The organism is Arenimonas oryziterrae DSM 21050 = YC6267 (assembly GCF_000420545.1).
GTDB lineage: Bacteria > Pseudomonadota > Gammaproteobacteria > Xanthomonadales > Xanthomonadaceae > Arenimonas > Arenimonas oryziterrae.
The window spans coordinates 1-57,019 of record NZ_ATVD01000002.1; the positions used below are offsets into that span (position 1 = coordinate 1).

Sequence of the window (57,019 nt, forward strand, 5' to 3'; positions counted from 1 at the left end):
TGTATATTATGTAATACTCCACATATCCCAAGGCACCACCCCCATCCTAAGCCGCCATCCGGTGCTCGTAATAAGGCCGCTCGCGGTCGTCCAGGATGGCGTACTGCGTCTTCAGGTCCCCGGGATCGGGATTCAGCCAAGCGTCGACGTGTTCGGGTTTGATCGGGATGATCACCCGGTCGTGACCGGCGGCCGCAATCTCGGGAGGCGGATCGTCAGTGATGGCCGCGAACGAAAGAAGATCCGGCTGTCCCGCGCCTTGCCAACGCGACCACAGGCACGCCACCAGCATGGGCTGCCCCGACCGCGGCCGGAATTCGAGAATGACGTTTTCCTCGGTCTCGCCCGGCGCCAGCTCCCGACCTTCCATGGCATGCCGGCTGACATTCTCATAGAACGCATCGATCATCAGGATGCCGTGGGTGTAGCCGAACTGGCGTTTCCAGAACCCCTCGAGGCTGTCGCGGCGTGCGTTGTAGGCATTGGGTCGATCAATATCGAACTGGGCGGAAACATGCGCAGGGCGGCATTGGTAACGCATCGGCCTCACCATGCGCCGCCCTTGTTCCGAAATCATCACGGGCGCATACCAGGACGGGAAAATGCGCGAGTCACGGGGCTCCAGCCGCGTGCGGCGCAGGTCGTTCAACTTTCCGAGCGCGTACTCGATCTTGTTCTTCGACACGCGCTGGTCTTCCAGCGCCTTCTTGGTCGTCTTGGTCTGCAGAACACGTTCGGCATCGGCCAACCGCTTCTTCTGCTTGAACACGTCCTGTTCGAATCGGGTCGTCTGCTCTCCATCGAATCGCGCGATCATCGCGGCGATTCGCCTGGCCTGCTCCGTTTCTGGCGCCGAGAACGACGCATCCATTGCTTTGGGAATACGCAGCTTCGGTTGGCCTTCGCGATCCCAGTACAGGCGGACGAACTCGTCGATGTCGATGTCCGCGCCGAACTCACGCACGTACTTCGCGTAGTCCGCCTGGATCTGAGCCGAATAACACATGTCGCCCCCGGGCCCGCCGTGATCGCCGAGACAATTATGGCGCGACCCGGCCCATAATGCGCCGACCCACCCGGCACCACCCATGACCCCCAACCTCCGCAAACTCGAACAACTGCGGGAGCGCATCCCGAGCTTTCGCTGCATCGTGGGCTGCCACGATTGCTGCGGACCGGTGACGGCGTCGTCGGAGGAAGTTTCGCGATTGCCGGTGCGCTCCGAAGCCCAGCATGCAGCCGCACTCGCAGAGCTCAGCTGCCCTTATCTGGGCGAACACGGCTGCGAGGTGTATGCCGAGCGGCCGCTGATCTGTCGTCTGTTCGGCACGACGCCGCGACTGCTGTGCCCGAACGGCCAGCGGCCGGTCTATCTCATCGATCGGCGTACCGAGCAGGAAATCGATCAGTTCCTGCAGCAGACGCGCCAGGTGCTGCTGTAGCGACCGGCGTGTCCGGCGTAAAGTGCGCCGACTCCCCTTCCCTCCCAGGATGTTCATGAGCACGCACGCCAAAGGCCAGTTCGACGTCAAGCTCACGCCGCAGGCGGCCGAAGACGGCGTGGGTCATCCGAGCATCGGCCGTCTCGGCTTGTTCAAGCAATTCCATGGCGACATCGAAGGTGTCGCCCACGGACAGATGCTCGGCGTGCGCACGGCCGTCGAAGGTTCGGCGGGCTATGTGGCGATCGATCATGTCGAAGCCAGCGTGCACGGCCGCCGCGGCACGTTCGTGCTGCAGCACAGCGGCACGATGCGCCAGGGCCAGATGAGTCTGGTCGTGACGGTCGTGCCCGATTCGGGCACCGACGAACTGACCGGACTCCGCGGCCGACTCGACATCCAGATCGTCGATGGCAAGCACTACTACGATTTCGCGTACGAGCTGCCGTCCGCCTGACGTTCCGCCGCACCCGCGGCAAACGCGTCAGGCGAACTTCTTCACCCACGCAACGTATTTGTCCATCCAGGACTGCAGGAACTCGCGACTCGCCGGCCCGATGCTGCCGTCGGCGTCAAACAGGCCTTCTTTCGCGTGGATGAAGGCCTCGGGCTGGCCGAGAGTTGGCACGTCGAGATAGGCCAGCACATTGCGCAGATGCTGCTGCGCGAGGGCCGTGCCGATCGCGCCCACGGACGCGCCGATCACGCCGGCCGGTTTGCCGGCCCAGGCATTCTTCCCGTAAGGACGCGAGGCATGATCGATCGCGTTCTTAAGCACACCGGGAATGGAGCGGTTGTATTCGGGCGTGACGAACAGCAGGCCCTGGGCTGCGCCGATGTCGCTTTTCAGTCGCTGGACGGTGTCCGCCTGATGGGCGTCGTCGTCCTGGTTGTACAGCGGCAGATCGTCGATGCGCAGCGATTTGAACACGACCTCTGACGGCGCCAGCTTCGCTAACGCGGATGCGAGCTTCTTGTTGAACGAGTCCTTGCGCAGACTGCCGACGACTACCGCGATATTCAATTGGCTCATGACATCTTCTCCAAGTAGTCGTCGCGCACGTTGCGCGTCTGCCACGCAAGGCTAGCCCCGAAAACGTTAACTCGTGATGATGGCGTCATGCGCACGGCGCCCGATCGAGAATGCACGCTGCATGCTCTCGCTGCCGTTTCTGGATAGGCACCAGAGCAAGGCCAATCGTCCGAAAACCTTGCAGCCACTGTCTCTGCGCCTGCCGCTCGCACGGGTCGCCATCGCTTGGCACGGCTCCTGCACCGCAACAGGCAACCGCAGGAAACTTTCCCCGCGGCCTGCCCATCATGGAGACGAGCAATGAACGACCACACCCAGGCTAAGCATGGCTATGAATTCGACCACACCATCGAGCCGATGTCCGGCGAATTCAGCGAACGAATCCATCCCTCGGTCGAAGACGAGTATTGGTCCATCGTGCATGCGGACCAGGCGTTCGCTCGTCCGGACCTTCGCTTCGAGGACTATCTGCCCGCCTATCGCACTGGCTACATGGGTGCGGCACGCTACACGCCGGAAGGACGCGCTTTCGAGGACGTCGAATCGCTGTTGGAAGCCGAGTACGCGCGCACGAAGGGCGACTCCGCCCTGGTCTGGGACCAGGCGAAACTGCCGGCTCGCGCCGCCTGGGACCGCATGGCGGCGAAGACGAAAGTCGTACTGCGCTAAGCGCCCTGCCCCGACCGACGTCCCGGAAGACTAGCGCTTCCGGGGCGTTTTCAGTGTTCCTGTGATATTTGCATCCCGCCGGGCGACTGACGTCCTGACACTGGACAGGACAAGGAACCGGCGATGAACTTCACCAACGACAGGCACGCCGGCGAGCGGCTGCACGGACTCGATGCCCTGCGCGGCTTCGCATTGCTGCTGGGCGTGATCTTCCACGCGACGATGTCGTTCCTGCCGGGCCCGCAGATCTGGTTCGTGCGTGATGCCGATCCGAGCGTGACCCTGGGCTTGCTGTTCTTCGTCACGCATCTTTTCCGCATGACGACGTTCTTCCTGATCGCCGGCTTCTTCGCGCATATGAGTTTTCACCGGCTCGGCACCAACGCCTTCGTGCGTGATCGTCTGAAGCGTATCGGATTGCCGCTCGTGGTCGGCTGGCCCCTGGTGTTCGGCAGCATTCTGGTGGTGATCATCGGCTCGGCGATCGCCGCGAACGCCGGCGCGCCGCCTCCCCATGCCCCTCCCCCGCCCGCCTTCACGCCGTCCTCGTTTCCGTTGACGCACTTGTGGTTTCTCTACGTGCTGCTGATCTTCTATGCGATCAGCCTGCTCGGCCGCCGCGTGATCCGCGCGCTGGATCGCCAGGGTCGTTTCGTCGCGTGGACCGACCGGATGTTGCGTTCGATGCTCGGTCCGTGGGCGGCCGTTGTGTTGGCGATTCCGCTGGTCGTCACGCTGATGCTGCGCGCCCACTGGCTGCCGTGGTTCGGCATTCCGACACCGGATCAATCGCTGTATCCCAATGCCGTCGCTCTGTTCGGTTATGGCACTGCCTTCGTCTTCGGCTGGCTCCTGCATCGGCAGGGCTCGCTGCTCGCCATCATCGAAAAGTATTGGCGTCCGAATCTTTGTTTGGCACTGCTCGCCACGGGCAGTTGCCTGGCCTTGACCGGGCTTCGCCCGTCGCTGGCACTGGCCCCCGACCTGCTGACGAAGCTGGCCTGCGCCGTGAGCTATGCCTTGGCATCCTGGAGCTGGACGCTCGCTGTGGTCGGCGCGGCCTTGCGACACCTTTCCGCCTACAGCGCGATGCGCCGCTACGTCGCCGATGCCTCGTACTGGATCTACCTCGTGCACCTGCCCCTGCTCATGGCCCTGCAATCGCTGGCGGCAGGCCTGCCCTGGGCCTGGTGGCTCAAGTTTCCGATGATCCTGATCGTGGCCTTCGCCCTGATGTTCGCCAGCTACCACGGGTGCGTGCGGCACACGTTTGTTGGCGCGGTGCTCAATGGGCGCAGAAAACCGCGCGGACCGGCGGTTGAAACCACGAAGGATTGTGCCGTCACCCCGAACTTGTAAGAGCCAAGTCGAGGCCAAAAAATTCTCATCACCCGGTTGAAATGTTCAACGGGCATCTTGCCCGCCCCTTCACATCGGGGGAAGAAACATTGTGCGGCCGCAGCAACACACCTGCCGAAAGAAACGCTAGGATTGATCCAGAAGCCCGGCACCGGGCCACACGTTTCGCGGGTCTTGCTGTCTATTCGAGTTTCACGGGGGATGCTTGTCGATGTCATTGGGAACACCACAGATCCACATCACCGTCGAGTATCGGGGCCGTCGTTACGAGGGCTTCTACACGGTGAAGGGAACGCTCCTGACCGTACGCACGGACTACGGCTTTTCCTCGACGCAAATCGGAGAACTCTCCGCCGATCTGCTCGCGCGCGAATTGATGCGCAACGTGCTGGAAGCAGCCGAACAGCGCGGCGAGTTTGGGATTCCGTCGGCGTCCTGATTCGAATCGCTTCAGGATTGCCAGAGGATCGTCATGACAAAGCCGGGTTCTCCCGGCTTTTTCTTTGACGCGCCCGGCTAGGCGCCCTCGCCCGTCGCGCAGGCCACCGCGATATCAGCCAGCGGCAGCGTGCCGCGACCCGGTGCGCAGCGCGGACAGGCGGGATCGGGTTTCAGGCGCGTTTCGCGGAAATGCATGCCCAGGGTTTCGACATGCAACAGGCGTCCGGTGAGCGGCTCGCCGACGCCGAGCAGCAGCTTCAAGGTTTCGGTGGCCTGCAGCAGACCGATCAGACCCGGCAACACACCGAGCACGCCGGCCTCACTGCAATTGGGCGCTTCTTCTGCGCTGGGCGGGTCCGGAAACAAACAGCGGTAGCACGGCGCATCGCCCGGCCGGCGGCCGGCATCAAAGACGCTGACCTGACCCTCGAAACGATGCACGGCGCCATAGACCATCGGCTTGCCCAACTGCACGCAGGCGTCGGACAACAGATAGCGCGTGGGAAAATTGTCGGCGCCGTCGATGACCACGTCGACATCGCCGATCAACCGGCCGACGTTGGCGGCATCGAGTCGTTCGGCGACGGCATCGATGCGGACGCGGGGATTGAGCGCTGACAAGGTGCGTCGCGCCGATTCGACCTTGAGCTCGCCGACGCGGTCGTCGGCGTGCAGGATCTGTCGCTGCAGATTGCTCAGGTCGACGCGGTCGTCGTCGACCAGGCGAAGGAAACCGACACCCGCTGCCGCAAGATAATAAGCCGCCGGCGAGCCCAGGCCGCCGGCGCCGATCAGGGTCACGCGCGCCTGTTCGAGTTTCTTCTGTCCAGCCAACCCGACTTGCGGCAGACGCAGATGCCGCGAATACCGCTGCAGGAAGTCGGGATCTTCGCCGGAGGTGATCGGCAGGTGTTCGGCTTGCCAGCGACCGAATCCGCCGACGACCGAATACAGGTTCGTGTAGCCCTGCGCCGCCAGACTTTCCGCCGCGAGCAGTGATCGGCGGCCGCCCGCGCAGATCAGCAACAAAGGCGCGTCATGCGCAGCCTGATGTGCGCCGGGCTCGGCTTCGAGTTGAGCGCGCGGCACCGGCACCGCTCCTTCCGGCAAACCGAGCGCGTGTTCGTCCGGTTCGCGGACATCGATCAGACGGGCGCCTTGCTGCTGCAGGGCCAGCGCCTGGGCGGGAGTGATTTCGCGGATCGCGGCATTCATGACCGAAGTTTATCGCGTTCAGAAATTCGACAGCGGCAACACGTCCATCACCTGCCCCGCCGGCCAGTCGCCGGGACTCTCTGGCAGCACGATCAAGGCATTGGAATCGGCGGCGGCGCGCATGCGATGCGAACCATCCGCCGGATTGGGCACGACGTGCAGCCTACCGTCGTCGCCGCTGCGCAGCAGGCCGCGCAGGAATTCCAGGCGTGGATGCGTTTTGCGCACCGGCTGATCGAGCACGGCACGCAAGTGCGGACGCGCTTCGCTCCGGCCCTGGATGCCGTCGAGCAGGCGCCGTGCCAGCGTCAGGTAGGTCGCGAACACCGACACCGGGTTGCCCGGCAAGCCGAGAAAATGCGCGTCGCCGAGCTGACCGAACAGCACCGGCATGCCCGGTCGCATGCGCACTTTCCAGAAATGCACGGCGCCGTGTTCACCGAGCAGCTCGGGCAAATAATCTTTCTCGCCCGCCGAGACGCCACCGCAGGTCAGCACGAGATCGAACGAGAACGCCGCATCGCGCAAGGCCGACAGCATACGCACCGGCTCGTCGGGCAGCACCGGCCAGGCCACGGGCTCGAAACCGTCGGCTACGAGCAAGGTCTGCAGCAAGGCGCGATTGCTGTCGTAGATCTGCCCCGGAGCGAGCGGCTGGCCCGGTGGCACGAGTTCGTCGCCGGTGGTGAAAATCGCCACGGTCGGACGCCGCGCGACCTGAAGATCGTGCTGACCGAGCGACGCCGCCAATCCCAGGCGTGCCGGCGTCAGCACCTCACCCGCACGCAGCACGGTATCGCCCACGCGCACGTCTTCGCCGGCGCGGCGCACGTGGCTGCCGGCGCGAATCCGGCCCGGGATGCGCACCTGCGCGTCGTCCGCCTGCGCTTCTTCCTTGATGACGATGGTGTCCGCGCCTTTGGGCAAGGGCGCACCCGTGGTGATGCGCAGACATTGCCGGGGACCGAGCACGAAGTCGCGATCGCGTCCGGCGAATTGTTCGCCGATCAGCGCCAGTACGGTCTCTTCGCCGACATTGGCGTCGAGCGAACGCATGGCGAATCCGTCCATCGCAGAATTGTCGAAGGACGGCAGGTCGAGCGTTGCCACGAGGTCTTCGGCGAGCACGCGGCCCAGGGCACGCGCGAGCGGAACACGATCGTTGCCGACGCGCGATCGCGCGGCGACCGCGTCGATGATCGCCTGCGCTTGATCGAAAGCGATGCGCTGCGGAAAGGAATCGGTCACGCGTCGGAATCCAGGAAGTCGTCGGGGGTGTTGAGGTTGCCCAGGCGCAGGGGCGAGATATCGTGGACCGGCAGGATCAGGTCGTCCAGCAATCCCTGGGCGGCCAGCGCGCCGCGATCGAGCCGCGCGGATATCACCGGCAGCGCCTGCGTCACCCGCCACAAGCCACACAGCGGTTGCAGTCCGTCGGCATCGCGCACGACGGTGCCCTGATCGTTCGCCTGCCGGCAAAGCGTATCGACGAAGCCGTCGGGAATGGCGCGCAGATCGACCGGTAGACTCAGCAGCCAATCGCTACGACAGGCGCGCAGAAGCGATTCCAGCCCGGACAAAGGGCCCAGGCGGCCGGATCGGAAGTCCGGTATCGCGCGGATCTGCGGTGAACCGAAGCGCACGTCGCCTGGATGGCTCACCAGACGTTCGGCAAATCCATCGCCGCAGGCTTGCAGGCAGCGCTCAATCAGGGGACGACCGCGATAGATCACGAAGGCCTTGTCGACGCCGCCGAGGCGGCGCCCCTGCCCGCCGGCGAGAATGCCCAGCGTGATGCGGTCCCGCGGAATCACTAGTTCTTGACGTGGCGCAGCAGTCGCCGGCGCTTGGCGACCTGTTTTTCGGTCAGCACGTTCTTCTTGCCTTCGTACGGATTCTCGCCTTCGCGGAAAATAAACTGCAGCGGCGTGCCGACGAGCTTGAAGCGCTTGCGGAAGAAGTTCTCGAGATAGCGCTTGTAGGTTTCGCCCAGCGACTTCACGCGCGTGCCATGCACGATGAAGGTTGGCGGATTGGAGCCGCCCGGATGGGCGTACTTCATCTTCGGCAAGTGACCGCGGACCACCGGCGGCGGGAAGCTCGCGTACGCGATTTCCAGGGCCTTGGTGACTTCCGAGGTGGTGAACTGACGCGTGGCCGAGGTATGTGCCCGGTGGATTGCGCGGAACAGCTCACGCATACCGGTGCCGTGCTTGGCCGAGATGGTGATGTGCTCGGCCCAGGTGCAGAACGATAGCTTGCGATCGAGCAGGGAAATCGTTTGCTCGCGCGTGTAGTTGGTCTGGCCGTCCCATTTGTTGACGGCGACGACCAGGCCACGGCCGGCTTCGAGCACATGGCCGAGCACGGTCGCGTCCTGATCGGTGACGCCTTCGCCGGCGTCGAGCAGGACCACGGCGACCTGGCAGCTCTGGATCGCCTGCATGGTCTTGAAGACGCTGAATTTCTCGACCGCTTCTTCGACCTTGCCGCGACGGCGCAGGCCGGCGGTGTCGATCAGGCGGTATTGCCGACCGTCGCGCTCCATGTCCACCGCGATGGAATCGCGCGTGGTGCCGGGCACGTCGGACGCGATCATGCGTTCTTCGCCGAGCAGCCGGTTGACCAGGGTCGACTTGCCGACATTGGGTCGACCGATGAAGGCGATGCGGACGCGGCCCGGATCTTCGGCCAGCACGTCGGCGTCGGCATCGACGGGCAGACGCGGCAGGATCTGCTGCAGCAACTCGGGAACGCCGCGCTGGTGCGCCGCCGCGATCGGCAGGACGACCTCGGCGCCGAAACGCGCGAACTCGTTGACGCAGGCCTGCTCATCGAGGCCGTCGGTCTTGTTGACGACGAGGAAGAACGGCTTGCCGGTCTTGCGCAGCCATTTCAGGATGGTCTGGTCGAGCGCCGACGGACCTTCGCGGCCGTCCACGACGAACAGCACGAGATCAGCTTCTTCGGCAGCGGAGCGCGACTGCTTGGCGGTGGCGCCGGCGAGGCCTTCCTCATCATCGGAAAGACCGCCGGTGTCGCAGATGACGAACGGATGTTCTTCGTCGAGACGGCAATAGCCGTAGTTGCGATCGCGGGTGACGCCCGGTTCGTCGTGAACCAGGGCATCGCGCGTGCGCGTGAACGCATTGAACAGGGTGGACTTGCCGACGTTGGGCCGTCCAACCAGGGCGACCAGCGGCAGCATGAATCAGTTCCCCAATTGGTAGGCGGACAGCTTGCCTTCGTTGCTGACTGCGAACAGGACGCCTTCCGGCGAGACCTGCGGCGTGCCACGCAAAGCAGCGTGTTCGATGCGCGTGCGGCCGACGACAACGCCGGTGTCCAGGCGCAGCCAGTGCAGGTAGCCGTCGAGATCGCCGACAACCGCGTACTCGCCCTGCACGACCGGCGTGGTCAGCTGGCGATTGCGCAACGCGTCCTGCTTCCACAGCGGATTGCCGGTGGCGCGATCGAGCGCCCAGACATTGCCGACCTTGTCGGAAAGCAACAGCTTGTCCGAGAGCATCGCCAGACCGGCATAGCTGCCGACGTCGTGCGACCACAGCGGACGGCCGTTCGCGGCCGAGAGCGCCACGGTCTTGTCGTGGTAGCTGCTGGCGAACACTTCCTGGTCGCCCAGCTGCAGTTCGCCGTCGACATCGGACATGCGATCGAGTTCGGTGCGGCCATCGGGCTCGGCAACCGCCTGCGCCCAGACCTGCAAACCGTCTTCTTCGCGCAGCGCGATGACCGAACCGTCGTCATAGCCCAGATAGACCAAGCCATTGCCGGCGACCGGCGTGCCATTGCCGCGCACGGTCAAGGTGGGAACGCCACGGTCGAAGACCCACTTGCGGCTGCCGTCGGCGACATCGAAGCCGAACACGCGACCGTCGTTGCTGCGCACGATCACGCGGCCGGCGAGCACGAGCGGCGCGCTGACGACTTCCGAAGTGACTTTCGCGGTCCAGCGCTTTTCGCCGGTGTCGCTGCTCAGCGCCACGACTTCGCCGTTGCGACCGCCGACGACGACCAGACCACTGCCGACGCCCGGGCTGCCGGTCAGGCCGGCTTCGATCGTCTCGCGGCTCCAGAACTTGAGCTTGCTGCGCTTGCCCTTCATCTCGACAGCACTAGCGACCCACAGACGCTTGCCGGTCGCCGCGTCGATCGCGACCACCTCGCCTTCGTCGTTCACGCCGTACAGGCGACCGCTGTCGAGCACCGGGTGCAGACGCAGCCAGCTGCGATCTTCGCCGTCGCCGAGGCTGATCGACCAGAGCTTCTTGACCGCGATCGGACTGGCGAGCTTCTGCAGCTCGGCCGGCTGGTTCGGTTTCACTTTTCCGCCGCCGAACCAACCTTTCACGGTGGTGCAGCCGGGGGCCATGGCGAGGACGATCGCTAGCAGGGCAATGCGACGCAGCATGTATCAGGTCTCCGGTTGGGCAGGCGGATTGCCGCCAACATCAATGAGCTTGAGTTCCAGGACGCGACGGGTCGGCGATGCCTGGTCCAGGGTAGTGAGGGCTTGTTCGTAGGCCTTGCGGGCGTTGTCGGTGTGGCCCAGAGCCACTTCGACGTCGCCGCGCAGTTCCTGCGCCACCGCCGGGAAGATCGGCGTCTTGATCGAATCGACGCGCTTGAGCGCGAGATCGGCCTTGCCATCGAGCAACAGCATGCGGCCCAGGCGCAGGTTGAAGAGTTCGACCATCTCAGGCTCGGTCACCTTGGGCAGGCCGGCTTCGAGCAGCTTGATCGCGTCGGCGGTCTTGCCCTGCTGCTGCAGGTAGCCCGAATGACGCAGGGTCGCGAGCGAGACATACGCCGTGTCGGCGTACTTTTCGGCAATGACCGCCGCGAAGGTCTTGATCTTCGTTTCGTCCTTGGCGTCGATAGCCTGGCTGAAGGCGACGAACTGCGTCGCCGCTTCCGCGCGGTGACGTTCGCCCTTGCCGTGCCACCACTGCCAGCCGAAGACACAGACCAGACCGAGCGCGATGCCGGTGATGAGGGACGCGCCGTTCTGGCGCAGCCATTTGCGGACGTTTTCGCCCTGTTCGTATTCGTCGAGTTGGTCCATCGGGATTGACTTCATTGGCCTGCATTGACTGCAGGCGGTGGGAAAAAGTTCAGGGAGACGGTGTCGCGTTCGCTCAACCGCCGGAAGGCGTGACCTTGCCCTGGGAGGATACCGTAAACCGGGCCACGTTCGCTTCGCGATACGGCGCCAGGTCGATCTTCTGACCCGCTTGGGACACTTGCACAGCGTCGGCATTGCCCAGCGTGATCCTGCTCACCTGCCCCGCCGCATAGCGCCGTTGCGTGCCGGCAGGCACCAATCCGCGCTCGACGTGTTCGCCGTTCATCGCGACCACATCGACCCAGCTTTCTGCCTGGAAATCGAGGACGAGTTCGTTGCTTCCGACTGGCGCCGACAACGCCGGTGCCAGCGAGGCCATCACCGTCGGCGGAGTGTTTGCGGCCGGCGCGGCCACCGTCGGCGCGGCGGGAGCCGTGGCCGAAGGGGCGACCGTCGCCTGCGCGGGCAAGCTCAACACTTGCGTGCCGGCCGTCGCACCCGAGGTGGTCGCAGTCGGCGGATCCAGCGGCAGTACTTCCGCGACCGCCGCCGGTTTCTGGAAATACATCACGACCATGACGATCGAGCCGACGATCACGCCGGTCATCACCAGCGAACCGAGCTTGAGCAGGCCGTGATCGAAGGTTCGACTCGTGCGCAGGCTGCTGCTCGAATGTACCAGCGGCGGCGCCGACATCGGCTGCACGCGAAGCACTTCGTCTGCGGTTTCCGCCGGCAAGCCGAGAATCTTGGCGTAGCTGCCGACATAGCTGCGGACGTAGATCGCTGCGCCCAGACGCTGCCAGTCCTCGCGCTCGATGGCGTCGATGATGGAGATCGGCAGCTTCAGCTGCTGCGCGACCGATTCCTTGCTCCAACGCAACTTCTCCCGCGCATGGCGGAAGCGGCTGCCGATCGGATCTTCAAACAGGGTTTCCTGGAAAGAATCGATGCTCATGGCTGGCTTGCGCCCTCTCCCGTGGGCAATGCTGTGTCGGACGACAGATCCTGGATGCGTTGGCGATAACGCGCCGCCGCAGAGCGATCGCCGGCGGCATCTTCGATGCGGGCAGCGAGTTCGAGCACTTCGCGACTGGGCTTGCCGAGCGCGTCGCGACGCTGGATGAAGGCACGCGCCTCCATGGTCTTGCCCTGCGCGAGTTCGACTTCAGCCAGCTTGAACAGGACTTCGCCCTGCTCGGGCGACATGTCCAGCGCCCGGCGCAGGTACGCCTCGGCCTTGGTCATCTGGCCGGCGTCCTTCGCGCACTTGCCGGCGTTGTACAGCGCCTGGGCCGGCTGCATGTAGAACGGATCGAGCAGGGCCTTGCTGAACTGCGCATCCGCGACATCGAACTGACCGCGGCTGCAGGCGTACGTGCCGTAGGCGTTGAGGATGGAACCATTGTTGGGCGTCAGGTCGATCGCACGGCGCATCTCCTGCTCCGCCTTGCCCTGGTCGCCGATGCGGTTGTAGATCAACCCGAGAATGGCATGCACTTCGCTGGAACCGGGATCGGTGCGCAGAGCGCGCTGCGCCCGCTCGAGCGCGGTCTGCAGATCGTTTTCCTTGAGATAGCTCTGCGCGAGACCGAGATTGACGCGGCCGGCGTTGGATACCGAACTCACCGGCCCGGCGTCCTTGTTGCGTTCGCGGGCGAACGCGGACGAAGGCACACATGCCAGCGCGACCGGCAACAACACGCCCGCGATGACGAGGTTATGCAGCCGCATCGGACACCCCCTGAGCTTCGAGCTTGCGCTTGAATTCGGACTGACGGCGGGTGCGATCGAGGACCTGGCCCTTGAGCTGGCCGCAGGCCGCATCGATGTCGTCGCCGCGCGTGCGGCGCACCATCGTCAGCACTTTCTGGTCGAGCAGGATCTTCTGGAACGTGCGGATATCGGCTTCCTCGGAACGCTCGAAACGCGTGCCGGTGAAGGGATTGAACGGGATGAGGTTGACCTTGGCCGAATCCTGGCGCTGCACCTGCTGATCCATCTTGTGCATCAGCTTGGCGAGCGCGCGGGCATGTTCGGGCTTGTCGTTGACGCCCTTCATCATCGTGTATTCGAAAGTGATCGACGTGCGCGGCTTGCGCAGCGCATAGCGCACGCAGGCATCCATCAGCTCGGCGATCGGATACTTCTTGTTGAGCGGCACCAGCTCGGTGCGCAACTCGTCGTTCGGCGCATGCAAGGACACGGCCAGCGACACGTCGCTGACTTCGGAAAGTTTGTCGATCATCGGCACGAGTCCGGCCGTCGACAGGGTGACGCGCTTGTTCGCGAGGCCGAAGCCGTTGTCGTCGCGCATCAGGCTCATCGCGCGCACAACATTGTCGAAATTCAGCAGCGGCTCGCCCATGCCCATCATCACCACGTTGGTGAGCTTGCGCTGGTGATGGGTCTTGTTGCCGAGATGCTTCGACGCCGTCCAGACCTGGCCGATGATCTCGGCGGTGGACAGGTTGCGGTTGAAGCCTTGCGTCGCGGTGGAACAGAACTGGCAGTTCAAGCCACAACCGACCTGGCTGGACACGCACAGCGTGCCGCGGCCCTTGTCGGGAATGAACACGGCTTCGATGGCATTGCTCGGATCCATGCCCAGCAGCCACTTGTGCGTGCCGTCGGTGGAGCCCTTGTCGAACAGCACCTGCGGCGGACGGATCTCGCAATGTTGTTCTAGCTTGGCGCGCAGCGCCTTGCCGACGTCGGTCATCTGCGAAAAATCGGTGACGTGCTGGTGATACATCCACTTCATCAACTGATGGGCACGGAAGCGCTTCTCGCCGAGAGTCTCGGCAAAGAAGCGCTCCAGGCCCTCGCGATCGAGGTCCAGAAGATTGATCAGCTCGGGTTGGCGGCTGGCGACGGCCTCGGTCACGGGTTACTCGCTTATCGCGGGCAAAGTTCGGTAGCGGCGAAGAAATACGCGGTTTCGATCGCGGCATTCTCCAGGCTGTCCGAACCGTGCACGGCGTTGGCATCGATGCTCTGGGCGAAGTCGGCGCGGATGGTGCCGGCGGCGGCTTCCTTCGGATTCGTAGCGCCCATCAGTTCGCGGTTCTTGGCGACGGCGTTCTCGCCTTCCAGAACCTGGATCATCACGGGACCGGAAATCATGAATTCCACCAGCGCATTGAAGAACGGACGCTCGCGGTGCACGGCGTAGAAACCTTCCGCTTCGCGACGCGACAGGTGCTTCATCTTCGCGGCGACGACCTTCAGGCCGGCGTTCTCGAAGCGGGCGTAGATCTGACCGACGACGTTCTTGGCGACTGCGTCGGGCTTGATGATGGAAATGGTGCGCTCCAGCGCCATGACAAATACTCCAGCTAACAGGTTGTGGGAAGGGGGAGAATTTAACATGAAAACCCACTTGAAACACGGGTTTAGCTCGGACTTTGAAACCTGTGCGACGGTTTTGCCGGCGCGTGCGCCCGCCTTCGGAACGGGGTCGGCCAACGGGGGTTTGACCTCGGTCCGGGTTCCGGCCTAGCATTGAAACACCCGTTTAAATCGAACGCTCGGTAGCCATGACCACGACCCACTTCAACACCAAGGACCGGATCCTCGGCGCGGCGGAGGAATTGTTCGCCCAACACGGCTTTTCCGGCACGTCCCTGCGCCAGGTCACCAGCCGCGCGGACGTCAATATCGCTGCGGTGAACTACCACTTCGGCTCGAAGGAAAACCTGGTCAATGAGGTCTTCCGTCGGCGCATGGACGAGATGAGCGAACGCCGCCTCAGCAGCCTGCGCGAAGCCCAGGAAGAGCATCCGGGCGAGCTCGAGCCGATCCTGGCGGCCTTCATCCGCCCTGCCCTCGCATTGACCCTGGACCGGCACGGATCGGCCTTCGTCCGCGTGCTGGCACGGGCCTATGCCGAGAAAAACGACCGCCTGCGCAAGTTCCTGTCCGACAACTACGGCCAGGTGCTGCGCGAATTCGCCAAGGCGATTTCGCCCTGCCTGCCCGACCTGGGCAAGGAAGACCTGTACTGGCGCATGGACTTCGTTGCGGGCGCGCTCACTTATGCGATGGCCGATTTCGGCCTGATCAAGCGGCCGGCCGGCGTGTCCGACAAGGCCCACAGCGACAAAGCCGCCCAGGCGCTGATCCGCTTTGCGGCGGCCGGCTTGCGCGCCGACTGATCCTTCCATTCGTTGTGCCCGCGGCCCCTGGGCACTGGGGCGACGGGCTTCCGATCTTCCCTTTCGCCACCCCACCACCCTCCCCCACGGAGCTTTCCCATGTCGCAACTTCGCATCCGCAAGGTGGCCGTCCTCGGCGCCGGCGTGATGGGCGCACAAATCGCCGCCCACCTCGTAAACGCCAATGTCGACACGATCCTCTTCGATCTCGCAGCTAAAGAAGGCGATAAGAACGGCATCGTGACCAAGGCGATCGCCAATCTCGGCAAGCTTTCACCGGCTCCGCTGGCCGCCAAGGATCGCGCCGCCGCGATCACCCCGGCCAATTACGATCAGCATCTCGAACTGCTGCAAGGCTGCGATCTGATCATCGAAGCGATCGCCGAACGGCTGGACTGGAAGAAGGATCTGTACGCCAAGATCCTGCCCTTCGTGGCGCCGAATGCGGTCCTTGCCTCGAACACTTCTGGCTTGTCTATCAATAGCTTGGCGGAAGTTCTTGATGAATCACTTCATCATCGGTTCTGCGGCGTGCACTTCTTCAATCCGCCACGCTACATGCACCTGGCCGAGCTCATCCCCTGCGCCAAGACCGACGCGGCCGTGCTGGAAGGCCTCGAGTCGTTCCTGGTTACCACCCTGGGCAAGGGCGTGGTCTACGCCAAGGACACGCCGAATTTCATCGGCAATCGCATCGGCGTGTTCTCTATCCTCTCGACCCTGCACCACACCGCCGCTTTCAAGCTGGGCTTCGATGAAGTCGACGCGCTGACCGGCCCCCTGGTCGGTCGCCCGAAGTCGGCAACCTATCGCACCTCGGACGTGGTCGGCCTGGACACGATGTCGCACGTCATCAAGACGATGGCCGACACCCTGCCCGACGATCCCTGGAAGCAGTATTTCAAGGCACCGGACTGGCTGCAGGCACTCATCGGCAAAGGTGCGCTCGGCCAGAAGACCGGCGCCGGCATCTTCCGCAAGGTCGGCAAGGACATACAGGTCATCGATCTGGCCAAGCAGGACTATCGTCCGGCGACCGGCGAAGCGGCACCGGAGCTCGTGGAAATCCTGAAGATCAAGAACCCGGCCGAGAAGTTCGCCAAGCTGCGCGCATCCAGCCATCCGCAGGCGCAGTTCCTGTGGGCCTGCTTCCGCGACCTGTTCCACTACAGCGCGTTCCACCTCGAATCGATTGCCGACACCGCGCGCGACGTGGATTTCGCCATTCGCTGGGGCTACGGCTGGAATCTGGGCCCGTTCGAAACCTGGCAGGCTGCGGGCTGGCAGCAGGTCGCCGGCTGGATCGCCGAGGACATCGCTGCGGGCAAGTCCATGAGCGATGCGCCGCTGCCCGCGTGGGTCACCGACGGCCGCAACGGCGTGCATGAAGCCGCCGGCAGCTACAGCCCGGGTCGCAAGGCCGTGGTGCCGCGCTCTTCCAATCCCGTCTACCAGCGTCAGCGGTTCCCGGATGCGGTCCTGGGCGAAGTGTTCTCGCCCGGTGAGACCGTTTTCGAAACCGACGCAGTGCGGATGTGGCACGACGGCGACGGCATCGCGGTCCTGAGTTTCAAGACCAAGATGAACACCGTCGGCGACGGCGTGCTCGCTGGCATCCAGCAGGCCATCGACGTGGCCGAGAAGGATTTCCAGGGCCTGGTGATCTGGCAGACGAAGGAACCCTTCTCCGCCGGCGCCGATCTGTCGGGCGCGATGGCCTCGCTCGCGGCCGGCAAGATCGCCGAATTCGAAGCGATGGTCGCCACGTTCCAGGCAACCAGTCAGCGCATCAAGTATTCGCTGGTTCCCGTTGTCGCGGCCGTTCGCGGTCTGGCGCTGGGTGGCGGCTGTGAATTCCAGATGCATTCGGCGCGCACCGTGTTCGCGCTGGAAAGCTACATCGGCCTGGTCGAAGCGGGCGTGGGTCTACTGCCCGCCGGCGGCGGCCTGAAAGAAATCGCGACGCGCGTCGGCCTCGCGGCCGGCCCGGGCGGCGATGTCTTCGCCGGCCTCAAGCCGTATTTCGAAGCAGTCGCGATGGGCAAGGTGTCGGCCTCGGCGCTGGAAGCGAAAGAACTCAAGCTCGCCCGCGAGAACGACCTCGTGGTCTTCAATCAGTATGAATTGCTGTATGTCGCCAAGCAGCAGGCCAAGGCGCTCGCCGAGTCGGGCTACCGCCCGGCCCTGCCGGCACGGCAGATCCCGGTCGCCGGCGATGTCGGCATCGCCACCTTCAAGATGATGCTGGTGAACATGCTCGAGGGGCGTTTCATCTCCGAGCACGACATGGAAGTGTCCACGCGCATCGCTACCGTGCTGTGCGGCGGCGACGTCGATCGCGGGTCGCTGGTAGACGAGGAATGGCTGCTCAAGCTCGAGCGCGAGCATTTCGTGGCCCTGGCGCAGATGCCCAAGACCCAGGAACGCATCGCCTTCATGCTCAAGAACGGCAAGCCCTTGCGCAACTAAGCGCCGACGAATTCAGGAGAATCGAGAATGTCCAAGCAAATTCAAGACGCCTACATCGTCGCCGCGACCCGTACCCCGGTCGGCAAGGCGCCGCGCGGCGTGTTCCGCAATGCCCACCCCGCCGATCTGCTCGCGCATGTGCTGCGCAGCGTGGTTGCGCAGGCGCCGGGCATCGATACCCGCCGCATCGATGACATCATCGTCGGCTGCGCGATGCCCGAGGGCGAGCAAGGCATGAACGTGGCGCGCATCGGCGCGTTGCTGGCCGGCCTGCCCGACGTCATCGCCGCGCAGACCATCAACCGCTTCTGCTCTTCCGGCCTGCAGGCCGTCGCCTTGGCGGCCGACCGCATTCGCCTCGGCGAAGCTGACCTCATGATCGCCGGCGGCACCGAATCGATGAGCATGGTGCCGATGATGGGCAACAAGGTCGCGATGTCGCCGTCGGTGTTCAAGGACGACAACGTCGCCATCGCCTACGGCATGGGCATCACCGCCGAGAAGGTCGCCGAGCAGTGGAAGGTGTCGCGCGAGGCGCAGGACGCGTTTGCGTATGCCTCGCATCAGAAGGCCCTGGCGGCGACGGCGAGCGGCGAGTTCGCGGCCGAAATCTCGCCGTACAACGTCGTCGCGCGCCTGCCCGTCCTGGGCGGCAACACCGTCGCGGTACGCGAGTTGCTGGTGAAGAACGACGAAGGTCCGCGCGCCGACACGAGCGTCGAAGGTCTCGCCAAATTGCGCCCGGTGTTCCGCAACGGCGGCAGCGTCACCGCCGGCAACAGCTCGCAGATGTCCGACGGTGCCGGTGCGGTACTACTGGCCTCGGCGCAGGCGATCAAGGATTACGGCTTGACGCCGCTTGCGCGTTTCGTCGGCTTCTCCGTCGCCGGCGTCAAGCCCGAGATCATGGGCATCGGTCCGATTGCCGCGATTCCCAAGGCCCTCGCACAGGCCGGCATCACCAAGGAACAGCTGGACTGGATCGAACTCAACGAAGCTTTTGCCGCGCAGGCACTGGCCGTGATCGGCGATGTCGGACTCGATCCGTCCAAGGTCAATCCGCTGGGCGGCGCGATCGCCCTGGGTCACCCGCTCGGCGCGACCGGAGCGATCCGCGTTGCGACCCTGCTGCACGGCCTGCAGCGTCGCAAGCAGAAGTACGGCATGGTGACGATGTGCATCGGCACCGGCATGGGTGCGGCGGGCATTTTCGAAGCGCTGTAAGAAACGCTTGTGGAAAGAGAACGGACGGCGAAAGCCGTCCGTTTTTCATGCGCGACGCGGCACGAAACCCGGAATCAGGATTCGCGCCAGGACTGCCATGCATCGCGTGCCTGCAGCCACCAGTAGCTCAGCTGCGCACCGATGAAGCCGGCGGGTTTGAGCGCCGACACCAGGCCATAACGGCTGAACTCTTGCCAGCGCGTATCGCCCTCGGCGATCGCCGATGCCAGCACTTCGCCCGCAAACGTGGTTGGCGCCACACCGTGGCCGCCGAAGGCCTGCGCCAGCCAAAGCCCCTGATCGATGCGTCCAATTTGCGGCATCTCGTGCCGCGCGTAGCTCATCAGGCCCGACCAGGCGGTGTCGATGCGCACGCCGTCGATCTGCGGAAACACTTTGACCATGTCGCCGTAAAGCAGCCGCTTCACTTCCTCGGGCGAACGGTCTTTCACCGAGATGCGCCCGCCCCACAACAGGCGCGAGTCGGGCAAGGGCCGGTAGTAGTCGAAGGCGAACCGCGTGTCGTAGACCGCGGCCTTCGTGCGCAGGATGTCGCCCAGGCGAGCGCCCAGCGCTTGCGTCACCATCACGTAGGTTGCGATCGGCAATACACCCGCATCGACATCGCGACGCAGTCCTGCCAGATAGCCGCCGCAGGCGAGCACGACCTGTTCGGCCTCCACCTCCCCGTCCGGCGTCCGCACACGCCAGCCGCTGCCGGCGCGGTCGAGCGCGGTCGCCGGCGAGCCTTCGTGCAGGCTCACGCCCTGATCTGTCGCCGCCTGCGCCAAGCCCAGCGCGTAGTTGAGCGGATGGAAATGCATGGCATTGCGTTCGTACAGGGCATCGGAATAGCGCGGGCTGAGGATTTTTTCGCGCAATTCCTCGCGCGGCACGAACTGCCAGTCGGTCGCGAACTTGTCGGCAAGCAGCGTCTGAAAGTCCCGCAACAGCCGCGGATCCTTGAACCAGTTGGCCCAATAGACGCCGGCGTCGGTGTGCTGGCAGGCGATCGCGTACTGCCGGATGCGCCGACGGATGAGGTCCACCGCCCCGGTCGTGCCGGCGTAGAGCGCGCACGCCCGTTCCGGGCCGAGATCGCGCAACAGGCTTTGCGGCCCGCGGGAAAATCCAGCGAACACGAAACCGCCATTGCGTCCCGAGGCGCCGAACGCCAACTGTTTCGCTTCCAGCACCACCACATCGCGGACGCCGCGTTCGGCCAGACCCAACGCCGTGTTCAAGCCGGCGAAGCCGCCGCCGATCACGCACACCCGCGCCTCGCGCTTGCCCGTGAGTGGCGGGAGCGGATCGCTGGGCATAGCCGATGAGCGGTAGTAACTGGTCTGTTGCATGAGCGTTTCTGGGCGCGGGATGCGGCTAGGATGTCAGGGTCCGCCCCCCGGAGGAAAGCATGAGCCCACCCGTCAAGGATGTCTCCTATCGCCGACGCCGTTGGCTGTGGCTGACGTTCACGTTGATTTCCGGCGCGGCCCTGCTCGCGGGACTGTATTCGTGGATACAGAAGCTGTCGTCGGGACTGGGCTCGTCCCTGACGCTGGAGGAGTACGACTACCAGGTTTTCATCATGCGCCTGGCCCTGTGCCTGGGCGTGGCGATCACGGCGAGCAGCCTGGCCATCCTGCTGCTCAAATGGGCACGCGATACCCGTCGTCAGAAAGAATGGCCGCCGAAAGGCCTGCAGCTCGCCGCCGACGCGCCGATACGCTATGGGAAAGCCGCCGAGCAGGTCGCGCAGCGGCTCACGCTCGCGGCGTGGATGCTGGTGGTGTTCGCGCTCGTGGTGCTCGCCTGGGCGGGTTGGCGGTTGGGACCGGAAATCTTCTAGCCGGCTCCCTGGTCGGGATCAGCGCTCGAGCGCCGCCCGCATATAGGCGCGGGCCGCGTCGGCGAGGTCGTCGTGGTCGAGCGCGTACTGGATCGTCGCTTCGATCAGTCCGATACGACTGCCGCAATCGAAACGACGGCCTTCGAAGCGATAGGCCAGCGCACGATCCTCGGCGAGCAGGGCCGCGATCGCGTCGGTCAGCTGAATTTCGCCACCGGCACCCGGACGGGTTTTCTCCAGCAGGTCGAAAATCCGGCCGCTGAGCACGTAGCGGCCGACGACGGCGAGCGTGCTGGGTGCCACTTCTGGGCGAGGCTTCTCCACGATCGCGGAAATCTTGCCGTGGCGGCCGCTGAAATCCTCGGTCGCGACGATGCCGTAGCTCGCAGTCTGCTCGCGCGGCACATCCTGCACGGCGATCACGCTGGCATTCTCGCGATCGGCCAGGTCGGCCATCTGCTTGAGCGCACCCGGGCCGCGGTTCCAGATCAGGTCATCGGGCAGCAACACCGCGAACGGCTCGTTGCCGATCACCGGCTTCGCGCATAGCACCGCATGCCCCAGACCCAAAGCTTCGGCCTGGGTGACGAAGACGGCGCGCACATTGCGCGGCAGCACGTCGCGGATCAGGGCCAGCAACTCGGATTTGCCGGACTTCTCCAGCTTCTGTTCGAGCTCGTACGCCTTGTCGAAGTAGTCGGCGACCGAGTGCTTGTAGCGATTGGTCACGAACACGAGCGTGTCGCAGCCCGCTTCGATCGCTTCATCGACCGCGTACTGGATCAGCGGCTTGTCGACGACCGGCAACATTTCCTTGGGCACCGTCTTGGTCGCGGGCAGGAAGCGCGTACCGAGACCGGCGACGGGAAAAACAGCTTTGCGGATTCGGAAGCTCATGTGCGGGCCGGAGGTTCGTGGTTCGTGATGGCGCCGGGAGTGTACTCGGGAACCGCCTCGCGCAGCACCGCCGCCAGATCGGCATCGGACGCGTCGTCGGCCAGTGCGGCGAGCAGGCGATTCAAGGCCGCGCTCACCGCATTCTCGGCCGACGCGCGCGGCTGCGCCTGCAGCACCAATGGGTTGGCCGTGCGATCGTGGCGCTCGCCGGCGGCGAACAGGCGTTCGTGCAGTTTTTCGCCGGGACGCAGGCCGGTGTATTCGATCGCGACATCGCGCCCAGGCTGTTTGCCGGCGAGTCGGATCATCTGTTCGGCCAGTTCGCGGATCGCGACCGGGCGGCCCATATCCAACGTGTACACGGCCGCGGCTGTCGCCGGCAGCGCCGCCGTCTGCAGGATCAACTGGCAGGCTTCGGGAATGGTCATGAAAAACCGCGTGATCTCCGGATGCGTAACCGTGACCGGCCCGCCCGCAGCGATCTGGCGACGGAACAGCGGCACCACGCTGCCGGCGGAATCGAGCACATTGCCGAAGCGCACGATCGACAAACCGGTTTTCGATCCGGCGAAGCTCGACTGGCAGACCAGTTCCGCGAAACGTTTGCTTGCGCCGAGCACATTGATCGGATCGACGGCCTTGTCGGTGGAGATCAGCACGAAATTGCCGACTTCCGCAGCGCGGCAGGCGGCGGCAAGCACGTGCGTGGCAGCGACGTTGTTGCGCAGCCCTTCGCGCAACTGGCCCTCGAGCAAGGGCACCTGCTTGTTTGCCGCCGCGTGGTAGACGAAATCCGGACGATGTCGCAAGGCGCGCCGGCAGGTGACCGCGTCGCCGCAATCGCCCAGCAGGATATCGACCCGTACGGCCGGGAAATCGCGTGCCAGGCCTTCGCAGACTTCGATCAGCGGCAGTTCGGCGCGTTCGAGCAGGAGCAGGCGGGCGACGCCGGCGCGCGCGCACTGCCGCGCCAGCTCGGAACCGATGGAACCACCGGCGCCGGTGATCAGCACGGTCCGGCCGCCCAGACTGCGACGCACACTCTCCCAGTCGAACGCGACCGGTTCGCGGCCGAGCAGGTCTTCAATCGCGACCTCGTTCAAGCGCAGCTGTCCCGGCGTGGCATCCAGCATGTCCGACAGGCGCGGGACCTTGCGGAACGGCAGGCCGGTCGATTCGCACAGACTCACGACCCGCAGCATCTCCGCCGGCGTGGCGCTGGGCATGGCGATGACCAGCATGCTTGCGGCGGTTTCCCGCGCGACGTCGGCGATATCGTCGATGCGGCCCAGCACCGGCACGCCCTGCACTTTCATGTGGCGCATGTCGGCCTTGTCGTCGAGCAGCCCGACCGGCAGATAGCGTCCGTCGCTGCGGAAATCGCGCAGCAGCATTTCCGCCGCGCGACCGGCGCCCAGCACGACCACGCGCGTCGCATCGGAATGCCGCGCTGCCATGCGATGGTCCTTCCACAGCCGGTAAAGCAGGCGCGGCGCACCGAGCAGGAAGACCAGCACGATCACGTACGGCACCAGCACCCGTCGCGGAATATCGGGCAGCATGCCGAGCAGCGCGAACGTCGCGATGATCAGCAGCAGTCCCAGCAGGGCCGCGCGCAGCAGATTGGCCAGGTCGGGCAGGCTCGCAAAGCGCCAGACGCCGCGATACAGACCGACCGCCCAGAGCATCGCGCCCTGCAAACCCAGTACCACCGCCAGCTCGACAGGCAAGGCCGGCGCGGCCGGTGCGCCCGCCACGCTGGCCAGCCAGCGCAGGCCGATCCAGGTCAGGGCGACGATCGCCAGGTCATGCACGATCACGAGCAGTCGCGGAACGATGGCCAGCAACCAAGTCGTGCGCGTCATGCCGGCACTCCCCGACGCCGCAGCAGTTGTGCGCGCGCCAAGCCGTGCGCGACCGCGAGCACGATGAACCAGGTGGCTGCCAAAACCCATTGCGTCGCCGTGCCCTGCCCGCCCGCGATCAGCGCGATCGCGATGGCGACCAGGCAGACGGCGCCATAGACCAGACAAACCTGCCATGGGGCGCGGCCGCGACGAACAGCGAACTGATACAGATGTTCGCGATGCGCCTGCCACAACACGCGACCGGCGCCTGCACGACGCAGCAAGGTGATGCCGGCGTCGACCAGCAACACCGAAGACAGCAGCAAGGCCTGCGCCGCGCCGATGACCCGGTAGTGCAGCGCAAGCAGCAGCAAGGCCAGCACCGCCGCCGCGAGCGCATGGCTGCCGACATCGCCAAGGAACACGCGTGCCTGCGGAAAATTGAAAGGAAGGAAACCCAGGCATGCACCGGCCAAGGCCGCCGCCAGCACACGCAAGCCATCGATCTGTCCCGGCAACAGGGCCAAAGCAATTGCGATCAACAGGCCTTGCACGGTCACCAGACCGTGGCTGCCGTCCATGAAATTCCAGACATTAACCATGAAAACCGTCGCGACAGTCGCCGCAGCGACGACGACCACGGCCGGCATCGTCGGAAACAGCTGCAGAGGCCAGACCATCGCGAGCGCCGCTGCGAACTGCAGCGTCAACTTCGGTGCTGCCGGCAAGGGCTGCAGGTCGTCGATGAAACCAATCAGCGCGAACAAGGCGATCCCGGCGCAGGCGCTCCAACCGGGGTACGCGTCTCCGGCCTGGGTCAGCGCGAAACCAGCGCTGGCGATCACCATCGCGAGCGCGATGCCGATCCCGCCGCCGCGCGGCGTGACCTGCGTATGCACGCGACGACCGCCCGGCACATCGACCAGATGGCGCGCCATGGCGAAACGCATCCAGGCCACACAGGACGTCGCTGACACAAGCGCCGCGAGAACCAGGGCGCCGACGGCGCTGCCACCGCCAGACATCATTCAGTCGCCCGCCGCATTCAACTGGGGCTTGATGCTGCCCCAATGCTTGCAGCTCGGGCACTGCCAGTGATGGGCGCGCGCGCCGAAACCGCAACGCTGGCAGCGGTAGCTCATCGTGCGTACGACCAGTTGGTCGGTGATCTGCTTGATCACGCGCAGGGACTCGGCGGGGTCGTCGCCGGGATTTTCCAGACTCAGGTCGATCAGCGCCGCCTCGCCGCGAACCGAAGGCCGCTGCTGCAGCTGGCGCGCGAGAAAGGCCTGGGCGACGCCGATGCCTTCGTCGCGCTGGATGATCTGCGCCAACGCCAGCACCGGCGACACGCCGGGGTAGTGTTCGATGACTTCCTGCAGGAAGCCGCGGGCGCGGGCGATTTCGCCGCGCTTCTCGTAGCAGCTCAGCAGCGAAGACAGGATCTCGGGCAGGTATTCAATGTCGTGCCGGGCGACGCGTTCGAACGCGCGGATCGCGCCGGCATCGTTGCCCTCAGCCAATTCCAGGCGGCCTTCGATGACACCGGCGCGCACGCTGTTGCTGTCCGCCGAATACGCCAGGCCGATCTGTTCGCGTGCGACGTCGACGCGTCCTTCCAGACGTGCCTTGTCGGCCAGTTCGCAATGGAAATGCGCGATGACCCGGCCCATCGGCTCGCCGGAGGTCTGCTCGTAGCGCGTGGCGTGCTCGATCGCCTTGTCCCAGTCGCGTTCGGCCTGGTAGATCGCGATGAGTTGGCGCAGCGCCTGCGGCGCATGCACACCCATCTGCACCAGATCGGTGAACAGGGTCTCCGCGCGGTCGAGCAGGCCGGCGCGCATGTAGTCCTCGCCGAGCGCGAGCACGGCGCGGGTTTTCTGTTCTTCGCTCAAGCCGTTACGGGCAACCAGCCCCTGATGCAGGCGGATCGCGCGATCGACTTCGCCCCGCCTTCGAAACAGATGTCCGAGCGCGAACTGCGTTTCGATGGTGTCCTTGTCGACTTCGGCGATCTGCAGGAAGATCTCGATCGCCTTGTCCTGCTGTTCGTTGAGCAGGTAGTTCAGGCCGCGGAAATACGTATTGGACAGTCGCGATACGCGCGCCCCGCCCTTGATTTCGCCGCCGCGCCGGCCCGCCAGCCAACCGCCCGCCGCCGCCGCCGGAATCAGCAGCAGCCAGGCCGCGTGGGTCATGATGGCCATGCGTTTTCCTTGTCCTCGCCCAGCTCCTGATTGTCCGGCCCCGAACTGCTGCCGACCGCCTTGTGCAGACGCCGCCGCAACGGCCAAACGACGCCCGCGGTAACCACCAGGCCGCCGATCAAGGCACCGGCTAACAGCACGGTAAGCAAGGTCAGACCCAGGCGCGCGTCGAAACCGCGCACCCACAGGTCCACGTGCACGATCTGCTTGTTGAGCGCACCGAAGATCACGCCGATGGCGATGAACAGGAGGGCGAACAGAGATTTGATCAGACGCATCGACAGGCCAGTCTGAAACAGGGTGCCGAGAGCTTAGCCGATTGCCGGGGTCTTGCTCAGTCTTGACGCGGGGGCATCAGGCGCCCGCGGGGTCCTTGCCACCGTTGACGCGGTCGCGCAGTTCCTTGCCGGGCTTGAAATGCGGCACGTACTTTCCGGGCAGGGCCACGGAATCGCCGGTCTTGGGATTGCGGCCGAGCCGCGGCGGACGGAAGTGCAGGGAAAAGCTGCCGAAACCGCGGATCTCGATGCGTTCGCCGTCGGTCAGAGCATTGCTCATCATTTCCAGCAGCGTCTTGACCGCCAGGTCCACGTCGTCGGCCTTTAGGTGGGCCTGGCGCCGGGAGAGGATTTCGATGAGTTCCGACTTCGTCATGTGTTTTCGGTCGCTCGGACGCGGGAGTTGCAGGACGTCGCGACGACCCTTGCCGTCGCGGCGTTCAGTACGCGAAACACGCGGCCCGGGCGAACCCGGGCCGCGCAGGACTTACTCGCCCTTGTTCAGCTGCTCACGCAGCAGGGCGCCGAGCTTGGTGGTGCCGCTGGACGCATCGGCCTTGTTGATCTCAGCCATCGACTCGGCCACATCGGCCTCGTCCTTGGCGCGGATCGACAACTGCATGACGCGGCCCTTGCGGTCCATGCCCATGTACTTGGCTTCGATCTTCTCGCCGACCTTGAGGTACTGGGTGGCGTCTTCGACGCGTTCCTTGGCGATGTCGTTGGCCTTCACGTAGCCCTCGATGCCGCCTTCGACTTCGATGACCGCGCCGCGGGCGTCGACTTCCTTCACGGTGCCGGTGACGATCGCGCCCTTCTGGGTGGTCGCCATCACGGTGCCGATCGGATCCTGCTCAAGCTGCTTGACGCCCAGGGAGATGCGCTCGCGTTCCGGGTCGACGGCCAGCACGACGGCTTCCAGCGTGTCGCCCTTCTTGAAGTTGCGGACCACGTCTTCGCCGGTGGTGTTCCAGCTGATGTCGGACAGGTGCACCAGGCCGTCGATACCGCCGTCCAGGCCGATGAAGATGCCGAAGTCGGTGATCGACTTGATCTGGCCGGAAACCTTGTCGCCCTTCTTGAAGATGGCGGCGAAGGCTTCCCACGGATTCGCGGCGCACTGCTTGATGCCCAGCGAGATGCGGCGACGCTCGGCGTCGACGTCCAGGACCATCACTTCGACCTCGTCGCCCAGCTGGACGACCTTGGACGGGTTGACGTTCTTGTTGGTCCAGTCCATCTCGGACACGTGCACGAGGCCTTCCACGCCCGGCTCGATCTCGACGAACGCGCCGTAATCGGTGACGTTGGAGACCTTGCCGAACAGACGGGCGCTGGTCGGGTAACGACGGGCGATGTTGTCCCAGGGATCTTCACCGAGCTGCTTGAGGCCGAGCGAAACGCGGTTGCGCTCGCGGTCGTACTTGAGCACGCGAACCTTGAGCTCTTCGCCGACGTTGACGACTTCGGACGGATGGCGCACGCGCTTCCAGGCCATGTCGGTGATATGCAGCAGGCCGTCGATGCCGCCGAGGTCAACGAACGCGCCGTAATCGGTGAGGTTCTTGACGACGCCGGTGACGATCGCGCCTTCCTGCAGACGCTCGAGCATCTGCTCGCGCTCGACGCTGTTCTCGCTCTCGACCACCGCACGGCGGGAGACGACAACGTTGTTGCGCTTGCGGTCGAGCTTGATGATCTTGAACTCGAGTTCCTTGCCTTCCAGGTAACCCGGGTCGCGCACGGGGCGCACGTCCACCAGGGAACCCGGCAGGAACGCGCGAACGTCGCGGATATCGACGGTGAAACCGCCCTTGACCTTGCCGCTGATGCGACCGGTGACGATCTCGCCGGCTTCCATCGAGGTTTCCAGCTCGTCCCAGACCATGGCGCGCTTGGCTTTCTCGCGCGACAGCACGGTTTCACCGAAGCCGTTTTCCATCGATTCCAGGGCGACCTTGACGGTATCGCCGACGGCGACTTCCAGTTCACCCTGCTCGTTACGGAACTGCTCGATGGGCACGATGCCCTCGGACTTGAGGCCGGCGTTGATCACGACGACGTCGGAGCGGATTTCAACCACTACGCCGGAGACGATGGCGCCCGGCTTGAGCTTGGCGAAACCAATCTGGCTGGCTTCGAACAGCTCGGCAAAAGATTCGGAGAAGGACTCGGTCATTGTTTGAATACTCGGTTGAACACACGGGCTGTCGGCAGTCTTTGCCGGGCCCACCTGTTGTGCGCTTGCGCGCGTTGGGTTGTCCCGCACCTTCTGGCGCGGGGGTTTTCTGCCTGGGAAATCGCCGTCGCCCGTGGCGATTGCGATGACAGACGGCGCTAGCGGCGCCGCAGGGAATCCGGCAGCACCGCAAGCACGCGTTCGATCACCTCGGTGATCGGCATACCGGTGGAGTCCAGGAGAACCGCATCCAATGCGGGTTTCAGGGGCGCCACGGCACGTCCGGCATCGCGCTCGTCGCGAGCGGCGATTTCGTGCAGCAGACTGTCAAGATTAACGGAAACCCCTTTGTCTTTCAACTGCTTATAGCGCCTTTTGGCTCTTTCCTCGGCGCTCGCGGTCAAAAACACCTTGTACCCGGCGTCGGGGAAGATGACGGTGCCCATGTCCCGGCCGTCCGCGACCAGGCCGGGAGCCCGCCGGAAACGCTTTTGCAGGTCCAGCAAGGCTGTCCGGACCGGCGGATGCGCGGCGATCGCGGAAGCGGCCGCCCCGGCCGTTTCCATGCGCAGCTGATGCGTCGCGTCCTTGCCGTTGACGATGACCCGGGGCTCGCCGGCGTCGTCGGATTCGAAGCGGATCTCGGTGCGGGCCGCACAGGCGGCCACGGCATCCGGGTCGCTGAGGTCGATGCTTTCCCAAGCCGCCGCCAGCCCGACTGCCCGATAGATCGCCCCGGAATCGAGGTAATGCCAGCCCAGCCGGTCGGCGACGGCGCGACTGATCGTGCCTTTGCCGGAGCCCGAGGGGCCATCGATGGTGAGAACGGGGATGGTCGTGGGCATGGAGCTAGTCTACCGGACGCCCCACAGGCTTAAGAAATCCGCGCGTCATCGGGACGCCGCGGTTTCGAGCGCGAAACCGCAACTGCGGGCGAGCTCGACGAAACCGGGGAACGAGGTGGCGACATTGTCGCAATCACCGATGCGCACGGGCCCCGCCGCCCGCTGCGCGGCAATCGCCAGGCTCATCGCGATGCGGTGATCGCCGTGACTGTCGGCCTGCCCGCCCTGCAGGCGGCCGCCCTCGATGATCGCGCCATCGGGGGTTTCCTCGATCTTCGCCCCGAGCGCCGCCAGGCCACGCGCCATCGTGGCGATGCGGTCCGATTCCTTGACCCGCAATTCCGCCGCGCCCGTGACGACGGTTCGTCCTTCGGCGAGCGCGGCAGCGACAAACAGCGCCGGAAACTCGTCGATCATGTCGGGCACGAGCTGTTCGGGCACGGTAATCCCGCGGAGCGACGCATGGCGCACCCGCAAATCGGCAACCGCTTCCCCGCCCTGCTCGCCCGGATACTCCTTGGTGATGTCGGCGCCCATCAGGCGCAGCGCGGCGAGCAACCCGGTTCGTCGCGGATTCATGCCGACGCGCCGGATCAGCAGCTCGGATCCGGGAATCACCGACGCCGCGACCAGGAAGAACGCCGCCGACGAAAAATCCGCCGGCACCGACACGTCGGTCGCCTGCAGCCGGTGGCCGCCGGACAGGCGGGCCTGCCCGGGCGAGAAATCGATCGGCCAACCGAAGGCCCGCAGCATGCGTTCGGTGTAGTCACGCGTCGGATGCGGCTCATGCACGCGGGTTTCGCCTTGGGCGTACAAGCCGGCAAGCAGCACCGCCGACTTCACCTGCGCGCTGGCTACAGGCTGTTCAAAATCAATGCCTTGCATGTCATTACTCGCGTGAATTCTCAACGGCGGAAGACCGCCCGCTTCCGCCGCGATCTTGGCCTGCATACGCGTCAGCGGCTCGATCACGCGCGCCATCGGCCGCTTCGACAACGAGGCATCGCCGACCAGCACGCTGGCGAAGCCCTGCCCAGCCAATAGACCGGTGAGCAATCGCATGCCGGTGCCGGCATTGCCGCAATCGAGCGGTGCGTCGCTCGCGCGCAGGCCATGCATACCGACGCCGTGCACGATGCGCTCGCTGGGGTTCGGCGCCTCGATGCGCACGCCCAACTGCGCGAATATCCGTGCAGTCGCCCGCGTGTCCTCGCCCTCGAGAAAGCCGGTGATACGTGAGCTGCCATCGGCGATTGCCGCCAGCATGATCGCGCGATGGGAAATCGACTTGTCGCCGGGAACGGTGACTTCGCCGCGCAAGGGCCGACCGGGCGAGGCGATCCAGTCCAGGCTCATGCGAGCACCTCGTCCAGGACCTGCAGCAGGCGCCGGTTTTCCTCGCGATTACCGACCGTGATGCGCAGGCAGGTCGGCAGGCCGTAGCCCACCATCGGCCGCAGCACGACGCCGCGCTGCACCAGGGCCGCCTCGATGGGAGCCGCCTCGCGTCCGAAGTCGACCAGCAGGAAGTTGGTTTGCGACTCGGGCACGAACAGCCCGCGCTCGCGCAACAGCCGCGCCAGTTCGACCCGCGCTTCGGCATTGTGGTCGCGCACCCAGTCCAGATGGTCCTGGTCGTAGAGCGCAGCGCGCGCGGCGGCCAGGGCCGGCAGGTTCACGTTGAAGGATTCGCGGACGCGCTCCATCACCGCGACCAGACCCGGGTGCGCGGCGATGAAGCCCACACGCAGACCGGCCAGGGCATAACCCTTGGAAAATGTGCGAGCGACGATCAGGTTCGGGAATCGTTCCAGCAACAGCAGCGCCGACGGCAGTGACGGGTCGGTCACGAACTCCAGATACGCCTCGTCGACCACCACCAGCACCGAGGCCGGCACCGTCGCGAGGAAGGATGCGAGCGCCGCGCCGGAAAACCAGGTGCCGGTCGGGTTGTTGGGGTTGGCCAGGTAGACCAATCGGGTCTGGGGACCGATCAGCGCGGCCAACGCCGCGAGATCATGGCCGCGCGGCATCGCATGGTCCGTGGGCAAAGCCGGCGCCAGACGCAGCGTCGCTCCGGCCGCCTGCGCCGCAAGTGCGTACACCGCGAAACCGAATTGGGAGGCGACCACTTCCAATCCCGGTCCCGCGAACACCTGCGCCAGCATCATCAGCAATTCGTGCGAGCCGTTGCCGAGCAGGATCTGCGCTTCGTCCAGCCCGTGATACGAGGCCAGCGCCAGCTTCAAATCCGCGCCCAGCGGGTCGGGATAACGGTGCAACTCCTCCAGGCACGCGAGCACCGCGTCGCGGGCACGTGGGCTGGGGCCGTGGCTGTTTTCGTTCGAGCCCAGTTCGACCAGCACCTGCGCCGCGAATTTCCGCCGCAAGGCCACGAGATCGTGACCGGGATCGTAGGCGCGCAGGCGCTGCACGCCCGGCTGCGCCAGCGCTTGGAAATCCGGCACCGGCGTCACGGACGCGGCCACGGTCAGAGCAAGGCGACCGGGTACGAGCCCAGCACCTTCACGTCGGCGGCGTAGTCGCCGAGTTCGGACAGCGCCTTTTTCACCGGCTCGTCTTCGACATGGCCGCTGACGTCGATGAAGAACGCGTACTGCCAGCGCCCAGTGTGCGAAGGCCGCGATTCGATGCGGTTCATGCTCACACCGTATTTGGCGAACGGGCTGAGCACGTTGTAGAGCGCGCCCGGCTGATCCCGGACAAAAACCAGCAAGGACGTGCGGTCATGCCCGGACGGCGAGAACAGCTCGCGCCCCAGCACCAGGAAGCGCGTGGTGTTGTCCTGACGGTCTTCGATCGGCCCGGAGACGACTTTCAGGCCGTAGACATGTCCCGCCGACTCGCCGGCGATGGCCGCCGCGTCGTCGGCGGTGCGCGCACGCCGCGCCGCTTCGGCATTGCTGGCGACAGGAATCTTTTCGGCTTTGGGCAGGTTCTGCCGCAGCCAGGCCTTGCACTGCGCGAGTGACATCGGATGCGAATAGACGCGCTCGATGTCCTCCAGGCGGCCCGTGCGCGACATCAGGTGCTGATGCACGTGCAGCTCGACTTCGCCGCAGATCTTCAGGTTCGAGGTCAGGAACATGTCCAGGGTCGACTGGATGGTGCCCTGCCCCGAATTCTCCACCGGCACCACGCCGAAATCGGCATGCCCGGCTTCGACTTCCTGGAACACTTCTTCGATGCTCGCCAGCGGCAGCCCGCGCGCGGAATGACCGAAATGCTTGATCACCGCCTGCTGCGAGAACGTGCCTTCCGGACCGAGGAAGCCGATTTTCAGCGGCTCCTGCTGGGCCAGGCAGGCCGACATGATTTCCCGGAACAGGCGCAACAGCACTTCGTCGTTGAGCGGGCCGTCGTTGCGGTCCAGCACCTTGCGCAGCACCTGGGATTCGCGTTCGGGACGGTAGTAGTCGACGGCGGCTTTCAGCGGCCCCTTGGCACGACCGACCTGCTGCGCAAACCGCGCGCGCTCGGCGATCAGGGACTGGATCTGCTTGTCGATGCCGTCGATGCGCTCGCGCACCTCGGACAGAACCGGCGCCGCCGGTTCAGCCGGCCGAACCGCCTTCGCGGCCTTGCCGGCGGGCTTGGCCGCCGGTTTTTTCTTGCTGTCGCGCGTACCCATTGTTCATCCGTGTCGCTTGGCGAAATCGCCCATGAAACCTACCAGAGACTCGACCCCGGAAACCGGCATCGCGTTGTAGATCGAGGCGCGCATGCCGCCGAGGGCACGATGCCCCTTCAGGCCCAGCAGACCGGCGGCCTCGGCTTCCTTCAGGAAGGGCTTGTCCAGCTCGGCATTGGGCAGGAAGAACGGCACGTTCATCCACGAGCGCGCCGACGGTTCGACATCATTGCGGTAGTAGCCGCCCGAGCCGTCGATCGCCGAATACAGCAATTCCGACTTGCGACGGTTCTGCGTTTCCATCGCGGCGGCGCCGCCCTGCGCTTTGAGCCACTTCAGGACCAGGCCCACCACGTACCAGGAGAACGTCGCCGGGGTGTTGAACATCGAATCGTTCTTGGACTGGTTCTGCAGCTCGAAGATCGGCGGCAGGTTGCGGCCATGTTTGCCGAGCAGGTCCTTGCGCACGATGGCGATGGTCAGGCCGGACGGGCCGAGGTTCTTCTGCGCGCCGGCGTAGATCACGCCGAAACGCGAGACGTCGACACGGCGCGACAGGATGCTCGAGGAGAAATCCGCGACGAGCGGCGTGGCGCCGACGTCCGGGATGTCGTGGAACTCGACGCCGTGGATAGTCTCGTTCGGGGTGTAATGAAAAAACGCCGCGTCCTCGGACAACTGCCAGGTGCTGCGCGCCGGGATGCGCTTGTAGCCGCCGTCCTTGTCGCTGGCTACGACCCGGGTCTTAAGCAGGGGTTTGGCGTTTTCCAGGGCCTTTTCGCCCCAGTGGCCGGTGAGCAGGTAGTCACCGGTCTGTTCCGGGCCGGCAAGATTCATCGGCAGCAAGGCGGCCAGCGTGGTTGCACCGCCCTGCAGGAACAGCACGGAATAGTCGTCGCTGATGCCCATCAGCTCGCGCAGGTCGCGTTCGGTTTCGGCGGCGCAATCGATGAAGGCCTGACCGCGGTGACTGACTTCCATGACCGAGGCGCGTTCGCCCTGCCATTCGAGCAGTTCCGCCTGGACTTGCCGCAGGACGGCTTCGGGCAGCGCGGCGGGGCCGGCGCTGAAATTGTAGGCACGCGACATCGGAATTCCTCTCGGGGAGTGGCAGGCTAGCATGGGCTTCGGCGACGCCGGAACCCCTGCCCCGAGTCTGTGCGAACGCGCCTAGAGCCGCTGCTCGAATTCGTCCGGCGGCAGCGCCTGCGCGAACAGATAACCCTGCCCGTACTCGCAACCAAGCTCGAGCAACATCTGCCGTTGCCCCTCGGTTTCGATGCCTTCGGCGGTCAGCAGCAGGCCCAGATCCTTCGCGAAACCGATGATGGTGCGCACGATCGCGCGGTGACGCGGATTGGTTTCGAGATCGCGCACGAAAATCTGGTCGACCTTCAGCGCATCGAAGGCCGAGGCAGCGAAGGATTCCAACGACGAATAGCCGGTGCCGAAATCGTCGACGGCCAGGCCGACGCCCAGCGCCCGCAGCGAATCGAGCTGCGCCTCGGCGTGCTTGCGTCCGGATCGGAATACCGTTTCGGTCACCTCCAGGCGCAGGCGGCTGGGCGGCAACTGGTGGGTCTGCAGGAGATGGAACACATCCTCGACCATTTCCTTGGAGGCCATCTGCCGTTCGTCCACGTTGACGTTGACGACCAGGCCATCCAGCGCCGGGTAGGCCTTGCGCCAATGGGTCAGCTGGCGACAGGCCTCGCGCAGGACCCAGCTGTCCAGATCGATGATCAGGCCGGTTTCTTCAGCCACCGGCAGGAAGTCGTTCGGACCGAGCAGGCCGCGCTTGGGGTGTTGCCAGCGCACCAGGGCTTCGGCGCCGACGAGCTTGCCGGTTTTCAGTTCGACGATCGGCTGGTAGTGGAGCAGGAATTCGGCGCGTTCGAAGGCCAGCCGGAAATCGGTTTCCAGTTGCAGGCGCTGCCGGGCCTGGACGTGCATCGCCTCGTCAAACACGACATATCCGGACTTGCCGGCCGCCTTGGCGCGATACATCGCGGTGTCGGCGTCACGCAGCACCTGATCGGGCGATTCGTAGTCCGGGCGACCCAGCACGATGCCCAGGCTCGCCGCCGAGAACACCTGCTGCCCGCTGATCTCGAATGGCTGTTCGAACAGGTCGAGCACTTGCCTGGCGATGCCGACCACGCGCTCGTAGTCGCAGGGACCTTCCGGCAACAGCGTGAACTCGTCGCCGCCGTAGCGCGCAATGAGCACATCCTGGACCAGATGGTTCTCCAGACGACGGGCGATTTCGAGCAACAGGCGGTCGCCAGCGCTGTGGCCGAGGCTGTCGTTGACCCATTTGAAGCCATCAAGATCGAGAAAGATGACCGCGTAGGCGTTCTTGCCGCGACGCTCGTCCGGCGCCAGCCGCTCGGCGAGCCGGCGATTGAACAGCGCGCGGTTGGGCAGCCCGGTCAACGGATCGTGCGTGGCATGGAAGCGCAGGCGCGATTCGGCTTCGCGCTGGCGCGTGATGTCCAGAATCGTGCCGGTGGTGTGGCGCACGCCATCCAGATCGACCGGAGAAATGCTCACGCGCACATAGACCCGCTGGCCGTTGCTGTGCAGCAGGCAGCTTTCATACTCGCTGCGCATGGTGCCGGTGCTGAGAAAACGCTCACGCTCCTGATGCAGGCTGCGCAGCATTTCTGGGGCAACCAGCTCCAGGTAGTCGATGCCGACGATTTCCGCTTCCTTGCGCCCGACCATGTCGGCCAGGGCATGGTTGGCGTACACCAGTCGCGAGCCGGTCATGATGAAGACGCCGACCTGGCTCTGTTCGACCAGGGTGCGGTACTTGTTTTCCGAACGCAGCAGCGCCTGCTGCATTTCATGCCGGGCCTGGATGTCGAGCACCGAGCCGGTGAACGACACCGGGTTGCCAGCCTCGTCGCGATCCAGGCGCACGCTGGCGCTGACCCAGCGGCGCTGGTTGTCGCGCGTACGGATTTCGACCTCGTACTGACTGAACGAGCCATCGCGAATCGCGCGCTCGAGCAGGACCTGGCGTTCGTCGGGGTTGGCGTAAACCTGCAGCATGTCGCGCAGCTCGGCGCGCAGCTGTTCGACACTGTCGAAGCCGATCATGCGCGCCATGCTCGGGTTTACTTCGATGATCGTTCCGTCCAGACCGGTACGGAACAGACCGGCCGGCGAGTCCTGGAACAATTCGCGATAGCGCGCCTCGGCCGCTGCGATGACATCCTGCTGGCGACGTTCCTCGGTCACGTCGCGCAAGGTACCGGTCGAAGCGATATCGCCCTGGTAGTCGACGGCATCGGCGCGCACCTCGCACAGGATCACCTGACCGTCCTTGCGCCGCATATGCACTTCGTACAGCTGCCGCACGCGCGAACCGCTTTCGCGTTCCTGCCGGCGCGATCGCTGCGCGGGCAGATCGGGCTGGTCGACCAGGGTCATGTAGTCCTTGCCGATGAGTTCGTCGGGCGTGTAGCCCAGCAGATCGGCCATCGCCTCGTTGGCGTACCGCACCTTGCCGCGCTGGATGAGGAAGACGCCGTCGCGGCTGTTGTCGAGCAGCACCTGGTACAGCAGTTTCGTCTGCTGCAGGGCTTCTTCCGCGGCGACCTGAGCCGTGATGTCCTCGAGCGAACCTTCGTAGAAGATCGACTTGCCGTCGACATCGGCGATCAGGCGCAGGTTCTCGCTGACCCAGAGAATCGTACCGTCGCGCCGTCGCACGCGCACGCGCGTCTGCTCGATCCGGCCGGTTTCCTTCAGGCGCGCACGCGTGGCCTCGACCTGGTCGCGATCCACGTAGAACTGGCTGGCATCGGTGGCGAGCGCCAGAAGCAATTCGGCCGGCGAGTCGTAACCGAGGATGCGCGCCATCGCCGGGTTGGCGTCGACGAAACCGCCGTTCGCCAGACAGCGAAAAATGCCCTCAGACGCATTCAGATACAGGCCGCGATACAGACCTTCGATGCGGTCCGCTGCTTTCTCGCGATGGTCGTCCGGAACGATCTGCAAGAGGCAGAACAGCATCGGCTCGCCCTGCGACTGGATGATCTCCACATGCAGTCGGCCGGGCAGTTCGCGACCATCCAGACAATTGACCGCGGCGACGGCGTCGACGATGCGACGCTCCACCCGCAGGCTTTCCCAGAGCTGGGCGCGAAAGGTGGGGTCGCGCCACAGCCCGACTTCGGCCGGAATGCGCCCGATCACCTCGTCGCGACGATAGCCGGTGATACGCTCGAACGCCGGATTGACGTCGCGGAAACGACCATCGTCTGCACTGAGCAGGGCGACGATGCTCTCCGACGACGCGAATGCCTCCAGCAGGCGCATCCCTTTCCCCTGTGAGTGCCTCTGAGTTCCGAGAATAGCCGTCGCCCCCGATATCGCCTAGCCCCAGGAGAAGCGCATGCTGATTCGTCCCCCCGCGGACATCCCCGAATCGCAGGTCACGCCGGAATCGGTCTACCTGAGCCGCCGCAAGTTGATCGGCGTCGCCTTGTCGGCACCCATGTTGGCCTTGGCGGCCTGCAGTCGAGGTGAAGAAAAGGACGGCGTGCCGACGCAGGTCGTCGCCGACAGTCCCGACGGCTTTCGCTCCGGCGAAGAGCTCACCCGATTGCAGGATGTGACGAGCTACAACAACTTCTACGAATTCGGACTCGGCAAGGGCGATCCTTCCCGCCAGGCCGGCAGTCTGCGAACGCAGCCCTGGTCGGTGACGGTGGCCGGTCACGCCGAGGTCACAGGGCGCTTCACGCTGGAGGATGTGCTCAAGCTTGCGCCCGCCTCCGAGCGCATCTACCGGCTGCGTTGCGTCGAAGGCTGGTCGATGGTCATCCCCTGGCTGGGCCTGCCGCTCGCAGCGGTGCTGCAACACTTCAAGCCCACGTCCCGGGCAAAGTTTGTCGCATTCACCACGCTGGCCGACATCGAACAGATGCCTGCGCTTGCCGATGGCGTGCTCGACTGGCCGTACAAGGAAGGCTTGCGCATCGACGAAGCGATGCATCCCCTCGCCTTTCTTGCGACCGGCTTGTACGGCAAGGCCTTGCCCAACCAGAACGGCGCACCGCTGCGCCTGGTCGTGCCCTGGAAGTACGGCTTCAAAAGCATCAAGTCGATCGTCGCCATCGAATTTACCGAGACCATGCCGACGACAAGCTGGAACGCGTCGGCGCCCGACGAATACGGCTTCTATTCCAATGTGAATCCGGATGTTGCGCATCCGCGCTGGAGCCAGAAATCGGAACGGCGCATTGCAGGCACGGCCAGCAAACTGTTCGCCGAGCGCATACCCACACGGCCGTTCAACGGCTATGCCGCGCAGGTCGCCTCGCTTTATGCGGGCATGAATCTGAGACAATGGTTCTGATGCGATTTCAAGCGCGCTGGATCGTCGCCAAAGTCGTCGCGCACGTGCTGGCCCTGACGCCGTTGGCGCTGATGATCTGGGCGGCGGCGAACGACGGACTGGGCGCCGACCCGGTCGCCGAACTCACGCATCGCAGCGGCGACTGGGCGCTGCGGGGGCTGCTCGCCTGTCTTGCGATGACGCCGCTACGGCGCCTGTCGGGGCAATCCTGGCCGATCCGCTTCCGGCGACTGCTCGGGCTGTACGCTTTTTTCTACGCAAGCCTGCATCTGGCGGTGTACGTCGTGCTCGATCTCAACGGCTTCTGGTCGCAGATCCTCACCGACCTCGTCAAACGCCCATTCATCACGGTCGGCTTCACTGCTTGGCTGCTGTTGCTGCCCCTGGCGATCACCTCGACCCAAGGTTGGATGCGACGACTTGGACGACGCTGGGGACAGCTGCATCGGGCCGTCTATGTGGCGGGCGTGCTCGCGGTCCTGCATTTTTTCTGGCTGGTCAAAGCCGACCTGCGCGAGCCGCTGATGTATGCGGCAATCCTGGCGGTGTTGCTGGGCCTACGCCTGCTCTGGGCCTGGCGTCGGCCGGCCGTCAGGCGCCAATCCGCGGCGAGTACACCAGCAGCGCAGTAAGCGCGGCGGCGAGCACGGCCGCCGCTGCGATGAGCCACCACAAGGCGCCGGGATCGACCTGGGTGCCCGGCGGTGGCTCCGCTTCCGGACCGGTCGGCGGTATCGAGGACGGACGGTCGGCGGCAATCGGGACCTTCACGGCCTGGATCGTCTGGGTATGGGTCATCGGCCCGCCGCGTACAGCGACGGACTGGCCGCGGGTCGGCAACCCCGGGGCTTCAAGAACGAAACGATGCTGGTCCATGGCGATCTGGTCGCCGGGAGCCAGCACCGCATCGCGGACCGGCACGCCGTTGACGACGCAGCCCTCGCCCGGGCTCAGAGCCCGCAGGACAACGCGGTCGCCATGCAGTTCGAACTGGGCGTGACGCTCGGCCAAGGCCGGATCGTCAATGGGGATATCGCAATTGGCCGAGCGGCCGACCACGCGTGGCTCGGTCAGGGTGAAGCAGCGGCCGAACTGGCTGCCGGATACGGCACGCAGGGCCACGCGAACCGCGCTGACGCGCTGCGCTTCGGCCAGGGCCGGCGGCGCGGCCGGTGGAATGCTGCGGTCGATGCTTTCGGGATGGCCGTCGCCAATGACCAGCTGCACCTGCTCGAGCAGGATCTGGTCGCCGATGCGCAACAGGGCAACGCGACGAACCGGCCGGGCATTGAGATGCACGCCGGGCGTTCCCGGGGGAACACGCAGCCACAGCCCGCGACGATCGGCAATGATGCTGGCATGGTGAGACGCCAGCCCGCGCCCGGAGATCGAAATCCCCAAGCCCGTGCGGCTGCCTATGCTCATCTCGCCGTGGTCGAAGGCGACACCGGGGTGTTCGCCATTCGGAAACGTCAACTGCATCTCTTCCCTCCGACGGGCGAATCTAGCACAGGGTCTGCGCGGCGATGTTGGTGCAGACGAAAAATGGCCGCAGAATAGGCCGCAAGCGATCCGCAAGGCCGACAAGGAGGCCGACCATGCCCAGTATCGATATCAAGCGCAGCCACGACAGGCCGCTCGCGGAAGCGAAGCAGTCCATCGATCGTGTCGCCGCCCACATCGCCAAGAAGTTTTCCGTCGCCTGCGAATGGGACGGCAATACGCTCAACTTTTCCCGTCCCGGCGTCGACGGCCACATCAAGGTCAGCGCCAAGTCCGTGCACGTCACGGCCGAATTGGGCTTCCTGCTGATGATGCTCAAGGATTCGGTGGAACGCGAAATCCACCGCTACCTCGACGAAGAATTCGGCTGAGCAAACGGATCGGCATGCCCGGCGAACAGTCGCCGGGACACCTCCATTTCCTGCGCGCCGATGCGTTCGAGAAAGAGGTCGGCGCCGCCCAGCGCTTCGAAGGCAGTGAATCCGCGTTCCAGAAACGCCTGCAACTCGTGCAGGCCGGCCAGATGGGCCGGCAGCCGGGACGCCTTGAGCAGCTTGAAAATGCCGTGCTTGTGCACGGCCGCGTCCAGCGTCCGTCCGACGCCGAGCACCAGCTCGATCTGATGGCGCCGCAGCCGGGGACAACCGGCGTGACGGTAGGCGCGCACATAGTCGGCTAATGAAATCGCGGCCATCGGGTCCTTGCGCGCCGCCAGGGACTCGGCCAGCCGCAAGTCGAACGCGTGGCTGAGCACGGCCAGCTCGATTGCATCGGCGGCTGCCCGCAGCAAGGTCTCGGGCAGGATCCGCGACATCAGCGGCAGGATCCGCGCGGCGTCCCGGTCACGGGCACTGAAGTCCTTGTCGCCATACAGATCGGTGAGAAAGAACTCCGCCGCCGGCCGCATGTTCGGCGTCGCCAGGAAATCCCGGAAACTCGTCTCGAGCCGACGCGCCTGCCACTGCCGCAGCAAAGGCAGGGTCGGCAGCCGGTTGCGCGGGTCCCGCGCCGGATCATGGACGGCCCGTTGCCAGGCCAGGCGCCGAGCCAGTCGATCTCTGAGGCGCTGGTTCATTCGGGCTCCGGTCGCATCAAGGCAGGGGGACTGGCGGCGGGACGCCGGCCCGGGGTTTCGTGCCGCGAGACCGGCGTCCCCTTGCCGGGTCATCGGCTCGGGCTACAATCCCGGCGCTTCCCAAGGGTCCAATAGCATGCTTCTTCTTCAATCTGCCCGGAAGCCACCCAAGAGCCAGGGCCGCATCGGTCTGGCCATCGCCGGTGGCGGACCGATCGGCGGAATGTACGAACTCGGCGCCCTGCGCGCCCTGGACCAGGCGATCGAAGGCCTCGACCTTACCCGGCTCGAGGTCTATGTCGGTGTCAGCTCCGGCGCGTTTCTCGCCGCCGGCCTGGCCAACCGCATGAGCACCGGCGACATGTATCGCCTGTTCATCACGGGCGACAGCCACGAGGTCCGTTTCCGGCCGGAAATCTTCCTGCAGCCGGCCTTCCTCGAATACCTGCAGCGTGCCGCGAACCTGCCGCGCCTGGCCTACGAATGGTGGCGCGACATCCTCACCGATCCCACCGGCTCGCACCTGAGCGATGTCGTCGGTCGCCTCGGCGGCTTGATCCCCACCGGCATCTTCAACAACGCCGAGATCGAACGCTATCTGCGCAGCGTCTTCAGCAGCCGCGGCCGTAGCAACGATTTCCGCGAACTCGAGCGCCCGCTTTACGTCGTCGCGGTGGACCTGGACAACGGCAAGGCCGTGCGCTTCGGCGGTCCGGGCTGGGAAGACGTGCCGATCTCGCGCGCCGTCCAGGCCAGCGCCGCCCTGCCCGGTCTGTATCCGCCGGTGGACATCCGCGGCCATCATTTCGTCGACGGCGCGCTGCGCCGGACCATGCATGCCTCAGTCGTACTCGACCACGGCGTCGATCTCATGCTGGGCATCAATCCGCTGGTGCCGTTCAATGCCAGCCGCGCGCACAGCCATCCCGAGGGCCTGGACAAACTCGCCGAAGGTGGCCTGCCCGTCGTGCTGTCGCAGACCTTCCGCACGCTGCTGCAATCGCGCATGCAGGTCGGTCTGGCCAAATACGCGCAGCAGTACCCGACGGTCGACCAGATGGTGCTGGAGCCCAACGAGGACGATGGCGAGATGTTCTTCACCAACATCTTCAGTTATTCGTCGCGTCAGCGCGTCTGCGAACATGCCTTCCGCAGCACCCTGGCCGACCTGCGCAAACAGCGCGCCGTGCTGGGCCCGATGCTCGAACGCCACGGCCTGCGCCTGCGCGACGAGGTTCTCGACGATCCGGATCGCTCGGTCGAAAAAGGCCTCGGCAAGAGTCATCGCTCGACCGAAACGACCGCGCGTCTGCATCGTGCGCTCGACGATGTCGATGCCTTGATCGCGAAACGACGCACGCGTCATCGCCGCACCAACACGCGCCGTCGTTGATCCGAAACACGGCGGCATTACGCTGCCGCCGCCCGCGCCTTGGTGTGAATGCTCTAGACAGGGCCTTCAGATTGGCGCCACACAGGGCTCCGCCCAACCATTTTTCGAGGGAAGTTGCACATGGCCAAGCTCAAGAAAACCGTCCGCGCGAAAGCGGCGAGCAGCAAGAACAACGCCGCCGACCTGCAGGCCAAGGCCGAGCAGATGTCGCGCTCGCTGGTCGAGTCGGCACAGCAGATCTGGATGGCCGGCGTCGGCGCGTTCAACCGTGCGCAGGGCGAAGGTTCGAAGATGTTCGAAGCGCTGGTGAAGGAAGGCATGACCATCGAGCAGACCACCCGCAAGCTCACCGCCGGCAAGGTCGACGCCGTGCGTGATGTCGTCGAAGGCCGCGTCGGCGTAGTCCGCGAACGCGCTTCCGACACCTGGGATCGCCTCGAGAAGGTGTTCGAGGAGCGCGTGCAGCGCGCCCTGAACCGTCTCGGCGTGCCGGGCCGCGAAGAGCTGGCCGACCTGATCGGTCGCGTCGACGCGCTCACCACCGAGCTCAAGAAGTCGGGCAAGTCGGTGCCGGCCGCCAAGAAGCCGGTCGTGAAGGCCGTCAAGGCGAGCCGCAAGCCGGCCGCCAAAAAGGCGACCAAAACCGCCAAGGCCGCCAAGCCCTCGCGCAAGACCTTGCCGAAGGCCGCCAAGCCCGTCGCCCCGTAACGATTCACGGTTGCGCCCGCCAGCCCCAAAAGAAGTTCGTTAGATCCCTCCCCTTACGACTTCGGCTGGCGGGCCTTTCTAACCCGCTCGACGCCCGGCCCTCGCCGGGCGTTTTTCGTTTTCGCCCTGTCCGGGATACCGGGTTATCCTTCGGGTCCCCCCGCGATACGTTGAGTTGGAGATCTACATGTCGGCAGCATTGGCAGCCATTCTCGTCACCCTGTTTGGACTCGCTGCGGCGGGATGGTGGTTTGGCGTGCACCGGCGCCGGCAGGCGGAAACCGAGGCCGGCATCGATGCCTTGGCGGCGATGAAATGGCGCGAATGCGTCGGCCTGGTCCTCGAAGCGCTGAGCCGCGAAGGCTTCCGGGAGGCCCCGGCCTCCCGCCAACCCGGCGACGGCGGTACCGAATTCCTGTTGACCCGCAACAACGAGCAGGTCCTGCTCGGCTACAAACACGGCACGGCCTATCGCCTCGGCGAAGCGAACGTGCGCGATTTCGCCAACGGCGTGCAATTGGCCGGTGCCACCAGCGGCATCCTCCTGACCCTCGGGTCGGCTGAAGGCACCGCGCGCGATACCGCGCGCCGTTACGGCGTCGAGGTCATCGACGGCAATGCCTTGTGGCCGAAGGTGCAGGACTATGTGCCCGCACAGATCGTGGAAAACGTCAGGGCCCAGGCCGCGGAAAGAACCCGCAAGGGTCTGTGGTCGGGTGCGGTCGGCAGCGTCCTGCTCGGCGTGGCGACGTTGCTGCTTGGCAATCCTTTTGATTTTGATGCCGATGCGCCCGTCGCGCTGCCGGCGGCAAGCACGCAGGCCGCGCCCGCGAAGATCGATTTGGACGCCTCCGCCAAGCAGATCAACGCCGCCGCCGCGGCGATGGCCGAGGTGGCCAAGATGTCGGAGACCGAACTCGCCCAGCGCCGGGTAGAAGCCGCCACCAAAGTGAGCACCTTCACCCAGGTTGGCAGTGCGGCCTGGTCCACGCAGTCGACCCTGCTGGTCATGCTCAAGCGCACCGACGGCGACGAAAAGAACCTCACCCAGGACATCTGCCGGATCCTCACTCAGTACGAGGAACTGCGCTATACGCGCGTCCAGCTCGACCCGCCCATGAACTCGAACATCCCGGTGCGCTGGCGCTCCTGCCAGTAACGCGCGCACGACGTCCGCAAAAGAAAAAACCCGCGCCAAGCGCGGGTTTTCTCTTTATACGAAGGACGACCGCGCCTACCAGTGCACGCCGCGCATGAGGGCCGCGAAAGCGATCTGTTCGCTGCTCGGCTGCTCGCTCTTGAGCGCCTTGCGATCGCCCTTCGCCGCGGCCGAATCCGGGAACATCTCGAACGCGGTGTTCATGATGACCTCGTAGGCCTTCGGCACCAGCGCATTCAAGGTCGCAGCGAAGATGCCCATCCGCGTGGCCACGCGGCTCGGCCGCTCGATGATCGCCTTGACGACCAGGTCGGCGGCTTCTTCCGGCGTCAGCGTCGGCACCGAGTCGTACATCTTGGTCGGCGCGATCATCGGCGTCTTCACCAGCGGCATGTTGACCGTGGTGAATGCGATGTTCTTGCCGCTGAACTCGGCCTGCGCGCAACGGCTGAATGCATCCAGCGCCGCCTTCGAAGCGACATAGGCCGAGAATCGCGGCGAACTGGCCAGCACGCCGATCGAGCTGATGTTGATGATGTGACCCTTGTGACGATGGGTCATCTGCGGCAGGAAGCCCATGATCAGGCGCAGGCAGCCGAAGTAGTTCAGCTGCATCGTGCGCTCGTAATCGTGGAAGCGATCGTAGCTGGCCTCAACCGAACGCCGGATCGAGCGACCAGCGTTGTTGACCAGCACGTCCACGTGCTTGTGATCGTGCAGCACCTTCTTGACCAGCTCGTCGCAGGACGCGAGGTCGGTCAGGTCGCAGGTGTAGGCCCAGCACTTTCCGCCGAGCGCGAGAATCTCGTCGCGGGTCTTGGTCAGCTCCTCTTCGCCACGCGCGACGATGATGACCTTGGCGCCGGCCTCGGCCACCTTGATCGCCGAGGCGCGGCCGATACCGGACGAACCGCCGGTGATGAGCACGACCTTGTTCTCGACCTTGCCGCGCAGCGAGCGGTCGATGAACAGGTCCGGGTCCAGATGACGCTCCCAGAAGTCCCACAGGCGCCAGGCATAGCCTTCGAGATCGGGCACGCTGATCTTGCTGCCCTTGAGCGCGCGCTCGGTTTCGCGGCTATCGAAACGGGTCGGATACGTGATCAGCTTCAGGGTCTGCGGCGGCAGGCGCAGATCCTTGAGCAGCATGCTGGTGAAGCGCTTGACCGGCGGCAGGTTCAGCACCGCGCCGCGCACCGCGCCGGGCACGACCGCGAGCATGCGGGCGTCCAAGCGCATGGTCATTTCCGGCGCATGCGCCGCCCGGCAGAAGGTGTTGAGCACTTCGCCGATGCGCTTGGGGTCCGGATCGACCAGGTGGAAGCATTTGCCGTCCAGGCCCTTCTTGTGGGCGATGTGGTCCATCGCGTCGACGACGAAGTCCACGGGCACGATATTGATGCGGCCGCCCTCGATACCCAGGGTCGGCATCCACTGCGGCAGAGCCTGACGCATCTTCTTGATGAGGGTGAACAGATAGTACGGACCGTCGATCTTGTCGATCTCGCCGGTTTGCGAATGTCCCACGACCGCGCCGGGACGGTAGATGCGGTAGGGAACCTTGCATTCCTTGCGCACCAGTCCCTCGGAATCGTGCTTGGTGCGGAAATACGGATCGGACAGGCCCTCGGCCTCGTCGAACATGTCCTCGCGGAACACGCCGGGGTACAGGCCGGCGGCGGCGATCGAGCTGGTGTGGTGGAAGCAGCCGGCCTTGACCGCGCCGGCGAGTTCGATCGCGTGGCGCGTGCCTTCCACGTTCGCGACTTTCTGCGATTCGGCATCCGCCGACAGGTCGTAGATCGCGGCCAAGTGGAAAAAGTGCTGGACCTTGCCGGCCAGCGCCTTGATCTGCGCCGCGCTCAGGCCGAGCTTGGGCTTGGACAGGTCACCGGTGACCGCGATCACGCGTTTACGGTCCCAGCCCATTTTTTCGCCGATGGCATCAAGCTTTTTCTCGGACCCCTTGCGCACCAGCACGTGGATCGTGCCCTTGCGCTTGAGCAGATTGCTGACCAGGAAACGTCCGACGAAACCGGTCGCGCCAGTGACGAAATAACTCATGATTGCCCCCACCCCGAGACGATGACCGGCCACGCCAGCCAAGAGCCGCTAACTTGCCAGACGAACGCTACCGTTACAAACATTCCGGCGCACTCGTTGACCGCTTCCGGGGGCCGTGATATCACCAACGCTTGCCCTGTTCGCCGAGACCGAGTGCCATGTCCGACCTCAAGAAGCAGTTCGAGAAAGCCGCCAAAGACATCATGAGCCTGGCCGATCGTCCCGATAACGACACCATGCTCCGGCTCTATGGCCTCTACAAGCAGGGGTCCGAGGGCGACGTCAAAGGCCCGAAGCCGGGCTTCTTCGATTTCGTCGGCACCGCCAAGTACGAAGCCTGGGAAAAAATGGCCGGCACCGACTCCGAGCAGGCGATGAAGAAATACGTCGATCTGGTCAAGAAGCTGGTCGGCTGAGGCAATGGCCCGGCAGACCCGCCAACGCATCCTCGACACCTCGCTCGCCATGTTCAATGTGCAGGGCGAGCCGAACGTCACCACCAATCACATCGCCGACGAGCTGGAAATCAGCCCGGGCAATCTGTACTACCACTTCCGCAACAAGGACGACATTATCGAGCAGCTGTTCCAGCGCTATGAAGAGCGTATGGATTCGGCCCTGCTCGCCCCGGAAGGCCGGCTGCCCAATCTCGAGGACATCTGGCTGCAATTGCACCTGGTGTTCGAGTGCATCTGGGAATACCGGTTCCTGTATCGGGACCTCGTCGACATCCTCAGCCGCAACCGGCATCTGCGCATGCGCTTCTCGCGCATCCTCAAACGCGCGGCCGGGAATGCCACCGGTGTGATGCGCGGCCTGGTGCAGGCCGGCGTCATGCGCGCCTCGGCCGCCGAAATCGAGGGCACGGCGACCAATATCCTCGTGCTGGCCACGTTCTGGCTCAATTACGCCAGCGTCCGCGGCGACAAGGACGAGCAGGAAGCGATCCGGCTGGGCATCGTCCAGGTCATGATGCTGGTCGCCCCGTTCATGCGGGACGAGGAACGCCTGCACCTCAACACCCTGACCAAGGCCTACCTGCGCTAGCCCCCAGGGGCCGGGCCCGCCCGGTTGAATTTCCCAAGGTCTTGTATTGCAAGCGATCTTTCGGCCTTGTATAATCCCGCTTCTTTTGCAACCCGTTCCTAGGAATCCACCATGAAAGTCCTGTCGTCCCTCAAGTCGGCGAAGACCCGCCATCGCGACTGCAAGGTCGTCCGCCGTCGCGGCAAGGTCTTCGTGATCTGCAAGTCCAACCCGCGTTTCAAGGCCCGCCAGCGCTAAGCGCAGGGCCTCACGGGTTTAGGGTGAACGCCGGCGAAAGCCGGCGTTTTCTTTTGCCGCGCCGCGATTAGGCATTCCCGGACGGATTTGACAGAATCGCCCCTGCACAGCGGGTAGTACCCCCCAACTCAGCGGAGCAGCCCCATGAAGCGCATTACCCTGTCCCTCGCCCTTTCCTTCGGTTTGCTCGCCGGCGCCGCCGCCCAGGCCGATACCCTGTTGATCCAGCGCGTCCAGACCGAGCAAGGCATCAGCCTGCCCAAGCGTGGCGCCACCATGGCCCAGGTCGAAGCCCAGTTCGGCGCGCCGACCCAGAAATTCGGCGCCGTCGCCGGCCCGGGCTCGCGCAAGCGCAACCCGCCGATCACGCGTTGGGCCTACAACAACTTCAACGTGTTCTTCGAATACAACCACGTGGTCGATGCGGTGGTGGTCAAGGCCCGCCCCGAAGAAATCGGCCCCGCACCCGTCCGGAACTGATGAACCAGTCACCGCGTTTCCCGGCGGAATGGGAGCCCCAGTCCGCCGTCCTGATCGCGTGGCCGCATGCCGGCACCGATTGGGCTGATCGCCTGGCCGAGGTCGAAGGCACGTACGTCGCCCTCGTTGCTGCCATCAGCCGCCGCCAGGCCGTCCTGATCTGCGTCGCAGACGCGGCCTTGCAAGACCATGCCTGCGGGCTGCTTTCGGCCGCCGGCGTGGATCTGGCGCGGCTGCGCTTCGAACGCCTGCCCTACGACGACACCTGGCTGCGTGATTCCGGTCCGATCACCCTGCGCGACGGCGGGCGTTACCGGATGCTCGACTTCCACTTCACGGCCTGGGGAGGCAAGTTCGAGGCCGGTCTGGATGACCAGATCGTTGCGACGCTGTTCGAGCGCGGCCTGTTCCAGCATGCCAGCCGCGAGCGCATCGATTTCGCACTCGAAGGCGGCGGAATCGAAACCGACGGCAACGGTACCTTGCTGTCGACCTGGACCTGCCTGCACGAGCGCCATCCCGAAGCGAGCCGCGAACAGATCACCCGTCAGCTGCAGACCTGGTTGCACCAGGACCGCACGCTCTGGCTCGATCACGGCTACCTGGAAGGCGACGACACCGACGCGCATATCGACACCCTCGCCCGCTTCGCTGGCCGCGATGCGATCGTCTACCAGGGCTGCGATGACCCGGGCGACACGCACTACGCCGAGCTTGGCGCGATGGCCACCGAACTCGCCGCATTCCGCACCCGGGATGGCCAGCCCTATCGGCTGTTCGAACTGCCCTGGGCACAACCGATTCTCGACGAAGGTCGCCGCCTCGCGGCGTCCTACGCAAATTTCCTGATCATCAACGGTGCCCTGCTGATGCCCGCGTACGGCGATGCCGCCGACGTCCGTGCAGCGGCCGTGCTCGCCGAGGCGTTTCCCGCGCTAGAAATCGTTCCCGTCCCCTGCCGTGCGCTGATCTGGCAGAACGGCAGTCTGCACTGCATCACGATGCAGCTTCCCGAAGGTTTGCTCGCATGACCCAGTCCACGCTCACCGTCGCCCTCGTCCAGGAAATCGACCACGGCAGCGTCGAGGCCAACCTCGCCGTGATCGAACAACGCGTCGCCGAGGCCGCGCAGCGCGGCGCCAAGCTGGTGCTGCTGCAGGAACTGCATAACGGCGCGTATTTCTGCCAGCACGAAAGCGTGGCGGAATTCGATCGCGCGGAGGCCATCCCCGGTCCGAGCACTGCGCGCCTGGGCGCACTCGCCAAGAAGCACGGCGTCGTGCTGGTCGGCTCGCTGTTCGAACGTCGCGCTGCGGGCCTTTACCACAACACCGCGGTCGTCTTCGAAACCGACGGCACGCTCGTCGGCAAGTACCGCAAGATGCACATTCCGGACGATCCGGGCTTCTACGAGAAGTTCTATTTCACGCCGGGCGATCTGGGTTTCGAACCGATCGATACCAGCGTCGGCCGCCTCGGCGTGCTCGTGTGCTGGGATCAGTGGTATCCCGAGGGCGCGCGCCTGATGGCGTTGGCCGGCGCAGAACTGCTGCTCTATCCGACCGCGATCGGTTGGGATCCGGACGACCAGGCGGACGAAAAAGATCGCCAGCGTGGCGCCTGGATCCTCAGCCACCGCGGCCATGCCGTCGCCAACGGCTTGTCGGTGCTCAGCTGCAATCGCGTCGGCCACGAGCCTTCGCCGCTCGGCGCCAGCGGCATTCGCTTCTGGGGCAGCAGTCACGTGCTCGGGCCGCAGGGCGAGTTTCTCGCCGAGGCCGGAAACGACTCGCCGCAATTGCTGATCGCCGAAGTGGATCTTGCGCGCAGCGAACATGTGCGCCGTATCTGGCCCTTCCTGCGCGACCGCCGCATCGACGCCTACCAGGATTTGCTCAAGCGCTACCGCGACTGAGCCTCCGCCAGCGACAACGCCTCCCCGCGACGACCGGCGACGGTCGTCCGTTTTTTTCCCCGACCTGAAACCCATGACCGAATCCCGCTCCGACCTCGCCCAGCAGCCGCACGCCATCGTCGAACGCGACGGCGTGCGCTACACCTTGTTGGGCACCGCGCATGTCTCGCGCGCGAGCATCGAGGCCGTCGAAGCCGCGATCGCCAGCGGCACCTACGACACGATCGCCGTCGAGCTGGACAACAATCGCCTGCGCGCCCTCACTGAGCCGGATCTGCTCAACAAGCTCGATCTGTTCCAGATCATTCGCGAGGGCAAGACGGGACTGGTCGCCGCCAATCTCGCACTCGCCGCGTATCAGCGCCGCCTAGCCGAACAACTCGGCGTCGAGCCCGGGGCCGAACTCAAGGCGGCCGCCCTCGGCGCCAAGCAACGCGGCTTGGCGTTGGCCGTGATCGATCGCGATGTCGGCACTACGCTCAAGCGGGCCTGGAGCAAGCTTGGCCTCTGGGGCCGCAGCAAGCTCATGGCCGGACTCGCTGGCAGCCTGTTCGTCGACGAGAAGGTTGAAGAAAGCGAAATCGAGAAACTCAAGGAAGGCGATCTGTTGGAGTCGAGCTTTGGCGAATTTGCCGAGCAGACGCCGGAGCTGTTCGAGGCAGTGATCGCCGAACGCGATCGCTACATGGCAGCTCGCCTGCGTCAGGTCGGCGCTGAAGGCCAGGCCCGCGAAGTGCTCGCCGTGGTCGGCGCGGGTCATCTGAAAGGCCTGGAAACCGAACTCACCGAAGGCAATGCGCCACCGGCCGAACTACTCGCCGAGCTCGACAACCTGCCGCAGGGCAGCCGCATTCCCTGGTTCACGATGATTTTCGCGGGCAGCCTGCTCGCCGCGTTCGGCTGGGGCTATTACCACGGCGGCTTCGATCTGGCGTCCAAGCTCGTGCTGAGCTGGAGCGTCATCACCGCGATCGGCGGTGCATTGGGCTGTCTGGCCGCCGGCGGACATCCCCTGTCGATTCTCGGCGCGGCGCTCGCTTCGCCGATCTCGCCGCTGATTCCCGCACTGAGCTCTGGCATGGTCAGCGCCTTCATCGAAGCCTGGCTGCGCCGTCCGACCTATCAGGACATGCTGAATCTGCGCGACGACACCATCAGCCTCGCCGGCTGGTGGCGCAATCGTTTCTCCCGCGCCTTCCTCAACTTCGTGCTCACCAATCTGGGCACCAGCATCGCCGTGTGGGTCGCCGGCGCCGCGGTGATCCACAAGCTGGGATAACCGCGCGCGTCAGCCGACGTAGGGATTCTGCGCGTCAGCGGCCGCTTTGGCGGCGGCCGACTTCTTGCCCCACAGCGCCGACTCGCGGGCCCGACGGATGATGTGCGCGGTGTTCTGGCCCAGATCGTCGAGCATCGCGTAAATCGTCGGCAGGAACAGCAGGCTGACCACGGTCGAGAACGCCAGGCCACCGGCAACCGCGCGGGCCATCGGATAGTACGGCGGACCGTCGCCACCGACCGACGCACCGGCGAAGCACAGCGGCAACATACCGAGAATCGCCGTCGCCATGGTCATCAGGATCGGTCGCAGACGCTCGCGGCTGCCCTCGACCAGGGCGTCGGTGCGGTTCATGCCGCCGCGACGCAGCGCGTTGATGTGTTCGACCATCACGATGCCGTTGTTCACGACCACGCCCATCAATACAAGCATGCCGATCATCGCCATGATCGAGAACGCGGTGCCCGTGAGGGCGAACACCCAGAACACGCCCAGCCACGAGAAGATGATGCTGCTGAGGATGGCGATCGGGAACAGCAGCGACTCGAACAGCGCCGCCATGACCACTAGGATCATGAAAATAGCCAGCAGCATGTTCCTGCCCATCTGGCCGCCGGCCTGGTCGTCTTCTTCGAAGGTCTGGCCCCAACTCCAGCCGTAACCCGGCGGCAGCTGTGCGCTCTTCATGACTTCCTCGACGGCCTTGCGCGCCTCGTCCTTGGTCTTGCCGTCGGCGATGCTGGCGACGATCGCCTGCGAGGTGCGGCGGTCCTGCCGCGAGATCTGCGACGAACCGCGGCGCAGGTTCACGTCCACGACCGAGAGCAGCGGTACCGTCGTGCCGTCTGCGCGCCGCAGGTTGAGGTTAGACAAGTCCTCGACGCGGAAGGTGTCGGCGCCGGCGAAACGCACCGTCACCGGCACTTCGGTGTCGCCACGGCGGAACTCGCGCATCGGCGAGCCGCGCAGCGCGATGCCGATGTACTGCGCGACTTCCTGCGCGCTAAATCCGTAGATCGCCGCACGCTCGCGATTGACGGTGACCTGGATCTCGCTGTTCTCGTCGCCGGAATCCACGCGCACGTCGCGCAACTCCGGTCGCTTGGACAGCACCGGCACCATACCCTCGCCCAACTCGGCGAGAGCATCGCTGGAATCGCCGTTGAGGTAGACGGTGATCTCCGTATCGCCGGCGCCACCATTGTTGCCGCCACCCTGGAAACCGACTTCCGCGCGAGCGAGTTTCGGCATCTCGGTGCGCATCAGCTCCTGGATTTCCTTGGGATTCTTGACGTCGTCGTTGAGCGTGAGGCGAATGCCGCCCCAGCCCTGTTCGGCGTAGAAAACGTAGATCTGCTTGAGGTGGTAGCGCTGGCGGTTCTTTTCCAGATGCGCTTCGACCTTGGCGATTTCATCGGACATCTGTTCCAGGCTGTAGGAGCCTTTCCAGTTCATGTACAAGCCCATCTCCAGGCTTGCTTCCTCGCCGAACATGTCGAACTTGGTGAACTTCGCCGGTACCAGGCTGATGCCGATGATCAGCAGGATGCCCAGCAGGGCCTTGCCACGGTGCAGCAGCGACCAGCGCAGCAGCCCGCCGTAACGACGGCTGAGCGCTGGAATAAAGCCGTGCGCAGCGGTGACCGCCGGCGGCGTGGCCAGACGCGCGCTGATCATCGGGATCAGGCTCACCGCCACCAGCCACGAGCACAGCAGCGCGATCGTGATGGTCAGCGCGACCTCGCCCAGGAAGATGCTGATGCGATTGGTCGCGCCGAACAGGTTAGGCAGGAACACGATGATGCTGGTCAGGGTGCCGGCGCTGATCGCCAGCTGCACGGCGCGCGTGCCCTCGATGGCGCAGCGCATCGGGTTCTCGGGATATTTTTCGCGGTACTGGTAGATGCTTTCGACCACCACGACCGCGTTGTCGACCAGCATGCCGATCGCCAGCAACAGCCCCATCATCGACAGGATGTTGAGGGTGATGCCGAGGAAGTACATCGCACCCAGGGTCATCACGATGCAGATCGGAATCGCCAGCGTCACCATCAGGGTGCTGGGCCAGTGGCGCAGGAAGTAGTAAAGGACGAACACCGACAGCAGCGAACCCAGTGCGCCAGCCTCGATGAGGTCCTTGATCGAATCGGTCACCGATTCGGCCTGGTTGTCGAACACCAGCACTTGGATGCCCTCGAGGTCGGGCGACTTCTTGATCTCGTCGAGCTCGACCATCACCTGCCGGGCGACGTTGACGAGGTTCGACGACTGCTCGCGATAAATGTCCAAACCCACGGCCGGACGGCCGTCGAGGCGGCGGCCGAATGCCTGCCGTTGCGGCTTGAGCCGGACTTCGGCGATGTCGGAGAGCTTCAGACCCTGCTCGTTGAGCACGAGGTCGCGCAGCTGTCCCAGATCCTTGATCTCGCCCACCGGCTGCACGCGCAGACGTCGCTGGCCTTCGTTGATCTCACCGGCAGACACGGAGAAGTTCACGGCCGCCAGCTTCGCGGCCAGCTGGTTCAGGCCGATGTTGTGCGCGCCCAGGCGCGCGGGGTCGATCGAAACCTCGACTTCGTTGGGCGAGGCGCCGGAGATCTCCGCGCGCGCGACACCGGGCACGCGTTCGATCCGCCGCTGCACTTCGCGTTCGATGAGTTCGTAGTCCTTGCGCAGGTCGCGGTTGGAAGAGAAGCGCACGCGGATCATCGGCTGATCGGTCAGCGAGAAGTTCTCGACGAAATAGCGTTGCAGGTCATCCGGCAGGTCCTGGCGGATCGCGTCGATGCGATCGCGCGCCTCGCTAGCAGAGACATTGACGTCGCGGTCCCAGTCGGAGAACTGGATGAAGATGTCCGCGCCCTCGGCGCGACTGGTCGAGTTCAGCGACTGGATACCCGGCAACGTCGCCAGGGCTTCTTCGGCCGGACGCGTGATGCTGCGTTCGACTTCCTGCGGCGTCGATCCCGAATACGGGAAATTCACCATCAGGAACGGCACGTTCACTTCCGGGAATTGTTCCAGCGGCAGGCGAACGGCGGCGATCAGTCCGATCACCACCATCGAGACGAAGAACATCACCGCCGTGACCGGCCGGCGCAGGCTGAGCTCGGCAAGCGTCATCAGTGCGCTCCCTCGGGCAACGCATCCACGGTTACTGGCTTGCCGCGACGGATGTAGTACTCATCCGGGCGGCGATCGAGCAGGTTGTACATGATCGGGATGACCACCAGGGTCAGCAGGGTCGACACCGTCAGACCGCCGATGACCGTGATCGCCATCGGCGCGCGCACCTCGGCACCGTCGCCGCCGAAGAAGGCCAGCGGCGCGAAGCCGAACAGCGTCGTCAGCGTGGTCATGATGATCGGACGCAGACGCGACTCGGCACCGCGGCACAGCGCATCGCGCTTGGACACGCCCTCTTCGCGCAACTGGTTGACCTTGTCGATCAGCACGATGGCGTTTTTCACCACGATGCCGACCAGCAGGATCAGGCCGATGAACACCACCACCGACACCGGCGAATTCGACAGCCACAGCGCGGCCACCGCACCGACGATCGCCAGCGGCACCGAGAACATGATCACGAACGGGTGCAGCAGCGACTCGAACTGCGAGGCCATGACCAGGTAGACGAGGAACATCGCCAGGCCGAACGCGAACAGCAGCGAACGGATCGAGCTGTCGAGCTCTTCGCTCTGTCCGCCGAACGCGAGCTTGATTTCCGCGCCCAGTGGATTGTCGTGGACCATCTGCCGTACTTCCTGCACGGCCGTGCCCAAATCGATGCCACGCAGGTTCGAGGAGACGATCGCGACGCGGGTCTGGTCAGCGCGATGGATCTCGCTCGGACCGATGGTTTCCACGACATTGGCCACGGAAGCCAGGGTTACCGGCTTGTCGCTCTGCGGGTTGACGATGATCTGACGGATATCGTCCACGGAGGCACGATCGCTTTCTCGGCCGCGCACCAGCACGTCGATCTTGCGATCGCGGAAGCTGTAGCGGGTCGCGACTTCGCCGCGCACCTGGCGCACCACCTGGTCGGCGATCGCACGCGAAGTCAGGCCCAGGGCCGCCGCACGTTGCTGGTCGAAGATGATCTGGATTTCCGGATAGCCCTGCTCCACCGACGATTTGACGTCGGCGAAGTGCGCGGAGCCCTGCATCATCTGCGCCAGCTTGCGACCGGCGCGCTGCAGCTGATCCAGGTCCTGGCCGCGCAGTTCGATTTCCAGCGGCGTCGAGAAACTGAACAACTGCGGTCGGCCGAACTTCACGCCGATGTCGGGGTACTGCGCCATGGTCTTGCGCATGCGCTCGGTCACGGCGGACTCGGTTTCACTGCTGTAGTGGTCACCGAGCACGACGCTGAGCTTGGCCACGTTCTCGCCCGACTCGGTCGGGTTCGCGTCCAGGCGCGTGCCGGTGCCGCTGACGCCGTACAGCGCTTCGATATCGGGATCGCTGTCGTGCGCCTTCTGCACCGCACGCACCAGCGCGTCGGTCTCGCGCAACTGCGTGCCCGGCGGAAGCTTGGCGGTCATCTCGAACCGGTCCTGCGCGAGCTGCGGAATCAGGTCCGTGCCGAGGGTCGAAGCGATCATCACAGCGACCACGAAGGCCGCCGTCGCACTGCCCAGGATCAGCCAGGGACGATCGAGGGCCCGCGGCAGCAAGCCGTGGTAGTAGCTGGCAGCGTATTCGTACGGACGCAGAATTTTCTCGCCGAGCCAGGAACCGCCGCCCAGCACGGTCGTCTGGAAAATGCGGAAGCCGCTGGTGACCACGACGCTCGCAGCGAACAGGCCGGCCTGCCACAGCAGCACGACCGCCATCGCGATGATCCAGAACGGAATGAACAGCGCGAGCTTGGGCACCAGCAGCAAAGCAAACACGCCCCAGCGCTTCCAGCTCGCCCAGGGCTTGGTCAGGGGCCAGCGCAGGATGTCCACGCCGAAGGCAAAAACCCGCAGCATCGGCGCGACCAGCAACTCGAACATCGTCTGGTGTTCGTTGGGCGCGACCGTCGGCAAGTACGACATCGGCGCCTTCGCCTTGAGCGAGGACAGCATCGGGATCAGGGTCAGCGACACGATCAGCGAGATCATCAGCGCGATCGACACGGTCAGCGCCTGGTCCTTGAACAGCTGGCCGGCGACGCCTTCCACGAACACGAGCGGGAAGAACACCGCGACCGTCGTCAGCGTCGACGCGACCACCGCCATGCTGACTTCCTTGGTGCCAACGATCGCGGCTTCGAGGATGTTCAATCCGCGTTCGCGCGCCTTGGCGATGCTCTCCAGCACCACGATGGAGTCGTCCACGACCATGCCGGTCGCCAGTGCCAGGCCCGCGAGGGACATGACGTTCAGGCTCAGGCCCAGCTGACCCATGAAGAAGAAGGTCGCGATGATCGAGATCGGCAGCGACAGGCCGATGACGAAGGTGCTCCAGCCGTCGCGCAGGAAGAAGAAAATGATCAGGATCGACAGGACACCGCCCATCGCCGCCTCGAACTTGACCTCGCTCAGCGCATTATTGATGAACTTCGACTGGTCCTCGATCGTCTGCACCGGGATGCCGTCGATCAGGTATGCGCCGGGTTTCGGCTGCGCTTTCGCAGCACCGGGCGGGCCGGAACCATTGGACGATTCGATCGCGCGCAAGGCCGTCCGCACGGCTTCCGCGACGGCGACGGTATTGGCGTCGCCTTCCTTGTAGACGGCGATTTCCACCGCCTCGCGGCCCTTGAAGCGGATGACCGCCTCGCGTTCCTTGTAACCCTGGTCAACGGTCGCGACATCCTTCAGCCGGACCGGCACGCCATTGAGATTGGCGATCAGCAACTCGCGCATCTGGTCGAGGCTGCTGAACTGGTTCACCGTGCGCACGAGGTAGCGTTCGCTGCCCTCTTCGATGCGGCCGCCGGAAAT

The 57,019-nt window shown here is 65.0% G+C and carries 53 protein-coding genes (1 of these 53 cut by a window edge); 22 read left to right on the forward strand and 31 right to left on the reverse strand.

Translation table 11 applies throughout. The features are described from left to right. Positions 1-46 precede the first annotated feature (46 nt). A complete protein-coding gene (locus tag G467_RS0104775; RefSeq protein ID WP_022968594.1) occupies positions 47-1,006 on the reverse strand; it encodes an SOS response-associated peptidase family protein in 960 nt (319 codons plus the stop codon). Between the two features lie 82 nt (positions 1,007-1,088). On the opposite strand from G467_RS0104775, the gene G467_RS0104780 reads away from it, so the two are divergent. Further along, positions 1,089-1,442 (forward strand): YkgJ family cysteine cluster protein, encoded by a 354-nt coding sequence (locus tag G467_RS0104780; RefSeq protein WP_022968595.1) that lies wholly within the window; start codon positions 1,089-1,091, stop codon positions 1,440-1,442. Positions 1,443-1,497: 55 nt separating this feature from the next. Further along, the gene (locus G467_RS0104785; RefSeq protein ID WP_026802366.1) at positions 1,498-1,899 is read left to right on the forward strand and encodes a DUF3224 domain-containing protein; all 402 of its coding nucleotides are present in this window, start codon (positions 1,498-1,500) and stop codon (positions 1,897-1,899) included. Between the two features lie 27 nt (positions 1,900-1,926). Here G467_RS0104785 and G467_RS0104790 read toward each other — a convergent pair whose 3' ends face one another. Continuing rightward, positions 1,927-2,475, reverse strand: coding sequence for an NADPH-dependent FMN reductase (locus G467_RS0104790; protein WP_022968597.1), 549 nt, complete (start codon positions 2,473-2,475; stop codon positions 1,927-1,929). 300 nt (positions 2,476-2,775) lie between these two features. On the opposite strand from G467_RS0104790, the gene G467_RS17370 reads away from it, so the two are divergent. The 3 genes from G467_RS17370 to G467_RS0104805 all read left to right on the forward strand — a co-directional run bounded on the left by G467_RS17370 (position 2,776) and on the right by G467_RS0104805 (position 4,942). Continuing rightward, positions 2,776-3,144 (forward strand): hypothetical protein, encoded by a 369-nt coding sequence (locus tag G467_RS17370; protein WP_022968598.1) that lies wholly within the window; start codon positions 2,776-2,778, stop codon positions 3,142-3,144. A 123-nt stretch (positions 3,145-3,267) separates the two neighbouring features. Continuing rightward, the gene (locus G467_RS15470; protein ID WP_022968599.1) at positions 3,268-4,503 is read left to right on the forward strand and encodes an acyltransferase family protein; all 1,236 of its coding nucleotides are present in this window, start codon (positions 3,268-3,270) and stop codon (positions 4,501-4,503) included. Positions 4,504-4,714: 211 nt separating this feature from the next. Continuing rightward, positions 4,715-4,942: a hypothetical protein gene (locus G467_RS0104805; protein ID WP_022968600.1), complete on the forward strand. Its 228-nt coding sequence runs from the start codon at positions 4,715-4,717 to the stop codon at positions 4,940-4,942. A gap of 77 nt (positions 4,943-5,019) precedes the next feature. On the opposite strand, the gene moeB is transcribed toward G467_RS0104805, so the two are convergent. The 10 genes from moeB to ndk form a co-directional block, all read right to left on the reverse strand. Further along, positions 5,020-6,159 carry a molybdopterin-synthase adenylyltransferase MoeB gene (gene moeB / locus G467_RS15475; protein ID WP_022968601.1) on the reverse strand — a complete coding sequence of 380 codons (1,140 nt, stop codon included), beginning with the start codon at positions 6,157-6,159 and terminating at the stop codon, positions 5,020-5,022. An 18-nt stretch (positions 6,160-6,177) separates the two neighbouring features. Next, complete coding sequence (locus tag G467_RS0104815; RefSeq protein ID WP_022968602.1) at positions 6,178-7,407, reverse strand: molybdopterin molybdotransferase MoeA; 1,230 nt, start codon at positions 7,405-7,407, stop codon at positions 6,178-6,180. Continuing rightward, entirely contained in the window at positions 7,404-7,973 is a 570-nt protein-coding gene (gene mobA / locus G467_RS0104820; RefSeq protein WP_022968603.1) for a molybdenum cofactor guanylyltransferase, read from the reverse strand. Before mobA ends, G467_RS0104815 begins: the two co-directional genes overlap by 4 nt. Then, complete coding sequence (der, locus tag G467_RS0104825; RefSeq protein ID WP_022968604.1) at positions 7,973-9,367, reverse strand: ribosome biogenesis GTPase Der; 1,395 nt, start codon at positions 9,365-9,367, stop codon at positions 7,973-7,975. The genes mobA and der overlap by 1 nt, the downstream gene beginning before the upstream one ends. 3 nt (positions 9,368-9,370) lie before the next feature. Further along, positions 9,371-10,591, reverse strand: a complete 1,221-nt coding sequence (gene bamB, locus G467_RS0104830) for an outer membrane protein assembly factor BamB (protein ID WP_022968605.1) — start codon at positions 10,589-10,591, stop codon at positions 9,371-9,373. A 3-nt stretch (positions 10,592-10,594) separates the two neighbouring features. Further along, entirely contained in the window at positions 10,595-11,245 is a 651-nt protein-coding gene (locus G467_RS0104835; protein ID WP_022968606.1) for a YfgM family protein, read from the reverse strand. 73 nt (positions 11,246-11,318) lie between these two features. Beyond that, a complete protein-coding gene (locus G467_RS0104840) occupies positions 11,319-12,203 on the reverse strand; it encodes a helix-turn-helix domain-containing protein (RefSeq protein WP_022968607.1) in 885 nt (294 codons plus the stop codon). Further along, positions 12,200-12,979: a type IV pilus biogenesis/stability protein PilW gene (pilW, locus tag G467_RS15480; protein WP_022968608.1), complete on the reverse strand. Its 780-nt coding sequence runs from the start codon at positions 12,977-12,979 to the stop codon at positions 12,200-12,202. Before pilW ends, G467_RS0104840 begins: the two co-directional genes overlap by 4 nt. Then, positions 12,966-14,132, reverse strand: coding sequence for a dual-specificity RNA methyltransferase RlmN (gene rlmN / locus G467_RS0104850; RefSeq protein ID WP_022968609.1), 1,167 nt, complete (start codon positions 14,130-14,132; stop codon positions 12,966-12,968). The genes pilW and rlmN overlap by 14 nt, the downstream gene beginning before the upstream one ends. Before the next feature lie 11 nt (positions 14,133-14,143). Beyond that, positions 14,144-14,569 (reverse strand): nucleoside-diphosphate kinase, encoded by a 426-nt coding sequence (gene ndk / locus G467_RS0104855; RefSeq protein ID WP_022968610.1) that lies wholly within the window; start codon positions 14,567-14,569, stop codon positions 14,144-14,146. Positions 14,570-14,784: 215 nt separating this feature from the next. On the opposite strand from ndk, the gene G467_RS0104860 reads away from it, so the two are divergent. From G467_RS0104860 to G467_RS0104870, 3 genes are all read left to right on the forward strand, one after another. Then, positions 14,785-15,402, forward strand: a complete 618-nt coding sequence (locus G467_RS0104860) for a TetR/AcrR family transcriptional regulator (RefSeq protein ID WP_022968611.1) — start codon at positions 14,785-14,787, stop codon at positions 15,400-15,402. Between the two features lie 99 nt (positions 15,403-15,501). Next, positions 15,502-17,871 (forward strand): 3-hydroxyacyl-CoA dehydrogenase/enoyl-CoA hydratase family protein, encoded by a 2,370-nt coding sequence (locus tag G467_RS0104865; RefSeq protein WP_022968612.1) that lies wholly within the window; start codon positions 15,502-15,504, stop codon positions 17,869-17,871. 27 nt (positions 17,872-17,898) lie between these two features. Further along, complete coding sequence (locus G467_RS0104870; RefSeq protein ID WP_022968613.1) at positions 17,899-19,095, forward strand: acetyl-CoA C-acyltransferase; 1,197 nt, start codon at positions 17,899-17,901, stop codon at positions 19,093-19,095. Positions 19,096-19,169: 74 nt separating this feature from the next. Here G467_RS0104870 and G467_RS0104875 read toward each other — a convergent pair whose 3' ends face one another. Continuing rightward, positions 19,170-20,450 carry an NAD(P)/FAD-dependent oxidoreductase gene (locus G467_RS0104875; protein WP_022968614.1) on the reverse strand — a complete coding sequence of 427 codons (1,281 nt, stop codon included), beginning with the start codon at positions 20,448-20,450 and terminating at the stop codon, positions 19,170-19,172. A 59-nt stretch (positions 20,451-20,509) separates the two neighbouring features. Between G467_RS0104875 and G467_RS0104880 the strand changes: the two genes are divergently transcribed. Then, a complete protein-coding gene (locus G467_RS0104880) occupies positions 20,510-20,944 on the forward strand; it encodes a hypothetical protein (RefSeq protein ID WP_022968615.1) in 435 nt (144 codons plus the stop codon). Between the two features lie 18 nt (positions 20,945-20,962). On the opposite strand, the gene galU is transcribed toward G467_RS0104880, so the two are convergent. The 13 genes from galU to G467_RS0104945 all read right to left on the reverse strand — a co-directional run bounded on the left by galU (position 20,963) and on the right by G467_RS0104945 (position 37,181). After that, positions 20,963-21,841 (reverse strand): UTP--glucose-1-phosphate uridylyltransferase GalU, encoded by an 879-nt coding sequence (galU, locus tag G467_RS0104885; protein ID WP_022968616.1) that lies wholly within the window; start codon positions 21,839-21,841, stop codon positions 20,963-20,965. After that, entirely contained in the window at positions 21,838-23,706 is a 1,869-nt protein-coding gene (locus G467_RS15485; RefSeq protein ID WP_022968617.1) for a nucleoside-diphosphate sugar epimerase/dehydratase, read from the reverse strand. Before G467_RS15485 ends, galU begins: the two co-directional genes overlap by 4 nt. Next, on the reverse strand, positions 23,703-24,716 hold the full coding sequence (locus tag G467_RS0104895) for an MraY family glycosyltransferase (protein WP_022968618.1): 1,014 nt from the start codon (positions 24,714-24,716) through the stop codon (positions 23,703-23,705). Before G467_RS0104895 ends, G467_RS15485 begins: the two co-directional genes overlap by 4 nt. After that, positions 24,717-25,895, reverse strand: a complete 1,179-nt coding sequence (gene lapB / locus G467_RS0104900) for a lipopolysaccharide assembly protein LapB (protein ID WP_022968619.1) — start codon at positions 25,893-25,895, stop codon at positions 24,717-24,719. After that, the gene (locus G467_RS15490) at positions 25,883-26,173 is read right to left on the reverse strand and encodes a lipopolysaccharide assembly protein LapA domain-containing protein (RefSeq protein WP_022968620.1); all 291 of its coding nucleotides are present in this window, start codon (positions 26,171-26,173) and stop codon (positions 25,883-25,885) included. Before G467_RS15490 ends, lapB begins: the two co-directional genes overlap by 13 nt. Before the next feature lie 76 nt (positions 26,174-26,249). Continuing rightward, positions 26,250-26,582 carry an integration host factor subunit beta gene (locus tag G467_RS0104910; protein WP_281166670.1) on the reverse strand — a complete coding sequence of 111 codons (333 nt, stop codon included), beginning with the start codon at positions 26,580-26,582 and terminating at the stop codon, positions 26,250-26,252. 78 nt (positions 26,583-26,660) lie between these two features. Continuing rightward, positions 26,661-28,352, reverse strand: coding sequence for a 30S ribosomal protein S1 (rpsA, locus tag G467_RS0104915; protein WP_022968622.1), 1,692 nt, complete (start codon positions 28,350-28,352; stop codon positions 26,661-26,663). Positions 28,353-28,510: 158 nt separating this feature from the next. Then, positions 28,511-29,197 carry a (d)CMP kinase gene (gene cmk, locus G467_RS0104920; RefSeq protein ID WP_022968623.1) on the reverse strand — a complete coding sequence of 229 codons (687 nt, stop codon included), beginning with the start codon at positions 29,195-29,197 and terminating at the stop codon, positions 28,511-28,513. A 45-nt stretch (positions 29,198-29,242) separates the two neighbouring features. Further along, a complete protein-coding gene (aroA, locus tag G467_RS0104925; protein WP_022968624.1) occupies positions 29,243-30,556 on the reverse strand; it encodes a 3-phosphoshikimate 1-carboxyvinyltransferase in 1,314 nt (437 codons plus the stop codon). After that, positions 30,553-31,689, reverse strand: a complete 1,137-nt coding sequence (gene hisC / locus G467_RS0104930; RefSeq protein WP_022968625.1) for a histidinol-phosphate transaminase — start codon at positions 31,687-31,689, stop codon at positions 30,553-30,555. The genes aroA and hisC overlap by 4 nt, the downstream gene beginning before the upstream one ends. Positions 31,690-31,691: 2 nt before the next feature. Then, positions 31,692-32,852 carry a prephenate dehydratase gene (pheA, locus tag G467_RS0104935; protein WP_022968626.1) on the reverse strand — a complete coding sequence of 387 codons (1,161 nt, stop codon included), beginning with the start codon at positions 32,850-32,852 and terminating at the stop codon, positions 31,692-31,694. A gap of 3 nt (positions 32,853-32,855) precedes the next feature. Further along, on the reverse strand, positions 32,856-33,941 hold the full coding sequence (serC, locus tag G467_RS0104940) for a 3-phosphoserine/phosphohydroxythreonine transaminase (RefSeq protein ID WP_022968627.1): 1,086 nt from the start codon (positions 33,939-33,941) through the stop codon (positions 32,856-32,858). Positions 33,942-34,022: 81 nt separating this feature from the next. Continuing rightward, a complete protein-coding gene (locus G467_RS0104945) occupies positions 34,023-37,181 on the reverse strand; it encodes a PAS domain S-box protein (RefSeq protein WP_022968628.1) in 3,159 nt (1,052 codons plus the stop codon). 76 nt (positions 37,182-37,257) lie between these two features. Here G467_RS0104945 and msrP point away from each other — a divergent pair, with 76 nt between their 5' ends. Together msrP and G467_RS0104955 are read left to right on the forward strand one after the other, a co-directional pair. After that, positions 37,258-38,223, forward strand: coding sequence for a protein-methionine-sulfoxide reductase catalytic subunit MsrP (gene msrP, locus G467_RS0104950; protein WP_022968629.1), 966 nt, complete (start codon positions 37,258-37,260; stop codon positions 38,221-38,223). Further along, the gene (locus tag G467_RS0104955) at positions 38,223-38,855 is read left to right on the forward strand and encodes a protein-methionine-sulfoxide reductase heme-binding subunit MsrQ (RefSeq protein WP_022968630.1); all 633 of its coding nucleotides are present in this window, start codon (positions 38,223-38,225) and stop codon (positions 38,853-38,855) included. The genes msrP and G467_RS0104955 overlap by 1 nt, the downstream gene beginning before the upstream one ends. Here G467_RS0104955 and G467_RS15495 read toward each other — a convergent pair. Then, on the reverse strand, positions 38,815-39,705 hold the full coding sequence (locus G467_RS15495) for an FHA domain-containing protein (protein ID WP_022968631.1): 891 nt from the start codon (positions 39,703-39,705) through the stop codon (positions 38,815-38,817). The two genes, G467_RS0104955 and G467_RS15495, sit on opposite strands and share 41 nt — an antisense overlap. A gap of 116 nt (positions 39,706-39,821) precedes the next feature. On the opposite strand from G467_RS15495, the gene G467_RS0104970 reads away from it, so the two are divergent. Beyond that, a complete protein-coding gene (locus tag G467_RS0104970; protein WP_022968632.1) occupies positions 39,822-40,097 on the forward strand; it encodes a polyhydroxyalkanoic acid system family protein in 276 nt (91 codons plus the stop codon). Here the strand turns inward: G467_RS0104970 and G467_RS0104975 are convergent. Continuing rightward, on the reverse strand, positions 40,073-40,801 hold the full coding sequence (locus tag G467_RS0104975; RefSeq protein ID WP_022968633.1) for a DUF8198 family protein: 729 nt from the start codon (positions 40,799-40,801) through the stop codon (positions 40,073-40,075). The genes G467_RS0104970 and G467_RS0104975 overlap by 25 nt on opposite strands. Positions 40,802-40,937: 136 nt before the next feature. Here G467_RS0104975 and G467_RS0104980 point away from each other — a divergent pair, with 136 nt between their 5' ends. The 3 genes from G467_RS0104980 (at position 40,938) to G467_RS0104990 (ending at position 44,061) form a co-directional block, all read left to right on the forward strand. Next, on the forward strand, positions 40,938-42,194 hold the full coding sequence (locus G467_RS0104980) for a patatin-like phospholipase family protein (RefSeq protein WP_022968634.1): 1,257 nt from the start codon (positions 40,938-40,940) through the stop codon (positions 42,192-42,194). 120 nt (positions 42,195-42,314) lie between these two features. Then, a complete protein-coding gene (locus G467_RS17160) occupies positions 42,315-42,902 on the forward strand; it encodes a phasin family protein (protein WP_081644580.1) in 588 nt (195 codons plus the stop codon). Between the two features lie 187 nt (positions 42,903-43,089). Further along, positions 43,090-44,061: a restriction endonuclease gene (locus G467_RS0104990; RefSeq protein WP_022968635.1), complete on the forward strand. Its 972-nt coding sequence runs from the start codon at positions 43,090-43,092 to the stop codon at positions 44,059-44,061. A 75-nt stretch (positions 44,062-44,136) separates the two neighbouring features. On the opposite strand, the gene G467_RS0104995 is transcribed toward G467_RS0104990, so the two are convergent. Then, entirely contained in the window at positions 44,137-46,125 is a 1,989-nt protein-coding gene (locus G467_RS0104995; RefSeq protein WP_022968636.1) for an SDR family oxidoreductase, read from the reverse strand. Positions 46,126-46,283: 158 nt separating this feature from the next. Here G467_RS0104995 and G467_RS0105000 point away from each other — a divergent pair, with 158 nt between their 5' ends. The 7 genes from G467_RS0105000 (at position 46,284) to G467_RS0105030 (ending at position 51,083) form a co-directional block, all read left to right on the forward strand. Next, positions 46,284-46,541, forward strand: coding sequence for an acyl-CoA-binding protein (locus G467_RS0105000; protein ID WP_022968637.1), 258 nt, complete (start codon positions 46,284-46,286; stop codon positions 46,539-46,541). Between the two features lie 4 nt (positions 46,542-46,545). Further along, entirely contained in the window at positions 46,546-47,172 is a 627-nt protein-coding gene (locus G467_RS0105005) for a TetR/AcrR family transcriptional regulator (protein WP_022968638.1), read from the forward strand. A 111-nt stretch (positions 47,173-47,283) separates the two neighbouring features. After that, positions 47,284-47,409: a type B 50S ribosomal protein L36 gene (gene ykgO / locus G467_RS0105010; protein ID WP_005913193.1), complete on the forward strand. Its 126-nt coding sequence runs from the start codon at positions 47,284-47,286 to the stop codon at positions 47,407-47,409. A 144-nt stretch (positions 47,410-47,553) separates the two neighbouring features. Continuing rightward, complete coding sequence (locus G467_RS0105015) at positions 47,554-47,889, forward strand: hypothetical protein (protein WP_022968639.1); 336 nt, start codon at positions 47,554-47,556, stop codon at positions 47,887-47,889. Then, entirely contained in the window at positions 47,889-48,920 is a 1,032-nt protein-coding gene (locus G467_RS0105020) for an agmatine deiminase family protein (protein ID WP_022968640.1), read from the forward strand. Before G467_RS0105015 ends, G467_RS0105020 begins: the two co-directional genes overlap by 1 nt. Then, positions 48,917-49,804 (forward strand): carbon-nitrogen hydrolase, encoded by an 888-nt coding sequence (locus G467_RS0105025; protein WP_022968641.1) that lies wholly within the window; start codon positions 48,917-48,919, stop codon positions 49,802-49,804. The genes G467_RS0105020 and G467_RS0105025 overlap by 4 nt, the downstream gene beginning before the upstream one ends. Positions 49,805-49,877: 73 nt before the next feature. Continuing rightward, entirely contained in the window at positions 49,878-51,083 is a 1,206-nt protein-coding gene (locus G467_RS0105030; protein ID WP_022968642.1) for a TraB/GumN family protein, read from the forward strand. A gap of 9 nt (positions 51,084-51,092) precedes the next feature. On the opposite strand, the gene G467_RS0105035 is transcribed toward G467_RS0105030, so the two are convergent. Together G467_RS0105035 and G467_RS18490 are read right to left on the reverse strand one after the other, a co-directional pair. Next, the gene (locus G467_RS0105035; protein WP_022968643.1) at positions 51,093-54,206 is read right to left on the reverse strand and encodes an efflux RND transporter permease subunit; all 3,114 of its coding nucleotides are present in this window, start codon (positions 54,204-54,206) and stop codon (positions 51,093-51,095) included. Next, positions 54,206-57,019 carry the 3' portion of an efflux RND transporter permease subunit gene (locus G467_RS18490; protein ID WP_022968644.1) on the reverse strand. Its footprint extends 654 nt past the window's final position, so 2,814 of the gene's 3,468 nt are visible here — the last part of the coding sequence; its start codon lies beyond the right edge, outside the window; the stop codon is at positions 54,206-54,208. Before G467_RS18490 ends, G467_RS0105035 begins: the two co-directional genes overlap by 1 nt.

Coding starts and splice junctions, on each gene's coding strand:
- G467_RS0104860 (WP_022968611.1), top strand. CDS start 14,785: ATGACCACGACCCACTTCAACACCAAGGACCGGATCCTCGGCGCGGCG.
- moeB (WP_022968601.1), bottom strand. CDS start 6,159: ATGAATGCCGCGATCCGCGAAATCACTCCCGCCCAGGCGCTGGCCCTG.
- pilW (WP_022968608.1), bottom strand. CDS start 12,979: ATGCGGCTGCATAACCTCGTCATCGCGGGCGTGTTGTTGCCGGTCGCG.
- G467_RS0104775 (WP_022968594.1), bottom strand. CDS start 1,006: ATGTGTTATTCGGCTCAGATCCAGGCGGACTACGCGAAGTACGTGCGT.
- rpsA (WP_022968622.1), bottom strand. CDS start 28,352: ATGACCGAGTCCTTCTCCGAATCTTTTGCCGAGCTGTTCGAAGCCAGC.
- G467_RS0105015 (WP_022968639.1), top strand. CDS start 47,554: ATGAAGCGCATTACCCTGTCCCTCGCCCTTTCCTTCGGTTTGCTCGCC.
- G467_RS0104875 (WP_022968614.1), bottom strand. CDS start 20,450: ATGCAACAGACCAGTTACTACCGCTCATCGGCTATGCCCAGCGATCCG.
- G467_RS0105035 (WP_022968643.1), bottom strand. CDS start 54,206: ATGACGCTTGCCGAGCTCAGCCTGCGCCGGCCGGTCACGGCGGTGATG.
- G467_RS0105030 (WP_022968642.1), top strand. CDS start 49,878: ATGACCGAATCCCGCTCCGACCTCGCCCAGCAGCCGCACGCCATCGTC.
- G467_RS0104805 (WP_022968600.1), top strand. CDS start 4,715: ATGTCATTGGGAACACCACAGATCCACATCACCGTCGAGTATCGGGGC.
- G467_RS0104970 (WP_022968632.1), top strand. CDS start 39,822: ATGCCCAGTATCGATATCAAGCGCAGCCACGACAGGCCGCTCGCGGAA.
- lapB (WP_022968619.1), bottom strand. CDS start 25,895: ATGGCCATCATGACCCACGCGGCCTGGCTGCTGCTGATTCCGGCGGCG.
- G467_RS0104990 (WP_022968635.1), top strand. CDS start 43,090: ATGTCGGCAGCATTGGCAGCCATTCTCGTCACCCTGTTTGGACTCGCT.
- G467_RS0104865 (WP_022968612.1), top strand. CDS start 15,502: ATGTCGCAACTTCGCATCCGCAAGGTGGCCGTCCTCGGCGCCGGCGTG.
- G467_RS0104785 (WP_026802366.1), top strand. CDS start 1,498: ATGAGCACGCACGCCAAAGGCCAGTTCGACGTCAAGCTCACGCCGCAG.
- G467_RS0104980 (WP_022968634.1), top strand. CDS start 40,938: ATGCTTCTTCTTCAATCTGCCCGGAAGCCACCCAAGAGCCAGGGCCGC.
- G467_RS15485 (WP_022968617.1), bottom strand. CDS start 23,706: ATGACGCGCACGACTTGGTTGCTGGCCATCGTTCCGCGACTGCTCGTG.
- pheA (WP_022968626.1), bottom strand. CDS start 32,852: ATGGGTACGCGCGACAGCAAGAAAAAACCGGCGGCCAAGCCCGCCGGC.
- G467_RS0104895 (WP_022968618.1), bottom strand. CDS start 24,716: ATGATGTCTGGCGGTGGCAGCGCCGTCGGCGCCCTGGTTCTCGCGGCG.
- G467_RS0104945 (WP_022968628.1), bottom strand. CDS start 37,181: ATGCGCCTGCTGGAGGCATTCGCGTCGTCGGAGAGCATCGTCGCCCTG.
- der (WP_022968604.1), bottom strand. CDS start 9,367: ATGCTGCCGCTGGTCGCCCTGGTTGGACGGCCCAACGTCGGCAAGTCC.
- G467_RS0104835 (WP_022968606.1), bottom strand. CDS start 11,245: ATGGACCAACTCGACGAATACGAACAGGGCGAAAACGTCCGCAAATGG.
- msrP (WP_022968629.1), top strand. CDS start 37,258: ATGCTGATTCGTCCCCCCGCGGACATCCCCGAATCGCAGGTCACGCCG.
- G467_RS0105000 (WP_022968637.1), top strand. CDS start 46,284: ATGTCCGACCTCAAGAAGCAGTTCGAGAAAGCCGCCAAAGACATCATG.
- G467_RS17370 (WP_022968598.1), top strand. CDS start 2,776: ATGAACGACCACACCCAGGCTAAGCATGGCTATGAATTCGACCACACC.
- galU (WP_022968616.1), bottom strand. CDS start 21,841: ATGAGCTTCCGAATCCGCAAAGCTGTTTTTCCCGTCGCCGGTCTCGGT.
- cmk (WP_022968623.1), bottom strand. CDS start 29,197: ATGCCCACGACCATCCCCGTTCTCACCATCGATGGCCCCTCGGGCTCC.
- G467_RS0105005 (WP_022968638.1), top strand. CDS start 46,546: ATGGCCCGGCAGACCCGCCAACGCATCCTCGACACCTCGCTCGCCATG.
- G467_RS0104870 (WP_022968613.1), top strand. CDS start 17,899: ATGTCCAAGCAAATTCAAGACGCCTACATCGTCGCCGCGACCCGTACC.
- bamB (WP_022968605.1), bottom strand. CDS start 10,591: ATGCTGCGTCGCATTGCCCTGCTAGCGATCGTCCTCGCCATGGCCCCC.
- G467_RS0104840 (WP_022968607.1), bottom strand. CDS start 12,203: ATGAGCATCGATTCTTTCCAGGAAACCCTGTTTGAAGATCCGATCGGC.
- G467_RS0104975 (WP_022968633.1), bottom strand. CDS start 40,801: ATGAACCAGCGCCTCAGAGATCGACTGGCTCGGCGCCTGGCCTGGCAA.
- aroA (WP_022968624.1), bottom strand. CDS start 30,556: ATGAGCCTGGACTGGATCGCCTCGCCCGGTCGGCCCTTGCGCGGCGAA.
- G467_RS0105025 (WP_022968641.1), top strand. CDS start 48,917: ATGACCCAGTCCACGCTCACCGTCGCCCTCGTCCAGGAAATCGACCAC.
- G467_RS0104880 (WP_022968615.1), top strand. CDS start 20,510: ATGAGCCCACCCGTCAAGGATGTCTCCTATCGCCGACGCCGTTGGCTG.
- G467_RS0104955 (WP_022968630.1), top strand. CDS start 38,223: ATGCGATTTCAAGCGCGCTGGATCGTCGCCAAAGTCGTCGCGCACGTG.
- G467_RS0104780 (WP_022968595.1), top strand. CDS start 1,089: ATGACCCCCAACCTCCGCAAACTCGAACAACTGCGGGAGCGCATCCCG.
- G467_RS15490 (WP_022968620.1), bottom strand. CDS start 26,173: ATGCGTCTGATCAAATCTCTGTTCGCCCTCCTGTTCATCGCCATCGGC.
- G467_RS15495 (WP_022968631.1), bottom strand. CDS start 39,705: ATGCAGTTGACGTTTCCGAATGGCGAACACCCCGGTGTCGCCTTCGAC.
- serC (WP_022968627.1), bottom strand. CDS start 33,941: ATGTCGCGTGCCTACAATTTCAGCGCCGGCCCCGCCGCGCTGCCCGAA.
- ndk (WP_022968610.1), bottom strand. CDS start 14,569: ATGGCGCTGGAGCGCACCATTTCCATCATCAAGCCCGACGCAGTCGCC.
- G467_RS15470 (WP_022968599.1), top strand. CDS start 3,268: ATGAACTTCACCAACGACAGGCACGCCGGCGAGCGGCTGCACGGACTC.
- G467_RS0104995 (WP_022968636.1), bottom strand. CDS start 46,125: ATGAGTTATTTCGTCACTGGCGCGACCGGTTTCGTCGGACGTTTCCTG.
- G467_RS0104790 (WP_022968597.1), bottom strand. CDS start 2,475: ATGAGCCAATTGAATATCGCGGTAGTCGTCGGCAGTCTGCGCAAGGAC.
- ykgO (WP_005913193.1), top strand. CDS start 47,284: ATGAAAGTCCTGTCGTCCCTCAAGTCGGCGAAGACCCGCCATCGCGAC.
- G467_RS0105020 (WP_022968640.1), top strand. CDS start 47,889: ATGAACCAGTCACCGCGTTTCCCGGCGGAATGGGAGCCCCAGTCCGCC.
- G467_RS17160 (WP_081644580.1), top strand. CDS start 42,315: ATGGCCAAGCTCAAGAAAACCGTCCGCGCGAAAGCGGCGAGCAGCAAG.